The following is a 57,671-nucleotide window of genomic DNA, read 5'->3' on the forward strand; positions in this document are numbered from 1 at the left end:
CAGTAGTATTCGTCCGAGGCGCTACCTAAATAGCTTTCGGGGAGAACCAGCTATCTCCAGGTTTGATTGGCCTTTCACCCCTAGCCACAAGTCATCCGCTAATTTTTCAACATTAGTCGGTTCGGTCCTCCAGTTGATGTTACTCAACCTTCAACCTGCCCATGGCTAGATCACCTGGTTTCGGGTCTATATCCAGAGACTGAACGCCCAGTTAAGACTCGGTTTCCCTACGGCTCCCCTAGATGGTTAACCTTGCCACTGAATATAAGTCGCTGACCCATTATACAAAAGGTACGCAGTCACAGGACAAAGCCTGCTCCTACTGCTTGTACGTACACGGTTTCAGGTTCTATTTCACTCCCCTCACAGGGGTTCTTTTCGCCTTTCCCTCACGGTACTGGTTCACTATCGGTCAGTCAGTAGTATTTAGCCTTGGAGGATGGTCCCCCCATATTCAGACAGGATATCACGTGTCCCGCCCTACTCGATTTCACTGAACACACGTCGTCAACTACGGGACTATCACCCTGTATCGTCGGACTTTCCAGACCGTTCGTCTAACGCGTGTAAAGCTTAAGGGCTAGTCCAATTTCGCTCGCCGCTACTTTCGGAATCTCGGTTGATTTCTTTTCCTCGGGGTACTTAGATGTTTCAGTTCCCCCGGTTCGCCTCCTTACCCTATGTATTCAGGTAAGGATACGTGCTTATGCACGTGGGTTTCCCCATTCAGAAATCCCAGACTCAAATGGTTGTTACTACCTAATCTGGGCTTATCGCAAGTTACTACGTCTTTCATCGCCTCTGACTGCCAAGGCATCCACCGTGTACGCTTAGTCACTTAACCATACAACCCGAAGGAGTTTCGAGTTGATGAACAAGTCACCAAAGTTGTCTGCAATTTTTATACATGATGCAGACTCGATTTTGCCGGACTCAAATTCCAAGAACACTTGAATGTGTTATTTTGGTGTTTGTCTTAAAGACAAACATTGAGAACTTTACAAACAACAATAAATTGTTGTTTTGTCAGCTTTCCAAATTGTTAAAGAGCTATGTTTCTTCACAAGGAAGTACATTTTCTAAAGACTTTCAGAGTCGAAGATTCTAACCACATACGTCTTACTGAAGTGGTTTGGAATTCCTATCCAAAAATACTTAGAGAATGGTGGGCGATACCGGGCTCGAACCAGTGACCCCCTGCTTGTAAGGCAGGTGCTCTCCCAACTGAGCTAATCGCCCACATAAGTTTTAATTCTTCGTGGAGAATAATGGTGGGTCGTGCAGGATTCGAACCTGCGACCAATTGATTAAAAGTCAACTGCTCTACCAACTGAGCTAACGACCCAATGGTATCCCGTAGGGGAGTCGAACCCCTGTTACCGCCGTGAAAGGGCGGTGTCCTAGGCCTCTAGACGAACGGGACACTGGATTGAAGAGTTTGGGAACTCTTCTTCTCTTTACTTTATAAACCGTATCAATCTGTGTGGACACTCATCGTGAATAATCATCGTTTAAGGAGGTGATCCAGCGCCAGGTTCCCCTAGCGCTACCTTGTTACGACTTCACCCCAGTCATGAACCACAAAGTGGTAAGCGTCCCCCCGAAGGTTAAACTACCTACTTCTTTTGCAGCCCACTCCCATGGTGTGACGGGCGGTGTGTACAAGGCCCGGGAACGTATTCACCGTGGCATTCTGATCCACGATTACTAGCGATTCCGACTTCATGGAGTCGAGTTGCAGACTCCAATCCGGACTACGACGCACTTTTTGGGATTCGCTCACTTTCGCAAGTTGGCTGCCCTCTGTATGCGCCATTGTAGCACGTGTGTAGCCCTACTCGTAAGGGCCATGATGACTTGACGTCGTCCCCACCTTCCTCCGGTTTATCACCGGCAGTCTCCCTGGAGTTCCCGACATTACTCGCTGGCAAACAAGGATAAGGGTTGCGCTCGTTGCGGGACTTAACCCAACATTTCACAACACGAGCTGACGACAGCCATGCAGCACCTGTCTCAGAGTTCCCGAAGGCACCAATCCATCTCTGGAAAGTTCTCTGGATGTCAAGAGTAGGTAAGGTTCTTCGCGTTGCATCGAATTAAACCACATGCTCCACCGCTTGTGCGGGCCCCCGTCAATTCATTTGAGTTTTAATCTTGCGACCGTACTCCCCAGGCGGTCTACTTAACGCGTTAGCTCCGAAAGCCACGGCTCAAGGCCACAACCTCCAAGTAGACATCGTTTACGGCGTGGACTACCAGGGTATCTAATCCTGTTTGCTCCCCACGCTTTCGCATCTGAGTGTCAGTATCTGTCCAGGGGGCCGCCTTCGCCACCGGTATTCCTTCAGATCTCTACGCATTTCACCGCTACACCTGAAATTCTACCCCCCTCTACAGTACTCTAGTCTGCCAGTTTCAAATGCAATTCCGAGGTTGAGCCCCGGGCTTTCACATCTGACTTAACAAACCACCTGCATGCGCTTTACGCCCAGTAATTCCGATTAACGCTCGCACCCTCCGTATTACCGCGGCTGCTGGCACGGAGTTAGCCGGTGCTTCTTCTGTCGCTAACGTCAAATGATAGTGCTATTAACACTACCACCTTCCTCACGACTGAAAGTGCTTTACAACCCGAAGGCCTTCTTCACACACGCGGCATGGCTGCATCAGGCTTGCGCCCATTGTGCAATATTCCCCACTGCTGCCTCCCGTAGGAGTCTGGACCGTGTCTCAGTTCCAGTGTGGCTGATCATCCTCTCAGACCAGCTAGGGATCGTCGCCTTGGTGAGCCCTTACCTCACCAACTAGCTAATCCCACCTAGGCATATCCTGACGCGAGAGGCCCGAAGGTCCCCCTCTTTGGCCCGTAGGCATCATGCGGTATTAGCCATCGTTTCCAATGGTTATCCCCCACATCAGGGCAATTTCCTAGGCATTACTCACCCGTCCGCCGCTCGACGCCGTTATCGTTCCCCGAAGGTTCAGATAACTCGTTTCCGCTCGACTTGCATGTGTTAGGCCTGCCGCCAGCGTTCAATCTGAGCCATGATCAAACTCTTCAATTTAAGATTTTGTTCGGCTCAATGAATACTGAACATTACATAAAGTAATGTTTGAATTGACTGTGCTGAATCCGAAGATTCAATGGTCACTTCGTTTCATTGAAACCTAATTTGATACCGAAGTATCGAATTGGATTATCATCAACGAGTGCCCACACAGATTGATAGGTCTATATTGTTAAAGAGCTTGGCTTTCAGTGCCTTAGCACTCAAGCGAGGTGCGTATAATACGCTTTCCACTTTGAAAGTCAACATAAAATTCTAAAAAAGATTAGAACCTTATGGTGACTTGCTTAAATCTTAAGCAAGTGCAAATTAAAGCCTGGCGATGTCCTACTCTCACATGGGGAAACCCCACACTACCATCGGCGCTATTTCGTTTCACTTCTGAGTTCGGAATGGAGTCAGGTGGGTCCAAAACGCTATGGTCGCCAAGCAAATTCTTTAATTCGGAAAGCTGTTTTTGTGTTCTCTACACATTCAATTCTGTTCTTGCTTCGAGTCCATCAAAACCCCTTGGGTGTTGTATGGTTAAGCCTCACGGGCAATTAGTATCAGTTAGCTCAATGCCTCACAGCACTTACACACCTGACCTATCAACGTCGTAGTCTCCGACAACCCTTTAGGATACTTAAAGTATCAGGGAAGACTCATCTCAGGGCTCGCTTCCCGCTTAGATGCTTTCAGCGGTTATCGATTCCGAACTTAGCTACCGGGCAATGCGTCTGGCGACACAACCCGAACACCAGAGGTTCGTCCACTCCGGTCCTCTCGTACTAGGAGCAGCCCCCTTCAATCTTCCAACGCCCACGGCAGATAGGGACCGAACTGTCTCACGACGTTCTAAACCCAGCTCGCGTACCACTTTAAATGGCGAACAGCCATACCCTTGGGACCGACTTCAGCCCCAGGATGTGATGAGCCGACATCGAGGTGCCAAACACCGCCGTCGATATGAACTCTTGGGCGGTATCAGCCTGTTATCCCCGGAGTACCTTTTATCCGTTGAGCGATGGCCCTTCCATTCAGAACCACCGGATCACTATGACCTGCTTTCGCACCTGCTCGAATTGTCATTCTCGCAGTCAAGCGGGCTTATGCCATTGCACTAACCTCACGATGTCCAACCGTGATTAGCCCACCTTCGTGCTCCTCCGTTACTCTTTGGGAGGAGACCGCCCCAGTCAAACTACCCACCAGGCACTGTCCGCAACCCCGATTAGGGGTCGACGTTAGAACATCAACACTACAAGGGTGGTATTTCAAGGACGGCTCCACACATACTGGCGTACGTGCTTCAAAGCCTCCCACCTATCCTACACATGTAGGGTCAATGTTCAGTGCCAAGCTGTAGTAAAGGTTCACGGGGTCTTTCCGTCTAGCCGCGGGTACACTGCATCTTCACAGCGATTTCAATTTCACTGAGTCTCGGGTGGAGACAGCGTGGCCATCATTACGCCATTCGTGCAGGTCGGAACTTACCCGACAAGGAATTTCGCTACCTTAGGACCGTTATAGTTACGGCCGCCGTTTACCGGGGCTTCGATCAAGAGCTTCGACCGAAGTCTAACCCCATCAATTAACCTTCCGGCACCGGGCAGGCGTCACACCGTATACGTCATCTTACGATTTTGCACAGTGCTGTGTTTTTAATAAACAGTTGCAGCCACCTGGTATCTGCGACTCTCAATAGCTCCATCCGCAAGGGACTTCACCGTCGAGAGCGTACCTTCTCCCGAAGTTACGGTACCATTTTGCCTAGTTCCTTCACCCGAGTTCTCTCAAGCGCCTTGGTATTCTCTACCCGACCACCTGTGTCGGTTTGGGGTACGATTCCTTACAATCTGAAGCTTAGAGGCTTTTCCTGGAAGCATGGCATCAATGACTTCACATCCGTAGATGCTCGACGTCGTGTCTCAGCCTTAAAGAGAGCCGGATTTACCTAACTCTCAAGCCTACGCACTTGAACCTGGACAACCGTCGCCAGGCCCACCTAGCCTTCTCCGTCCCCCCATCGCAATTGTAAGAAGTACGGGAATATTAACCCGTTTCCCATCGACTACGCCTTTCGGCCTCGCCTTAGGGGTCGACTTACCCTGCCCCGATTAACGTTGGACAGGAACCCTTGGTCTTCCGGCGAGGAGGTTTTTCACCCCCTTTATCGTTACTCATGTCAGCATTCGCACTTCTGATACGTCCAGCATGCGTTACCACACACCTTCAACCGCTTACAGAACGCTCCCCTACCCAATATACAAAAGTATATTGCCGCAGCTTCGGTTTACTACTTAGCCCCGTTACATCTTCCGCGCAGGCCGACTCGACCAGTGAGCTATTACGCTTTCTTTAAATGATGGCTGCTTCTAAGCCAACATCCTGGCTGTCTGAGCCTTCCCACATCGTTTCCCACTTAGTAGTAATTTGGGACCTTAGCTGGCGGTCTGGGTTGTTTCCCTCTCCACGACGGACGTTAGCACCCGCCGTGTGTCTCCCGGATAGTACTTACTGGTATTCGGAGTTTGCAAAGGGTTGGTAAGTCGGGATGACCCCCTAGCCTTAACAGTGCTCTACCCCCAGTAGTATTCGTCCGAGGCGCTACCTAAATAGCTTTCGGGGAGAACCAGCTATCTCCAGGTTTGATTGGCCTTTCACCCCTAGCCACAAGTCATCCGCTAATTTTTCAACATTAGTCGGTTCGGTCCTCCAGTTGATGTTACTCAACCTTCAACCTGCCCATGGCTAGATCACCTGGTTTCGGGTCTATATCCAGAGACTGAACGCCCAGTTAAGACTCGGTTTCCCTACGGCTCCCCTAGATGGTTAACCTTGCCACTGAATATAAGTCGCTGACCCATTATACAAAAGGTACGCAGTCACAGGACAAAGCCTGCTCCTACTGCTTGTACGTACACGGTTTCAGGTTCTATTTCACTCCCCTCACAGGGGTTCTTTTCGCCTTTCCCTCACGGTACTGGTTCACTATCGGTCAGTCAGTAGTATTTAGCCTTGGAGGATGGTCCCCCCATATTCAGACAGGATATCACGTGTCCCGCCCTACTCGATTTCACTGAACACACGTCGTCAACTACGGGACTATCACCCTGTATCGTCGGACTTTCCAGACCGTTCGTCTAACGCGTGTAAAGCTTAAGGGCTAGTCCAATTTCGCTCGCCGCTACTTTCGGAATCTCGGTTGATTTCTTTTCCTCGGGGTACTTAGATGTTTCAGTTCCCCCGGTTCGCCTCGTTATGCTATGTATTCACATAACGATACTTACTTATGTAAGTGGGTTTCCCCATTCAGAAATCCCAGACTCAAATGGTTGTTACTACCTAATCTGGGCTTATCGCAAGTTACTACGTCTTTCATCGCCTCTGACTGCCAAGGCATCCACCGTGTACGCTTAGTCACTTAACCATACAACCCGAAGGAGTTTCGAGCTGATGAACAAGTCACCAAAGTTGTCTGCAATTTTTATACATGATGCAGACTCGATTTTGCCGGACTCAAATTCCAAGAACACTTGAATGTGTTATTTTGGTGTTTGTCTTAAAGACAAACATTGAGAACTTTACAAACAACAATAAATTGTTGTTTTGTCAGCTTTCCAAATTGTTAAAGAGCTAATCACTTCTAATGAAGTAACCATTTTTAAAAGCACTCATCGAATGCGCTTAAAGATGGTGGAGCTATGCGGGATCGAACCGCAGACCTCCTGCGTGCAAGGCAGGCGCTCTCCCAGCTGAGCTATAGCCCCATCAAGGTGTCGATACTGTATGCCAACTCCCTAAAAGGAATTGGTGGGTCTGAGTGGACTCGAACCACCGACCTCTCGCTTATCAGGCGAACGCTCTAACCACCTGAGCTACAGACCCAGTATCGTCTCTTTTACATAAACCGTATCAATCTGTGTGGACACTCATCGTGAGTAATCATCGTTTAAGGAGGTGATCCAGCGCCAGGTTCCCCTAGCGCTACCTTGTTACGACTTCACCCCAGTCATGAACCACAAAGTGGTAAGCGTCCCCCCGAAGGTTAAACTACCTACTTCTTTTGCAGCCCACTCCCATGGTGTGACGGGCGGTGTGTACAAGGCCCGGGAACGTATTCACCGTGGCATTCTGATCCACGATTACTAGCGATTCCGACTTCATGGAGTCGAGTTGCAGACTCCAATCCGGACTACGACGCACTTTTTGGGATTCGCTCACTTTCGCAAGTTGGCTGCCCTCTGTATGCGCCATTGTAGCACGTGTGTAGCCCTACTCGTAAGGGCCATGATGACTTGACGTCGTCCCCACCTTCCTCCGGTTTATCACCGGCAGTCTCCCTGGAGTTCCCGACATTACTCGCTGGCAAACAAGGATAAGGGTTGCGCTCGTTGCGGGACTTAACCCAACATTTCACAACACGAGCTGACGACAGCCATGCAGCACCTGTCTCAGAGTTCCCGAAGGCACCAATCCATCTCTGGAAAGTTCTCTGGATGTCAAGAGTAGGTAAGGTTCTTCGCGTTGCATCGAATTAAACCACATGCTCCACCGCTTGTGCGGGCCCCCGTCAATTCATTTGAGTTTTAATCTTGCGACCGTACTCCCCAGGCGGTCTACTTAACGCGTTAGCTCCGAAAGCCACGGCTCAAGGCCACAACCTCCAAGTAGACATCGTTTACGGCGTGGACTACCAGGGTATCTAATCCTGTTTGCTCCCCACGCTTTCGCATCTGAGTGTCAGTATCTGTCCAGGGGGCCGCCTTCGCCACCGGTATTCCTTCAGATCTCTACGCATTTCACCGCTACACCTGAAATTCTACCCCCCTCTACAGTACTCTAGTCTGCCAGTTTCAAATGCAATTCCGAGGTTGAGCCCCGGGCTTTCACATCTGACTTAACAAACCACCTGCATGCGCTTTACGCCCAGTAATTCCGATTAACGCTCGCACCCTCCGTATTACCGCGGCTGCTGGCACGGAGTTAGCCGGTGCTTCTTCTGTCGCTAACGTCAAACGAATACGCTATTAACGTACCCGCCTTCCTCACGACTGAAAGTGCTTTACAACCCGAAGGCCTTCTTCACACACGCGGCATGGCTGCATCAGGCTTGCGCCCATTGTGCAATATTCCCCACTGCTGCCTCCCGTAGGAGTCTGGACCGTGTCTCAGTTCCAGTGTGGCTGATCATCCTCTCAGACCAGCTAGGGATCGTCGCCTTGGTGAGCCCTTACCTCACCAACTAGCTAATCCCACCTAGGCATATCCTGACGCGAGAGGCCCGAAGGTCCCCCTCTTTGGCCCGTAGGCATCATGCGGTATTAGCCATCGTTTCCAATGGTTATCCCCCACATCAGGGCAATTTCCTAGGCATTACTCACCCGTCCGCCGCTCGACGCCGTTATCGTTCCCCGAAGGTTCAGATAACTCGTTTCCGCTCGACTTGCATGTGTTAGGCCTGCCGCCAGCGTTCAATCTGAGCCATGATCAAACTCTTCAATTTAAGATTTTGTTCGGCTCAATGAATACTGAACATTACATAAAGTAATGTTTGAATTGACTGTGCTGAATCCGAAGATTCAATGGTCACTTCGTTTCATTGAAACCTAATTTGATACCGAAGTATCGAATTGGATTATCATCAACGAGTGCCCACACAGATTGATAGGTCTATATTGTTAAAGAACTTGCTCTGCGAGAAACTTTTCTCTCAAAGCGGAGGTGCATTCTAGCGAGATAATTGAAAGAGTCAAACACTTTTTTCAATTTATTTTCTCAGAAGCTTTTCACCTCTCCGACCCTGCTGAAGCCTTATCGCGTCTGCCGTGTCGGTGGATGCGCATTATAGGGAGTTGAGTTCCGAGCGCAACCCTTTTTTGAAAAAAAACGGATAAAACTAGCTGTTCGATGACTATTTCATCAAAAAAGCCAAAAAGAGGGTAAAAAACCCTCTTTTTCTGCCTGAAACGCGGAATTTAAATGAATGCGTACGCGTCTGCAAACATGCGTTCACTCTTCGCTTTTTTATTCTGAGTGAATTGCTCACGAGCTGCGCCCGCCATTTCAAAACGACCTGCAATATAGATATCGTAGTTTTCTAGGCTTTCGAAATCATCACTCACGGCTTGTAGTACATTACCGACTTTCCCTTGCCAATCTGCAGGAGCTTCCTCAACAACCGGAACAAAGTGAACATTTGCGTATTGCTGTGCAAGTTCGATCAGTTCGTCTTTCGCATACAACTGGCAATTATCACGAGCACCCCAATATAAATAGATAGGGTTGGTTTTATTCTGCGCTACGCAATGATCTAGAATCGAACGTACGTAACTAAAACCTGTACCACCAGCGATCAATAACAGCGGGCGTTCACTGTCTTCTTGTACCCACGCATCACCGTGCGGCGCATCGATTTCAATATCATTACCTGTTTCTAACGCAGCTTTCATCGCTTCGACAACTTCGATGGCGTAAGCGTTGTGTTCAGCAGCTCCGATATGAAGCTCTAATTCGCCTTCATGTCGGCAAGGGCTGCTTGCAATCGAGAATGGGCGTTTGTCCTTTTCTCCCATCACAACCATCAGGTATTGGCCAGCTTTAAACGCAACTGGAGACTCAGGGTGCAGTAGAATTTGGTAAGTATTACAAGCTAACGGCTGAATAGACTTTACTTTACATTGGATGGTCATGGTGTTCCTCTCGCTTACTCATCAAAAGTAAGCACTAAATTACTTTCTGTATAGGCTTGGCAAGGGAATATCCAACCTTGCTGCTGCTCTTTATTGGTTAGCATGGGTTCGAGGTGATATGTCACCTCGCCCGATAGCTTTTTACACATGCACATGGCACAAGCGCCAACTTGGCAACGATGTGGGAAGCGAATATTGTTGTTGAGCGCGGCTTCCAACACCGTTTCCCCTTCTTTAACCCCAAATGTTACGTCTATAGGCAGAAGGTGGACTTGATGACTCATAGAATACCTAACTGGTCCCAAATCTCATCGACTTTAGCCACAAGTTTAGGATCTTTTTTAATTGGCGTACCCCACTCACGCGTGACTTCAGATTCGAACTTGTTAGTCGCATCCAGTCCGAGTTTGGATGAACTTTCTGCCTTACCTGATACTTGAGTGGTATCTCTATCCGGATCCATACGAGTGGTCACCGCCCAAATGATGTCATTCCAATCTCGCGCATTGACGTCCTCATCACACAAGATAACGAACTTGTTGTCGGTGTACTGCGCGAAGAAGTCCCACAGGTCTTCCATTAATGCTTGAGATTGACCCGCTTGGTCTTTCTTCATCGTAACGACGGCAAAACGATTATTGGTTGTTGGCGGTAGATAGATATCAATAATCTCTGGACGCTGTTGTTTCAGTGATTCCAAATCGGCTTCTGTTATTACTTTACTGTCTTGCTTACTGATTTGGGGACGTGTTGCAAGTTCCGCATCCCATTTGATGGTCGCATCTAGTCCCATTTTGGAACCTAATCCCACCACTGGCGACGCAAAGTCGAGAGAATCGATTGGCGTGTTGTCTATCATCAAGGTATCGCGCACTGGATCCATATGTTCGGACATCGCTTTGACGACGTCATTCCAGTCGCGCGCATTTACCGACTCATCACACACAATCACAAACTTGGTGTACATGAACTGACGCAAGAAGGACCACACTCCCATCATCACGCGCTTCGCATGACCTGGGTATTGCTTCTTCATGGTTACAACGGCCATGCGATACGAACAACCTTCTGGCGGTAGGTAGAAGTCTTCAATCTCAGGGAATTGCTTTTGCAGAATTGGCACGAATACTTCATTCAGTGCCACGCCTAATACCGCTGGCTCATCTGGCGGACGACCAGTATAGGTACTGTGATAAATTGGGTCTTTACGCATGGTGATGTGCGTAATGGTAAAGACGTGATGCTTTTCTTTTTCGTTATAGTAGCCAGTGTGATCGCCGTAAGGGCCTTCATCGGCAAACTCGTTCGGGTCGATGTACCCTTCCATGACGATTTCAGCACTTGCTGGGACTTCCAAATCGTTACTGATGGATTTGACCACTTCGGTTTTACTGCCACGCAGCAAACCAGCAAAGGCATATTCTGATAACGTATCCGGCACTGGCGTCACCGCACCAAGGATAGTGGCAGGGTCGGCACCAAACGCCACGGAAACTGGGAACGGCTTACCCGGGTTGGTTTCCATCCAATCACGCAAATCTAACGCGCCACCACGGTGAGCTAGCCAACGCATGATGATTTTGTTTTTGGCGATTTTTTGTTGGCGGTAGATACCGAGGTTCTGGCGTTTTTTATTCGGCCCTTTGGTGACCGTCAAACCCCACGTTAATAATGGTGCTACGTCTTCCGCCCAACAACTCATCACCGGAATTTTATCCAAATCGACTTCGTCACCTTGCCACACAATGTCTTGGCATGGCGCTTTACGCAGTCGCTTGGCTGGCATATTTAACACTTGTTTGAATACTGGCAGTTTTTCCAATGCGTCTTTGAAGCCTTTTGGTGGCTCAGGTTCTTTTAAATAAGCCAGCAGTTTGCCGACTTCGCGTAACTCTTTTACGTCTTCGCGTCCCATACCTATCGCGACACGCTCTGGCGTACCAAACAGGTTGGTCAGAACAGGAACGTTGTAGCCGATTGGATTTTCAAACAACAGCGCAGGGCCACCAGCACGTAAGGTGCGGTCGCTGATCTCTGTCATTTCGTAAGCGGGATCGACAGGGTGAGTAATGCGTTTAAGTCGACCTTTCTGTTCTAGATGGTCGATAAATTCGCGTAAATCCTTAAAACTCATAGGCCTTCATGCTGGCTGATTAAACTGTCCGCAGTATAACAAATAGGAGGACGCTAAGATCCTCCTATTTTGTATGGGTATGTGAGCAGGGTTACTTTAATACTTGCTCGATCTGACGAGCCTTTACTTGGCGGTTACTTGAAATTAATTCTTCAAGCCATGTTTGGTGGCCTTGTTGAGCCAGTTGACGAGCGACCAGTGTCGCTTCTTCAGATAATGCCATTTTCGCAATAAGAAACTGTTTCACTTCCGGCGATAATGGATTGGATTTGGTGAGTAAGCGAATCGCGTGAGGTTTGAGGCTTGGGTTGATCGTGGCATTCATCAACTGCTGCAAAGAGAAAGCATCTCCTGTATCAGCTAAGCGCTTGAGTTCCTGTTGGCTATTGTAATCGGCGCGCATTCGCCATAGTAAATCGTACATAGCTTTGTCTTGGCTGACTTGCGCCATACGAACGACCACTGCTGTGGACGGTAGCCAACTGGTGACATTCGCTTGAGTTAACTGCGTCGTTAAGGCCTTTAACGCACTTGGCGATAAGCTATCTAGCTCACGAATGAGCAAGGATTCTCTTGTCTGAATTTGTTGAGACGTCCCCGTTAACCATTGCTGCAGGTTTAACTCTTTTCGTTCAGCTTGCAGCACAAAATCTAACGTGCTTTGGTCTTGCTTCCAACGCTTAATTAAACGACTCGCAATCGCTGGGTAATTGAATGCGGGTACACTGAATTCATAGCCATCGCCTCGCTCCAACATTTGATACGTTGGTGTCAAACGAACTTGCGATTCCACGAACAGTGCCATGCGCGGGGTAAGTATGATGTTTTGCTGTTCTAATTTTTCCAACAGGCGAAAACGCACCACCTCTTGCTGAGGAAAAGCGAGCCGATCGAGGGAAAATTTAAGCGAATCAACCTCATCTCTGACCACGTACTCAAGGAGTTCAGAAACTTTGGTTTGAATTTGAGTATCCTGAAGCCACTGCTCTACCACAGACTCCTGCATTTCCTTCGCAGAAACGGCCACGGGTAGAGTGAGCAGTGACAAGCTCAGGAGTAATGACGACAACATTCCTTGTTGCATGTTAACCTCCCGATAACATTTGTTCTCATTCTGCTGCTTCTATTGATAGAAAGCAATAAAAAAGCCACCATTTTTGTGGTGGCTTTTTCAAAATAAGAACTCAGTTATTACTGACGACGCATAGCATCGAAGAACTCATCATTCGTCTTCGTCATTGCTAGCTTATCGATTAGGAATTCCATTGCGTCGATTTCGCCCATTGGGTGAACGATCTTACGCAGAATCCACATCTTCTGTAGTTCGTCAGTCTTCGTCAGTAGCTCTTCACGACGTGTACCAGAGCGGTTGAAGTCAATCGCAGGGAATACACGCTTCTCAGCAATCTTACGGTTCAAGTGCAGTTCCATGTTACCTGTACCCTTGAACTCTTCGTAGATAACTTCATCCATCTTAGAACCAGTATCTACTAGTGCCGTTGCGATGATAGTTAGGCTGCCGCCTTCTTCTACGTTACGTGCCGCACCGAAGAAACGCTTAGGACGGTGCAATGCGTTTGCATCCACACCACCTGTTAGTACTTTACCTGATGAAGGCACTACGGTGTTGTAAGCACGAGCTAGACGAGTGATAGAGTCAAGCAGGATAACCACGTCTTTCTTGTGTTCAACAAGACGTTTTGCTTTCTCGATTACCATTTCTGCCACTTGTACGTGACGAGATGCTGGCTCATCGAACGTTGACGCTACTACTTCACCTTTAACTAGACGCTGCATCTCTGTTACTTCTTCTGGACGTTCGTCGATAAGAAGTACCATCAACTCACACTCTGGATGGTTGTATGCGATGCTTTGAGCGATATTTTGCAGAAGCATTGTCTTACCCGCTTTTGGCGGAGCAACAATCAGACCACGTTGACCCTTACCGATAGGCGATGCCAAGTCTAAAACACGTGCTGTGATGTCTTCTGTAGAACCGTTACCACGCTCCATTACCATGCGTTCATTCGCATGCAGAGGGGTAAGGTTTTCAAATAGGATCTTGTTACGAGCGTTGTCTGGTTTGTCGTCGTTAACTGTATTGACTTTTAGAAGGGCAAAGTAGCGTTCACCGTCTTTGGGTGGGCGAATTTTACCAGCAATTGAGTCACCAGTACGTAGGTTAAAACGACGAATCTGACTTGGTGATACGTAGATGTCGTCCGGACCAGCAAGGTACGAACTGTCTGCACTGCGTAGGAAACCAAAGCCGTCTTGCAGAATTTCCAGAACCCCATCGCCAAAGATGTCTTCGCCGCCTTTAGCGTGCGCTTTTAAAATCGCGAAGATGATGTATTGTTTTCTTAAGCGAGCTAGGTTCTCTAGTCCTAAGCTTTCGCCCAGTTTTACAAGGTCAGACACAGGTCTGTTCTTCAGTTCGGTAAGGTTCATGGTGGTGGATTCTTGTTTAGTCAAAATAAGATCTGTTTTCTAGTTAAGATGGATTTGGTCTCAGGATCGACCAAGAAGAGAAATTTGTTCAATTAACGCGCGATAAGTTAGCACTAATTAATATTCTAGTCCAGAGTTAGAAAAACAAAACCGCGCATTGTTACATTGCACGGTTTTATCTGTAATCACTTGGTGATTATAAGTTTGCGTCCAAGAACTCTTTAAGCTGAGTCTTAGACAAAGCACCAACTTTCGTTGCCGCTACGTTGCCGTCTTTGAATAACAGTAGCGTTGGAATACCGCGAATACCAAACTTAGGCGGCGTGCCTGCGTTATGGTCGATGTTTAGTTTACCGATAGTGAGTTTGCCTTCGTACTCTTCAGCGATTTCGTCCAGGATAGGAGCGATCATTTTACAAGGACCACACCATTCTGCCCAAAAATCTACGAGAACTGGGCCTGCAGCATTGATTACATCGTTTTCAAAACCGTCATCAGTTAGCTGCAAAATCTTATCACTCATCTTCCACTCCAATGTGTTTTTCGAAACTGGTTGGATGATAACCAGTAATTAGATGCCCTATTGGAATGTATTTACTTTCGTATTGCAAGCTTTAGCTGATATTCTATAGCCATGAAAAAGACGCATATCACAGAGCAAAAGTTCGCCGATTTGGGTTTACAGCCCCAAGTTACTGAAGGATTGGAAAAAAAAGGGTTCGAATATTGTACCCCTATCCAAGCCTTGGCGTTGCCGGTACTGCTCACCGGCCAAGACATCGCAGGCCAGGCCCAAACGGGCACTGGTAAAACGCTTGCGTTTTTAACTGCAACCTTCAACCACCTACTTACGACACCTGAGCACGAAGGCCGTCAACCAACGCAACCGCGCGCAATTATTATGGCGCCAACGCGTGAGCTAGCGATTCAGATCTTCAACGATGCTGAGCCGCTGATTGCAAGCACAGGTCTAAAAGCCGCATTAGCTTACGGTGGCGAAAGCTACGATAAGCAACTTGCGAAGCTACAAGATGGCGTAGACATTCTTATCGGCACGACTGGCCGTATCATCGATTTCTACAAACAGCGCGTTTTCAATCTAAACAACATTCAAGCAGTTGTGTTAGATGAAGCCGACCGCATGTTCGATCTTGGCTTTATTAAAGACATTCGTTTCTTGTTCCGTCGTATGCCTGAGCCAAAAGAGCGTTTGAACATGTTGTTCTCTGCGACTTTGTCTTACCGCGTGCAAGAGTTGGCTTTCGAGCATATGCACAATCCTGAGCATGTTGTGGTTGAGCCAGCACAAAAAACCGGTCACCGTATCCAAGAAGAGCTGTTCTACCCATCTAATGAAGACAAGATGGCTCTGCTTCAAACTCTGATTGAAGAAGAATGGCCAGATCGCGCAATCGTGTTTGCGAACACCAAACATAAATGTGAATCAGTTTGGGGCCACTTGGCGGCAGATGGTCACCGCGTTGGCCTACTAACAGGTGATGTTCCACAGAAGAAACGTGAAAAGATTCTTGAGCAATTCACTAAAGGCGATGTCGACATTCTTGTTGCGACTGACGTTGCAGCCCGTGGTCTACACATTCCTCAAGTAACGCACGTATTCAACTATGACCTGCCTGACGATTGTGAAGATTACGTACACCGCATTGGTCGTACGGGTCGTGCGGGCGCGAGCGGTCACTCAATCAGCTTTGCGTGTGAAGAATACGCAATCAACTTGCCTGCGATTGAAGAATACATCGAACACACCATTCCTGTGTCGGAATACGATGCATCAGCTCTGATTCAAGATCTGCCTGCGCCAATCCGCATGCGTGCGCCGCGCGTTCAGCAACGCCGCACCAACACCGGTGGTACTCGCTCTGGTAACCGTAAGCCTCAAGGACGTCGTCCTCGTCAGCCACGTCAATCAGCGCCGAAACAATCATAAAAGGAAACTGAAGTCGTTTATGAGTCAAGCAGGATCATCACCGCTATACGCAGCCATCGACCTCGGGTCGAACAGTTTTCACATGCTCGTTGTGCGTCACATCGATGGCAGCGTTCAAACAATGGCTAAAATTAAGCGCAAAGTTCGTCTAGCGGCGGGCTTAGATGAACATAATTCTCTTAGTATGGAAGCTATGCAGCGAGGATGGGACTGCTTAAGTCTATTTGCGGAACGCTTGCAGGATATTCCTACACAAAACATTCGCATTGTCGGCACAGCGACTTTACGTACTGCCACCAATGTGGATGTATTTCTAGAGAAAGCGAACCAGATTCTGGGGCAGCCAATCGAAGTCATCTCTGGTGAAGAAGAAGCCGCCACTATCTATAAAGGTGTTGCCCACACATCAGGTGGTAGTGGTCGTCGCCTTGTGGTTGATATTGGTGGCGCGAGCACTGAGCTGATTATTGGCGAAGGTTTTGAAGCGAAAGCCCTCACCAGCCTAAAAATGGGCTGCGTGACATGGTTGGAGAACTTCTTTAAAGATCGCCAGCTGAATGCCCGTAACTTCGAAGCTGCGATTGAAGGCGCAAAGCAAACCATCAAGCCAATCTTAGAACAGTACACCGATCTTGGTTGGGATGTGTGCGTAGGTGCATCTGGTACCGTTCAGGCGCTACAAGAAATCATGCTGGCGCAGGGTATGGACGAAGTAATTACTCACTCCAAACTTAAGCGTTTACAAAAGCAAGCCATGCTAGCCGATCATTTGGAAGAGCTCGACATCGAAGGTTTAACGCTTGAGCGTGCCTTGGTCTTCCCTAGCGGCCTGTCTATTCTTATCGCGATTTTCGAGTTACTTGAAATCGATGCGATGACACTCGCGGGCGGCGCACTGCGTGAAGGCTTGGTTTATGAAATGGTCGACGAGCTGCGTCAAAATGACATTCGTGCTCGCACCATTTGTAGCGTGCAAAGCCGTTATCAGCTTGATTGCCAATATGGTGAACAAGTGGCAACGCTGGCAGGTAAGCTTTTAGAGCAAGCCGGTGGCGATGAATGGATTGCTGAGCCTCAAGGTAAAGTTCTGCTCGAAACCACAGCAAAATTGCACGAAATTGGCCTAACCATCGACTTTAAAAAAGGTGGTGAACATAGTGCTTACTTACTGCAAAACCTCGATTTGCCAGGCTATACACGTGCGCAGAAGTTCTTTATTGGTGAAATTGCACGCCGTTACCGCGAGCAGCTAAGCTCACTACCAGAGCAACATGCTATATCTGGAACAAGTGCCAAACGCGTGCTGCGCTTGCTGCGTCTTGCGGTTCTACTGACCCACCGCCGCAACCCAAGCTTAGAACCACAAGTCGAGCTATTGGCTGAAGGTGATAAACTGACGTTGAGCATTGATGCGAAATGGCTAGAAGCTAACCCGCTTACGGCTGCTGAGTTAGAAATAGAATCGAACCGTCAAACAGACATTGGTTGGCCATTAACGATTACCGCTTGCTAATGATTGTTATCGAGTAAAAAGGCTCCTCATGGAGCCTTTTTGTTATTTGGCATTCCAATGCACAGTGCTTGGAGCTTTAGAACACCCATGATCTTATTGCTCCTTGTGCTGTACAACGAGACTTGTACCCGTCCTTCAAATACAAACAAATACAAAAAAGCCGCTGGATTCAGCGGCTTTTTGTTATTCACATTCAATCAGCGATATTACGCCGCCGTACTCACTTTGAAGTCTGGGTTTACTGCGGTTAGCTTCTTAATCAGATAATTCAGTAATACACCGTACATTGGGACAAACAAGCCAAGGCTGATCACCAACTTGAAGCCGTAATCCACCAGCGCGATTTCCGTCCAATGCTCAGCCATAAATGGATCTGGACTTTGGTAGAATGCAATCGCAAAGAACGCGATGGTATCTAGCGCATTACCAAAGAGTGTCGAACACGTTGGTGCTACCCACCACTGCTTCATTTGGCGTAGGCGGTTAAACACATGCACATCCATGATCTGACCAAGTAAGTAAGCCATGAAACTCGCAATCGCAATACGTGCGACAAACAGGTTAAATTCCCCGAGATGGCTAAAACCTTGGAACTGACCTTCAAAGAACACAACCGACAGGAAATAAGACACCGCTAACGCAGGCAACATCACTAAGAAGATGATCTTACGCGCTAAATGAGCACCAAAAATACGAACGGTTAAGTCTGTCGCTAGGAAGATAAATGGGAAGGTGAATGCGCCCCAAGTGGTGTGCAGACCGAAGATAGTAAACGGTAGCTGAACCAGATAATTGCTGGATGCAATAATGACTAGATGGAATAAAACCAGATAGATAAGGGCGTTGCGCTGCTGCGCAGGGGTAAAGTTACTCATGCGATACCTTTTTAGTTTGGTTTGGGGGCGAGGGAACCCAAATCGAGCATTTTCATTAACGAAAACGACTCTTACCAACAATGTAAAATGAAAATTCAAATCGGCTTCACTCATTCCAAGCGAAGCGGTGGGCGATTATACATTAACCAATTGCGCTCGCAAGCGGTGCTTTTTACGCAAACGTTCATCCGATAATTTCACCTTTACACCAAAGAATTGGGCGAAAAACGAAAAAGGGTGTTTCATGTGAAACACCCTATAAGGAAATGATTTAAAGAGTTGATAAGTCGAGTTTAGAAGCCGCGTTGAAATAATCCAGCAAGATAATCGAGCTCTTCCCTGCTCTCTTCAATGTTCAGCGCTTCAAACCAAATCGCTTCACTGTAATGCTCCGCTTTCATAAATAAGCGGCAACCTTCAAAATCGATCAGCCAAGAGTGGATATCCGCATCCCACTGTTTTTCGATTACCGTCGCAGAGAGTAAACCCACCAAACGCTCACCTAACGCCGGAAAGGTGTCTAAATCAAATCTTGGTGCTGCAATCAGCAAACGACCTTCTTCGGCAATATATTCTGTTAGGCCAAATTCCTTCTGCATTTCGGTTCCTTATCCGTGGTGAGTGATGTGTTCTTGAATCAGATCCAAGAATGGATCGGCATATTTTTCTAATTTACGTTGACCTACCCCGCTCACCGCCAGCATTTCGCCATACGACGTTGGCAGAATCTCCGCCATATCAATCAAGGTCGCATCACTAAATACAACGTATGGTGGTAAGCCATCTTCATCAGCAATCGACTTACGCAGCTTGCGTAATTTCGCAAACAGCTTCTTATCGTAGTTTTTGCTGGTCAGTTTGTCCGACTTCGCAGCGCGTGCTGCGGTATCCAAACGAGGAACCGCTAGCTCGAGCGACACATCCCCGCGCAATAATGGTCGAGCTTCCTCGGTCAGTTGCAACGTCGAGTTTCGAGTAATGTTTTGAAACAGCAGACCTTTGTGGATTAACTGGCGGAAGATACTCACCCAGTAATCATGGCTGTGATCGCGGCCAATGCCGTATGTAGAGATTTTATCGTGGCCATGTTCACGCACGCGGATATTTTGCATACCACGCAGCACCTCAACCACATACGTCATACCAAAGCTTTGGTTAACACGGTAAACACACGACAACGCTTTTCGCGCTTCTTCTGTCGCATCAAAATGTTTGGGTGGATCGAGGCAGATATCGCAGTTACCACAAGGCTTCTCGCGGTATTCACCAAAGTAGTTGAGCAGAACCTGACGACGACAGGTTTGCGCTTCTGCAAAGGCACTCATCGCATTAAGTTTATGGCTTTCTACTTGCTTTTGCGGTCCATCGTCTTTTTCATCCAGCATGCGGCGTAGCCAACTGATGTCTGCAGGGTCGTACAACATCATCGCTTCAGCAGGCAAACCATCTCGCCCTGCTCGTCCCGTTTCTTGGTAGTAGGATTCAATATTGCGCGGAATATCAAAGTGCACTACAAAACGGACGTTCGGCTTGTTGATGCCCATACCAAAGGCAACCGTCGCGACCACGATTTGAATGTCATCACGCTGAAACGCCTCTTGAACGTAAGCACGCTCATCAGCGTCCATCCCTGCATGATAGCCCGCCGCACGGATGTGGTTGTTGCACAGCTTCTCCGTCACCATTTCGACTTTCTTACGGCTGCCACAATAAATAATGCCGCAATTGCCCTTTTGGGTGTCGAGATAACGAATGATCTGAGAAACCGGCTTGTGCTTCTCGACAAGGTTGTAGCGGATATTCGGACGGTCAAAACTGCCTAAGTGAACATGAGGCTCATGCAAACGTAAGCGTTCAAGAATGTCGCGACGTGTAGCGTCATCCGCAGTGGCGGTGAGCGCCATAAATGGCACATGCGAAAAATGCTGCTTTAACTGACCCAGCGCGGCGTATTCGGGACGGAAATCGTGTCCCCACTGCGAGATACAGTGCGCTTCATCCACCGCAATCATCGCCAAGGGCAGATTTTCGAGGCGCTCGATGAAGTCACGCATTAACACGCGTTCTGGTGAGACGTAAACCAATTTGAGTTGACCGCTGTGCATGCGGTTATACACACTCAGCAGCTCTTCACGGCTCATGGTGGAGTTCACACACTCTGCCGCAACGCCGTTGGCTTTGAGCTGATCGACCTGGTCTTTCATCAAAGAAATCAGCGGCGAAATCACCAAGGTGATGCCACTACGAACCAACGCAGGTATCTGATAGCAAAGAGATTTGCCACCACCTGTCGGCATGATCACCAGACTGTCTTTGCCCTCGACCGCCGATTCGATGACCTCTTGCTGGCCATCACGAAACGTTTGATAACCGAAAACTTCCTCCAACACACGTTGAGGCGTTACCGGTGAGTCTGATTGTTCGGCTAACAAAGTTGAGGTCATGAAAAATCTCAGATTGGGCGATGTAGAAATGCTTTTGCATGCCACCAGCACACAAAGTGAGGGCACATTGTAATGGGGTTTCATGGCGAATAAAACCGCAAATTGTTAGGTGTTTCACACCACGGCTCGTATACTGATTTTCTGCTCTATAAACACACAATTAGGTGACACTTCATGACACCAGAAGAACAACAGCGCGCGCGGCAAGGTGTCCTGCTTGCGGTTGGCGCGTACACGATGTGGGGCATTGCGCCCATGTACTTTAAATCGATAGCACAAGTGTCTCCACTCGAGATCCTAAGCCACCGAGTGATTTGGTCTTTCTTTTTGCTTGCCGCACTTCTTCATTTTGGCCGTCACTGGCGCTCGGTTTATCACATCGCCACAGATAAAAAGAAAATCGCGTATTTGCTTTCCAGTTCGGTATTGATTGGTGGCAACTGGCTGATCTTCATTTGGGCGGTTAACTCCAATCACATGCTGGATGCCAGCTTAGGCTATTACATCAACCCGCTTATCAACGTGTTGCTAGGTATGGTGTTCTTGGGCGAACGACTACGTAAGCTGCAATGGTTTGCTGTGGTATTGGCAGGATGTGGCGTTTTGGTGCAGTTGATCGTCTTTGGTTCGGTGCCAATTGTAGCGATGGCGTTAGCGATGAGCTTTGGTTTTTACGGTTTGCTACGTAAGAAAGTCGCGGTGGATGCTCAAACTGGTTTGTTTGTCGAAACGCTAATCTTATTACCCGCTGCCGCCGTTTATCTTCTGTTTATTGCCAGCTCACCAACGGCAAACATGATTGAAAATCCATGGCAGCTCAATACGTTGTTGATTGCAGCCGGTGTGGTGACGACCTTGCCATTGCTATGCTTCACTGGTGCCGCGACTCGCCTCAAATTATCAACGCTCGGCTTTTTCCAGTACATCGGCCCTAGCCTGATGTTCTTGCTTGCAGTGTTAATTTACGGCGAGACCTTCACGATGGATAAAGCGATTACGTTCGCCTTTATTTGGGGAGCCCTTGTGGTATTTAGCTTCGATGGGCTGCGCAACAATCGCCGTTCACGCCGAGCCATTCAGTCACAGTGATCGTTTTTTACAAGACAAGCTAACAATTGATGGATAAGCTTGGTCATTATGTGACCAAGCTTTTTTTGTATGTAATGGAACAGATTCAATACTACGCGACCGACCATGACCAACTGAGTCTGATCGAGGCGAAATACCAAAAGTTTGCCTTTCAAAGGCACTATCATTTGGATTTTCACCTCGGCTTGATCACGCATGGTGAGCAGAAGTTTCATTATCAAGGCTCTCATCACCAAGTCGGTCATGGGCAAATCGTTATTATGCCGCCCGATGAACTGCACGACGGCCAATCTAAGCTTGCCAGTGGCTATCAAGTGAATGTTTTTTCGATCGAACCACACTTACTTAGCGATCTGGCAGATCTTAAGCAAAATGGTCAAATTATCCGCTTTAATGAGTTGATCATCTCCGATCCACAGATATTTTCACAACTTAGTAACTTACATGCTCTGTTGAGACGCGAAAATCTCAGTCAGTTAACCAAAGATTGTCTGCCGTTTGAGGGATTTAACCAACTTTTTGATCGCTACGGATCGCTGGCAAGGCAAAAAGTCATTCCATTAGGTAAGCAATCTCTCAACACCTTAAAAGATTACTTAATGGCGAACCTCGACCAATCGGTACGGCTGGAGTCTCTTTCTGAGCTTTGCCAGCTAAGCCCGACTCAATTTCAACGCCATTTCAAAGCGCAAACTGGTATGACACCGTATGCGTGGTTTGCCCGTTTACGACTCGAGCAAGGGATGAAGCTGCTACAAGCAGGACAATGCGGTACTGAAGTCGCGCATCAAATTGGTTTTTACGATCAGGCGCATTTCAGCAAAGCCTTTAAGCAGACTTATGGCGTCTCTCCGTCTCAAGTCACTCGATAACAGCGCGCTCATCTTAGGCTGTCAGTTTTTTACAAGCGCATGCCACAACAAGCCTCCACAATAGCTGCATTGGTAATCTTTGAGATGTGTTATGAATGAATCCACTATCCTGCTGACATTGGCCAGCATTCACTTTATTGCCTTAATGAGCCCAGGCCCCGACTTCGCATTAGTGGTGCAAAATGCCACGCGTCATGGTCGCCAGACGGGCTTATACATCGCTCTTGGCTTATCCGTTGGTATTTTGCTGCACTCATTGTTCAGCCTGACAGGTGTGAGCTACCTTGTGCATCAACATCCTTTGCTGTATTCGGTATTACAACTGCTAGGTGGCAGTTACCTGCTTTACCTCGGTGTTGGCGCCCTGCGCGGCGTGATCGCTACGCTCAAAAACCCGCAAACGGATCAACAAAATAAAACAAACAGCTTCGTGATCAGCAACAAGCGTCAGGCTTTTGCCAAAGGTTTTGCGACCAACATTCTCAACCCCAAAGCACTGGTTTTCTTCATCAGCTTGATGTCGAGCTTGGTGCCAGCCGGAATGTCGGTCTCAGGCAAAAGCATCGCGTTAGTTATCCTGTTCAGCTTGTCTCTGGTTTGGTTTTCCAGCTTGGCGTGGATGCTCTCAACGCAACGTTTACAACGTCGATTACAACAAGCTGGCATCTACATCGATGGCATCTGTGGTGTGGTGTTTACCCTCGTTGGCGGCAGTATCTTGGTGCAAACCATCAGCACATTAATCGGTTAACTCTCTGATTTAAAAGCGTCGCACACCCGACATTTATTAAAACGCTGACTCGACGATCTTCTCCATGGCTGCCAAGCTGAACAATCAAACTGGCAACATGGAGAGTCATCATGCAATGGACGTTCTACCGACTCGTGTCTTCGGGTCTTTTTCTTAGCGCCTCTATCACCCACACCGCGTTTGCAAACCAAGCCACCGATGCGATTGCCCCAGAGCAAAGTACTGGGCTTGAGCACAAACAACTGATCAAAGCCAAAGACTATATGGTGACAGCAGCGAACCCAATCGCCACCCAAGCTGGTGCTGATGTACTGGAGCAAGGCGGCAATGCCATCGATGCTATGGTGGCGGTACAACTGATGCTTGGCTTAGTCGAACCACAGTCTTCCGGTATTGGTGGCGGCGCATTTTTGGTGTATTGGGATGGCGAACAACAAAAGCTCACCACTTATGATGGTCGAGAAACTGCGCCCCTCGCCGCAACCCCAACACTGTTTTTGGACGACCAAGGCCAGCCGCTGCAATTTTATGATGCCGTTGTAGGTGGACGATCTGTCGCGACGCCGGGCACCGTCAAACTGTTGTGGGATACCCACCAAAAATACGGCAAGCTGGAATGGAAAAAGATCATTCAGCCAGTGATCAACTTGGCTGAGGAAGGTTTTGCCGTCAGCCCTCGTCTCGCCAGTTTGATTGCCAACGACGCCGAGCGTTTATCACGTTTTCCGACCACAAAAGCATATTTCTTTAACGCCGATGGCTCACCAAAAGCCGAAGGCACACGATTAAAGAATCCAGAATACGCGCAAACCTTGAAAGCCATCGCCAAACAAGGTGCTCAAGCCTTCTATCAAGGTGATATTGCCAAAGACATTATCGCAACCGTGCAAACTGCAGTGGGTAACCCGGGCGTGTTGGCACAACAAGATTTTGATACTTACCGCATCAAACAGAGAGAGCCCGTTTGTGCGGCTTATCAAAGCTACGACATCTGCGGCATGGGGCCACCAAGCTCAGGCGCGCTAACTGTCGGACAGATCTTGGCTATCACCGAGCAATACGACCTAAAAGGCTGGGGACCAGACAGCGCCAAATCTTGGCAGGTCATTGCGGACGCATCTGGTCTCGCGTTTGCTGATCGCGGTAAGTACATGGCCGATCAAGACTATGTACCCATGCCAACCGAAGGTTTGTTGGACAAAGACTATCTCAAACAACGTGCCGAGCTTATTCAGGTCGGCAAAGCACTGACGAAAGTGGAAGCCGGTAACCCACCGTGGTCACATGCAATGAATCTCAGTATGGATGAATCGATAGAACTTCCTTCCACCAGCCATTTCAACATCGTCGACAAGCAAGGCAATGTGGTTTCAATGACCACCACCATCGAGAACGCTTTTGGCTCGCGCTTAATGGTTCGCGGCTTCCTGCTCAATAACGAGCTGACAGACTTTTCTTTCCGCACTCATCAAGATGGCGCGCCAATCGCCAACCGATTAGAACCGGGCAAACGTCCTCGCTCCTCCATGGCTCCGACCATCATCATGAAAGATGATCAACCATACATGGCAATTGGTTCACCGGGCGGCAGTCGCATTATCGGCTACGTGGCACAAGCCATCATTGCTCATACTCAATGGGACATGGACATTCAGCAAGCGATCAACCAACCAAGAGTGTTAAACCGTTTTGGTACAGTCGACCTCGAGCAAGATAGCGCAGCAACTCAGTTGCAACCGGCACTCGAAAAGATGGGCTTTAAGACCGAAATTCGCGATTTGAATTCCGGTTTACACGCCATTCGCATTACTGAAAATGGCTTAGAAGGTGCTGCCGATCCGCGTCGAGAAGGTGCAGCCATCGGAAAATAGTAGCCTTTCGCTCGGCCCTTTGTGCGAGATCTCTCACAAAGGGTTGAGTAAAACTCTCTTTTTTAGCAGTAAAAGCACCCCAAACAACTCATAAGCTATTGAATAATATAAATACGTGCAGTTTTTAAACGTTTGCGGAATAAAAAAATGTGAACTTGCACCGTTGTTGGATAGCACCAAAAACGTATTATTAAACCTGTCGGAAGGATGCTGACACGGAACAGGAAACACCACGGATTTGGTGAACTTCAGGAAGAAGAAACGGTTATTCAGGATGAATAGTCGGGCATGGAATGCAAAACTGGACATTGAACGGAATCAATAGCGACTAGGATGGTTGCTACTAAGGACGGGAAATGGACACCTCTGGACGAGGCAAGGACTGAACATCAGGATGATGTCATGGACACCGCTCAGGGAACAAGTGATGAGAGCTGACGAGGATAGTTAGCAGACCAGGATAAGGTCATCAAGGACACCGCTAGGAAGGCGACGAAAGGATTAAGCTGAAGGAATACAGCACGCTATCAAGGATTCGATGCAAGGAGCACTTTTTAGTAGCTGGATTGCTGCGAGTAAGACTATAACCCCGATGGGCGCAAGCCCTCGGGGTTTTTCTTTTCTGCCATTTCCGCCCGACCTGCCAAGCACAGTTGTCCCCATCTCAAACTCAAACTCAAACTCAAACTCAAACTCAAACTCAAATAAGGTACTTTGTAGGCTCCAGATACAACAAGAGCCGCCGAAGCAGCCCTTGAGTTAGTTTGCGAACAATGCAAGCTAGCTTTCGATAAAAACCTTACAGTTTCTCTAGTCTAGCGTAAGCAGTCACTAACCATTTAATGCCTTCACCATTGAACGCGATTTGAACGCGACTCTGTGGACCGCTGCCTTCAAAGTTAATGATGGTGCCTTCGCCAAACTTTGGATGCATTACGCGTGAACCAAGTGAAAAGCCCGTCTCGTTGAAGTTCTCTTTCACCGCAGTTTGGCTAAAGCGACCACTGCTTGCAGGTCGGCTGACTTGTGCTTTCATACGCACTTCGTCCAGGCACGTTTCCGGCAACTCACGAATAAAACGCGATGGCTTATGGTACTTATCTTGACCATACAAACGGCGCATTTCCGCGTAAGTGATGTAGAGTTTTTGCATCGCGCGCGTCATACCGACGTAACACAGGCGGCGCTCTTCCTCTAAACGCCCAGCCTCTTCCGCCGACATCTGGCTCGGGAACATGCCTTCTTCAACGCCAACCATAAACACCAATGGGAATTCCAAACCTTTTGCACTGTGCAATGTCATCAATTGAACTGCATCTTCAAATTCGTCGGCTTGCCCTTCACCCGCTTCTAGCGCCGCATGAGTCAAGAACGCAGTCAGCAGCGACATCTCTTCCGCTTCTTCTGGCTTCTCGAATTGGCGAGTTGCGGTCACCAATTCCTCCAAGTTCTCAATACGAGCCTTAGACTTTTCGCCCTTCTCTTGCTCATACATGGCAAACAAGCCAGAGTACTTGATCACATGGTCTGTTTGCTCGTGCAACGGCATCTCTAACGTGTCGTCTTCGAGTGCGGCAATAAGTTCGATAAAGCGACCTAATGCCCCGGCGGCTCGACCCGCGAGCACTTTTTCATCCAACATCGCAACGCTGGCTTCCCACATCGTGCAACCACGATCACGCGCCGCACGGCGGATGGTTTCTAGTGTCTTGTCACCTAAACCACGAGTTGGCGTATTCACCACACGTTCAAATGCAGCATCGTCATTACGGTTGGCCATCAAACGCATGTAGGCCAGTGCGTCTTTGATTTCCTGACGCTCGAAGAATCGCATACCACCATAAATACGGTATGGTAGACCAGCTTGAATCAACGCTTCTTCCAGTACACGAGACTGGGCGTTGTTGCGGTACAACATCGCTGCATCATTCAATGCTCCGCCTTTGTCTTGCCACTCTTTGATTTTGTTAACCGCAAAACGGGCTTCGTCCAACTCGTTGTAAGCACTGTAAACCGAAATCGGTTCACCAACGACGCCGTCAGTCCACAGCTCTTTACCCATACGCTCAGTGTTATTGGCGATCAAGGTATTGGAAGCTTCCAAAATGGTCTTGGTGGAACGGTAATTCTGCTCTAGGCGAATGGTGGTTACACTTGGGAATTCACGGGTGAATTTCTCAATGTTTTCGACTTTTGCTCCGCGCCAACCGTAAATCGATTGGTCATCGTCACCCACGATCATCACATGACACTCAGGCCCCGCCATCATGCGTAGCCAAGCGTATTGGATATTGTTGGTGTCTTGGAACTCGTCAACCAAAATGTGTTTAAAACGCGCCTGGTAGTGCTCGCGGACAAACTTGTTATCGCGCAGTAGCTCATGAGCGCGAAGCAGAATTTCTGCGAAGTCGACCAAACCTGCACGGTCACACGCTTCTTGATAAGCGGTGTATAGCTGCAAGTAGGTTTTGGTCACAGGATCGTGGTAAGCATCAATATGTGTTGGGCGCAGACCTTCGTCTTTTTTGCCGTTAATCCACCAAGCCACTTGGCGTGCAGGCCACTGCTTCTCATCCAAATTTTGTGCTTTGATCAGACGCTTCAGTAAACGCTGTTGATCGTCGCTGTCGATGATTTGAAAGTCTTCCGGTAGCTTGGCATCAAGATAGTGCGCACGCAAAATGCGGTGACAAATACCGTGAAAGGTACCATTCCACATGCCTGACGCACTGCCCATCATCAACTCTTCAATACGGCCACGCATCTCCGCTGCCGCTTTGTTGGTAAAGGTTACCGACATGATTGAGAACGGAGACGCTTGTTCTACCGACATCAACCAAGCGATACGGTGAACAAGAACACGAGTCTTACCACTCCCTGCACCAGCAAGGACGAGCAAGTTTTCTAGAGGTGCTGCAACGGCTTCACGCTGTTTATCGTTCAAACCGTCGAGTAATAGAGATGGATCCATCATGATGAGCTACTGGTTATTTATACATAAAAATAGATTATAACCTAAACAACTAGGGTGTGTTGAGACAAAACTAGATAAAAAGTTCGACGATTTTTTACTCATCTATTCAATCGGTTATGTAAATCAAACCATCAAAAAGCATTCTCCCAAACAATTTCCCTGAAAGTTTTTCACTCACCTTCCTATCTCTTAAGTTAAGCAAGCGGACAAAAACTGTGCATCTTAATCGCTCGTCTGCTTGCCCATCTCAACGTAAAGGAAATCATTCAGAGGAAATTATTATGAAAAAGTCGAATCTTGCTGTTACTGCTGCGGTTACTGGTCTACTAGCCCTTGGTGGCACTCTACTAACAGCAACACCAGCTGTCGCGGCAGAAAAAGAAAAGTGCTACGGCGTGGCAAAAGCGGGGAAAAATGACTGTGCGACGAAGAACAGCTCTTGCGCTGGCACGTCAAAACAAGACCACCAGAAAGACGCATTTGTGGTCGTTCCAAAAGGTCTTTGCGACAAATTGGCTGGCGGCAGCACCAGCGCATCTTAATTTCTCCGTTAATTGTTGTGGGCGTGTGATGGCTCAACTCACACCCCACAACCTCTTCTATCCAGTTCGAAAAGGAGTTTCACGTGAAACACTACGATTTTCACCCTCTTGTTGGCGTTGGTTTACGGACTCCTCATTTGGACTTTTTTCAGCAACAACGTCCAGAACTGTCTTGGTTAGAAATTCACAGCGAGAACTACTTTCAACCCAATGCAGCCGAACGAAAATATCTACACACTTTGCGAGAGCAATACCAGATCAGCTGCCACGGAATTGGTTTGTCGTTAGGCTCTGTTGAACGCGTTAGCCAAGTACACCTAGCTCAACTGAAAGCGTTGATTGATGCCATTGACCCGATGTTTGTCTCTGACCATTTGAGCTGGAGTGAAAATGGTGGGCATTATTTTAACGACTTGCTTCCCCTACCATACACCGAAGAAGCACTGAACGTTTTTACTCGCAATGTGCTTGAAGTTCAGGATTATCTGCAACACGAAATCTTAATCGAGAACCCATCGAGCTATGTGAAGTTTCAACACTCGACGATCAGCGAGTGGGAGTTTCTCGCTGAAGTTCAGCAGCGCACAAGTTGCCGGTTACTGCTCGATCTGAATAACGTACACGTATCAGCCTTCAATCACGGCTTTGATTGCAATACCTATCTGTCCGCCATTCCGGCAGACAAAGTGGATGAAATTCATTTGGCGGGTTTCACCATCAAGCAACTCGATAAAGGCGAAATTTGGATTGATACTCACAGCCGTCCCGTCAGCACGGAAGTCTGGAAGTTATATCAACACTGGGTTGAACAGTATGGTCCGCGCCATACCTTAATTGAATGGGACTTAGATATCCCAACACCAGAAGTGTTATTGGCAGAAGCGGAAAAGGCCTCGCTCCTTCTCTCCCAAATTACCACCCCGCTTAGTGCTACGAGGAAAGCCTCATGAAGCTAGCCACCTTACAAAACCAGTTTGCGAAAGCGCTTCACTATCAGGCATTGGGTGACGACTGTAATATTGCAAGCGGTCAGTTTACCGCTGACGAGCACATGCAAATATATCGCAACAACTTTATCATCAGCTTGAGCGAAGTCCTTTCTGCTACTTATCCGATGGTTGAAGCGTTACTAGGGGAAACGTGCTTTGCCCAAATAGCACGTCAACATGTTTTAACGCACCCACTCCAAGAAGGCAGTGTTATTCACTACGGAAAAGACTTTCACCTCACTGTGATGTTGTTTGGCCAGGTCATGGCTCAAGCGCCATACAGCCCAGAAGTCGCACTCTTTGAATGGAACATCGACCTTGCTAGCCAAGCTCGTTGTGAGCATCAAGCAGACACTGCCGTGCAACCACTGACTGAGTTACCACACGTATCAGAGTCGCAACATCCCCATTTAGTTTTCCACCTTCGCCCTGGGTGTAAGTGCTTTGATGCTCATTACGCGGTGTTTGATTTATTCGCAGCTGTTCGTACTCAGCAATTCGATCAGCTCAACATCAACCAATTACAACAAGGGGTGATCCGCATCGAGCCCAATGGTGAAGCGCAGTGTTTCGCGCTAGCTGCCGAAGCCTATCAATTGCTTGCCAGCTTGGAACAAAAGCAATGTTTGAGCGATATCCCTGAGCCGTTGCTCGCTCATCTTAATCACATCATGACGCTTGACCTGATTGAAGGTTTTACGCTGCAAACCGCGTAAGGAGGATACGATGACAGATTCTGTGAAAAGCCTGATTAGCCGCTACGACGAATACACCAACAGCTTACAAACTCACGCAATGCCGTTGTTGCTGCTGTTTTGCCGTTTATGGGTCGCTTGGGTGTTTTTTAATTCTGGCCTTATCAAAATTGCCTCATGGGATAGCACCTTGTACTTGTTCGAATTTGAGTATCAAGTTCCGTTGCTACCTTGGGAATTTGCCGCCTATTCAGGCACATTCGCAGAGTTAGTTCTTCCGGTCTTTTTAGCGCTTGGATTATTTACTCGCCCTATTGCTGCCATGTTGTTTGTGTTCAACATTATCGCTGTCCTGTCCTACCCGCTACTGTGGGAGAAAGGTTTCCATGACCACCAACTCTGGGGGTTAATGATTTTGATTGTGATGCTGTGGGGAGGCGGTCCGTTTTCGCTCGACCGATTGATAAAAGACAAATTCGTCAGATAGAAAAATCCCCGCGATTGCGGGGATTTCTTTTATTGCTTGTTTAGGTAAGCCAGCAGTTCATCCGCTGAGATACCTTGTTGTGCGAGGTCTTTTGCTAATAGCTCAACTTGCTCGCCCTTGCGTGACTCAATCACTTGTTGAAATTGGTACACAATGTCACGCAAGATTGGTAGAGGTACTTGTTTTGCCGCACTACGAATGCGCTCGGAGCTTTGATTGCCCAGCTCATTAAGCAACTTACCAAACATCACCTTTTCTGGTGATTCTTCCATTTGCTCTAAAATACGAGCCATTTCATACGTGGTTAACGACATTACTTTTTGAATTCCATTATGGTGTCAGGAAAAGTGTGAACGACAAATATACACGCGTTACATACATTGGAAAATACTAAATTACACTGATTTACGCATTAGCGAAGCGTGCGTGCCAGCTCTTACCAGCCTTTGAAAATAGAATCACCAATGCCGGTAGCAATACCCACATATGAATAGCAATCAATGTTTGTGGATCAAACGGCAAACGCTGTAAGGTACCCACTAACAAACCAGAACCGCTCATTTGGAACAAACCAAGTAGCGCCGCGGCTGTGCCCGCTTTATCACCGAATGGTTCCAACGCCTTGCCCGCGGCACCGCCAAGAATCAAAGCAAAACCAACGGACGACATAAAGATTGGCAGCATGAACGACAGCGCCGTGTTTTGGCCATTCATCACCAGCATCACCACACCAGCCAGAGCCAACGTCGAGATACCAACCACAAGCGTGTTGTGTGTGCCAAAACGTTCCATGAACTTCGGTGCCAACATACAACCAGCGATGTTGATGACCGCGTTAATGCCAAACCAGAATGTGAACTCATTCATTGAAAGGCCCATGCCTGTCATCAATACCGACGGTGCTGACGTCACGTAAGCTAAGATAACCGCCATGGCCATCAAACATAGTGACGCGTGGAAAATGAAAGATGGCGTGCTCAGTACCGACCAGTAACGACTTACCTTGAATACCGCTTGTTTCTCGGTTGCAGGGTTGGTTTCCTTCATCATCAAGAACATCAACGTTCCTGAGACAACCGCAAAACCAGCCATAAAGCTGAAGTTTGCACGCCAATCGAATTGCTGTGTTAACCAGCTACCTAAGATTGGTGCCAGTGCAGGAATAAAGCAGATCGCACCATTAAGGTAGCTGATCATCTTGCCGCTTTTCTCTGGGCCGAAAATATCGCGAACTGTTGCAAAGGCTGCTACCGATGTCGCACACGCACCTAAGCCTTGTAGCAAACGAGACATCAACATCCACTCTATATTTTGAGCACTCCACGCCAATAAAGCGCTCATTGCGTAGATAGTGATGCCGCCCAATGCAACAGTTCGACGTCCGAGTTTATCTGCCAAAGGGCCAGCAAACAGTTGGCCAACACCCATAGCAAATAGGAACCATGTAATCGTGTCTTGTGCTAGCGCATTGTCTACCTGAAAAGTTGAAGCGATAAGAGGTAACGCAGGTAGATAGATATCAATCGCAAGCGGACTGAAAAGAACCAAAAGGGTCAACAACGCCATTTGTTTTTTACTATTAGAAATATGGCTAGACACACAACACTCCAAATTGAACAAGAACTTTGCAGAGAGCTTAATCATCTGATGATATGAATGGAAATGATGTATAATCATGACCATTATTCCCCAGAGGAAATTCACCGTGAACATAGAAAAGCTCGCTCGTCTCGACCTGAACTTACTGGTCTGTTTTAAAGTGTTAATTGAAGAGCTTAACGTGACTCGAGCAGCGCATCGACTGTGCCTTAGCCAATCCGCGGTGAGCAAATCATTAGCCAAACTTCGCATTCAATTTGATGATCCATTGTTTACGCGTAACTCACATGGATTAACGCCAACACCACGTGCATTGTTCCTCAAACCGAAACTGGATCTGTTGATTAACCAATTAGAAGTGCTGACCCAGCCAGAAGAGTTTTCGCCCCAAAGCAGTGAATACCGTTTTCAAATTGCAGCCGTGGAAAGTGTCTACCCATTAATCTTGCCGCATTTCTTACCAGCGATTTTTCAACAGGCACCCGGCGTCACCATCAGCACGCATCCTTGGTCAGATAACACCTTCAAAATGTTGCAGCGTGGTGAGCTGGATTTGGGATTAACTGGTAAAGACATCGACATCAATGACGCAAAACTTACCCTACTGCCACCGGATGATATTTGCGAACTCGAAATCTATCGCGACCATCAGATGTGCATTATTCGTAAAAACCACCCCGCACTAAAACAGAAGTGGAACCTCGAAGCGTATCTCGCACTTCGTCACGTACAAGTGCGTTGTGATGGAAACGACCGTTGGTTGTTGGATTATCGTTTAGCAGACATTGGCGCAGAGCGCGATATTGCAGTCACTGTTCCAGATTTCAATAGTGCTGCTAGCTTGTGTTCTTACACCGACTTCATCTTTACCGCGCCGAGCCATTTTGTGCAACTGGCTGCCAAACAGCTCGACTTGGTGGTCTTGCCATTGCCGCTTGAATTCCCGCCCATGGCTTACACTCTGTTTTGGCACAGAGACAGAGAAAACGACCCAGCCTTGAATTGGCTGCGCACGATGATCACGCAAAAAACCGATCACCTTAGATAAAAATATCGGACGCAATTTGCGCTTAGCGGCTAAAATGAGTAGCTTAACAGTCGATAGTCCTTTTTGGCTCATCTATGGCCTGTTGTACCCAGACTTAAACGTCATCTTGCTACGACGTTTAACTCAATCACTGCACGAAGCAGAAGGAAACAGCTCCCACACCTGAGCATGAAGGAGCGGTAATTTGAAGGAATAAAACAGATGCACAACGATACCCTAAGCCGCGTGAACGCAATTCGCGAATGGCTTACTCAACACAACATTGATGCCCTACTGATCCCTCACGAAGATGAATACCTGGGTGAATATGTTCCCGCGCACAATGAACGTCTCCACTGGCTAACCGGATTCACAGGCTCTGCAGGCGCAGCCGTGATCACAAAAGACAAAGCCGCAATTTTTGTAGATGGTCGCTACACAGTGCAAGTGACCAAACAAGTTCCTAGCGAGTTGTTTGAATATCGCCACCTAATTGAAGAACCGGCATTGGATTGGATTCAAGACCATCTAACCGCAAATGCGTCCGTGGCTATCGACCCCCGCATGCACAGCTCGGCTTGGCTAGATATGGCACAAGCAAAACTGGTTGGAAAACTTGAGCTGAACATTCTCTCCAGCAACCCAATTGATGAGCTGTGGCATGACCGCCCTGCACCCGTGGTTTCTGACGTTCGCCTCATGCCAACAGAAGCCGTTGGTCAATCAAGCGAAAGTAAGCGTAAAGAGATCGCTCAACTGGTAACAAAAGCCGGTGCAGACAGTGCAGTCATCACAGCACTTGATTCTATTTGTTGGTTATTGAACGTACGTGGCTTGGATGTATCGCGTTTGCCAGTTTTACTGTCGCACGCGATTCTTCATGCCGACTCAAGTGTGGAGTACTTCCTAGATCCCGCTCGCTTACCTGCTGAATTTGCAGCGCATGTGGGCACTGGTGTGACGGTTCATCATCCAGAAGCACTTCAATCTCGCCTTGAAGCCATGTCTGGTAAAAAGGTATTGCTCGACCCAGCAATCAGTAACGCATGGTTTAAGTTAGTTCTGCAAAATGCAGGCGCATCGGTTATTGCTGCAGCCGATCCATGTTTAATGCCAAAAGCCGCGAAAAACGAAGTTGAGATTGCGGGCATGAAAGCCTGTCATATCCGCGACGGTGTAGCGATGAGCAAATTCCTTTGCTGGCTAGATGCCGAAGTGGCTGCTGGCAATCTTCATGATGAAGCTACACTGGCTGATCGCCTAGAAGCATTCCGTAAAGAAGACCCAACGCTGATGGATCTGAGCTTTGATACCATTTCTGCGGCAGGCGGCAATGCGGCTATGTGTCACTACAATCATGAGAACCAACCTGAGCCAGGTAAGCTAGAGTTGAACACACTTTACCTTGTTGATTCAGGCGGTCAGTACCTAGATGGCACAACCGACATTACACGCACCATCGCGATTGGTCAGCCATCAGCAGAAATGATCAAGCAGTTCACTCTCGCGCTGAAAGGTCATATCGGTGTAGCACGTGCCCGCTTCCCGAAAGGCACTCGCGGTTACCAAATCGATACATTGGCTCGCCAACATCTTTGGGCGGAAGGTTATGACTACGACCACGGTACTGGCCACGGTGTAGGTCACTTCCTAAGTGTGCATGAAGGTCCGGCAAGCATCTCTAAGAAACAAATTGATGTGCCGCTAACTGAAGGCATGGTGCTATCAAATGAGCCTGGCTACTACCGTGCAGATGCGTTCGGTATCCGAATCGAAAACCTAGAGCTCGTAGTTGAAACACCGACTAACGGTGACTTCCCTGTTCTATCATTCGAATCATTGACGCGCTGTCCAATCGATAAACGTAATATCAATGTCGATATGCTGACTCGTCCAGAACTTGCTTGGTTGAACGACTACCATCAAAAAGTATGGGAACAAATCAGCCCGCTTGTTGAAGGCGAAGTAAAAGAATGGCTACGCGAAGCAACTCTGCCGTTGGCTCACTCTTAAACAAAAGTGCGAACATCTATTAAAGATAAAATAGAAAAGGCTCTCCACTTGGAGAGCCTTTTTTTAGGGCTAAATTCGTAAATCGCATTCCATAAATCACATCCATGAAAATCAAAGCTAAGCGTTCATTCAATCACAATGTTTCACGTGAAACATGCCACGCCTCGGTTAACCTGAGTAAGCTGAGTGCCAATCACGCCAGACCGGATCGAAACCTTTCGCTCTGATCATGTCTTCTACCGATGCCGCGCTACGCTCGTCACTGATTTCGAACTGTTCCAGTTCCACCTCTTCGGTCGCATAACCACCGGGTTGTGTTTTCGATGCCGCAGACATACTCGTAATGCCTAACGGTAATACATTGTCGCGAAACTGCGGTGATTCGCGCGTCGACAATGACAACTCCACTTCCGGATTAAACAGCCGATAGGCGCAAATCAATTGCACCAACTGCTTATCCGTCATGACAGACTTCGGTTGTAATCCCGACGCTGGTACATTACCGGCACAAGGGCGTAAACGAGGAAAAGAAATCGAATAACGCGATTGCCAATAAGTACGCTCAAGGTAATCCAGATGAGCAGCAGCAAAAAAGCAGTCGGTGCGCCACTCTTCCAAACCAATCAAAGCGCCAATACCGATTTTGTCGATCCCCGCTTTTGCCAATCTATCAGGCGTTTCAAGCCGGTATCGGAAATCCATTTTATTGCCACGCAAATGATGCTGAGCATATGTTTTGGGATGATAGGTTTCTTGATACACCATCACCGCATCAAGGCCCAATGTTTTGAGTTCGGCGTATTCGTCCTGATCCAACGGTTGGACTTCCATCGCTAAATAATTAAATCGCTGCTTGATGATTGGCACCATTTCGCGAAAGTATTTCATCCCAACTTTGGTCTCATGCTCACCCGTTACCAGTAACACGCTGTCGAACTTCATTCGCTTAATCGCATCAATCTCCGCCTCAACTTCGTCCCTATTCAGTGTTCTTCGCTTTATGCGGTTCTCCATAGAGAAGCCACAATAGGTACAAGCGTTGGCACAAAGGTTAGAGAGGTACAGAGGAATATACAGCGACATAGTGTTGCCAAAACGCTTACGCGTCAGCGAATAAGAAAGCTTTGCCATCTGCTCTAAGTACGGTTCAGCAGCAGGAGAAATCAACGCTTTAAAATCTTCCAAATCTCGTTTGGGTTTTGCTAGCGCCCTTTCCACATCCTGCGCCGTTTTGGCATAAATCGACATGGATATGTCATCCCAATCGAGCTGCTGAAAGCGATCATAAAAGCTCATCTTGAACCCTCACTTCTACAGTTCATCGAGAAAAGCCGTTAGCGGACTGGAAGCAACGGCATGAGAAACTTTCCCTGCAAGCCCAGCTTCATAAGCCATACGACCTGACTCGACTGCCATCTTGAACGCTTTCGCCATCGCAACGGGATTACTTGCGGCAGCGATGGCCGTATTGACCAGCACGGCATCCGCGCCCATTTCCATCGCTCTTGCCGCATGTGAAGGCGCACCAATTCCCGCATCCACGACAACAGGTACGTTCGCTTGGTCAATAATGATTTCTAGAAAATCGTGCGAAGCGATACCTTTGTTCGAACCAATCGGCGCACCCAATGGCATCACCGCAGCACAGCCAACTTCTTCCAGCCGCTTACATAAAACCGGATCAGCATGGCAATATGGCAACACAATAAAGCCATCTCGCACGAGCTGCTCGGCAGCGGCTAAGGTTTCTATCGGATCAGGCATTAAGTATTTTGGGTCGGGATGGATCTCCAGTTTGACCCAATTTGTGCCCAACGCTTCGCGAGCAAGCTGCGCAGCAAAAACAGCATCTTTGGCATTTTTAGCGCCAGAGGTGTTCGGTAGCAAATTCACACCGGCGTGAATCAGAGGCTGCAAAATGTCATCTTGCTGATCATGTACATCCACACGTTTAAGCGCCATCGTCGCGAGCTGTGAACCTGAAACCTGGATGGCTTCGGCCATTAAATGGCTATTAGAAAATTTGCCTGTTCCTGTGAACAAGCGTGATTGAAATTCTTTATCACCAATTTTCAGCATCGACATTATCCCCCTGCGATGGCTTGAAACAGAGAGATGCTATCTCCCTCAGAAAGTACCGTACTCGCCCATTCGCTACGCGGCACCACTTGATTATTAATGGCAAAAACACAGCCCATTTCAGGCAGAGAAAACTGGGTAATAATTTGCTGTAGGTTGGCTTTACACTCGACCAGCTGAGCTTGGTCGTTAATAGCGATAGTTATCACGTTACCTCTCTCCTTTAACAAAGGAACGCACAAACGAACTTGCTGCGAATTGATTTGAAACTGTCATGGCGGTCATCTCTTAACTGCTCATTGGTGCAAGATTATTGTCACCACAAACCTGACATTGCTTGTCTTTGGTTATAGACATGGTCTGCCAGTTCATCCGCAGTCCATCAAAGAGGTGTAACTGACCACACTCAACATGAAAGCGATCTATCGCCAACTTTTGAATAGCAGCGAGAGCTTGGTAGTTCCCCAGAGTGCCCACCACAGGGCCGATAATGCCGGTTTCGCTGCACTTCATTGTTTGCTGCAATTCATCAAACGGATACAAGCATCGATAGCAGCCTGAATTTGATGGTTTGTCTGAGTAGTCAAAAACAGCAAACTGCCCTTGCCAACCAATCGCTGCCGCCGATATCAGAGGTGTATTTTGCTCATAACAAACTTGATTGATCAGCTGCCTCGTTGGCAGGTTGTCACTGCAATCCAACACCACATCCGCCAACATGATTTCGAGTTGTAACTGAGCTTGGTCGAGACGCTTGGTAATCGTGCGTACCTGAATCATTGAATTGAGATGACGAAGCTGCTGAGCCATCGCCTCGGTTTTCGCCAGTTCGATGTCGCCTTCACGATAGATAACCTGGCGCTGCAAATTGCTGCTATCAACATGGTCATCATCAATCACAACCAACTTACCCACGCCAGCAGCCGTGAGATACAAACTTGCTGCACTACCCAACCCACCACAGCCGACGAGCAACACATGAGATTGACCAAGACGAGCTTGGCCCGATTCTCCGATTTCAGGTAACGAAACTTGACGCTGATAACGAATGAATTCTTGATCAGTAAGCACGATAGTCCTCCATGACCAATGACGTGCTCGTTGTGCTCATCAGTTGATCGAAAAACTCAATCACTTGTTTCGGCGATTCGGACAAGGTAATCGCACGAACCACCGCTAAACTGGACACGCCACATTGCCAAGCTTGCTCTGCGTTTGATTGGTCAATGCCACCAATGGCCACAGTTGGATAGCCAACACTTTCACCATATGGAATGCTATCGATCAGCTTTTGATACAAAGCTAAGCGAACCAAACCTTGCGGTTTGGATGGCATTTGTTTGGTGGTGGTCGGAAAGATATGCCCCAGCGCAATGTAGCTTGGATTAATTTGGACGATACGCAGCAGTTCATAATAACCATGGGTTGATAGACCTAAGCAAATGCCTGCGGTGCTCAACTGACTCAAATTGGAATCTTCGATATCCTCTTGACCAAGATGAACCCCGAAAGCACCATGCTTGATGGCCAGTTGCCAATAATCATTAATAAAAACTTGAGCGTCATACTGACGACCGAGTTCAATTGCGCGTGCAATCTGCTGTTCTAAGTCTGGCTGATAGGGGTTTTTGATACGTAGTTGAATGGTGTTGATGCCCAATGGCAACAACCGTTCAATCCAACTGACGTCGTCCACGACCGGATAGAGCCCCAAACTCTGTTTGCTCAGATGAGGAAAGTTAACCGACTGTCCGTGTGATGACCAACCTACTTTGATGCCTAAACGACAATCTTCTAAGACTGGTGTAGGAAAATCAGCAAACTGAGACGCCCACTCCTGCTTAACCATTGTTTCACCATTAATGAGTGTTTCACGTGAAACATTCGTCATTGGGCGCGCTAAGGTTAAAGCATCTTCAATAGGGAAATCGAGAGCAAGCAGCGTTACCATCCACGCTAGGTGTTGATCGGTTTGAAGAGTTGTAGTTCTAGAAGTAGAAGCAACTGACAGAGCTCTTATTTCATCATTAATCGGATGGCGCCAGATATCCAACACGTCTGCGCTTGTCGTTTTAACAGAATCATCGTGCTTAGACTCTACGTCTTCAATACCAATAAAAATGGCCGAGGATGGTTGTTGGCGACATTCTGAAACCGATAGACCTGATTGGTAGTAAAGCACAAAATCGGCAGTCTCTGCTTCCTCACATACGTCAATCAGATCGGTACCTACACGAAAGGTATTTTGCCCAAGAACAAGTTGAATAAATTGAGTCGGGCTTACGCCCAACTCAATCTCATCAATACTAAAACCCTGTTCTTTCGCCAACAATAAACACTGCTGAACAGATCCTGTCAGCGGAATTAACGACGACGGAATAAGGATTTTAGTCATTGCTCATCCGCCTCAGCGTGCACGGCTGGGTGATAAAGCTCGGAACCTGTCGCGCGAAACTCTTCAGACTTCTTACGCATGCCTTCCAGCGGGTCATCTAACATCTTGATAGATATCGCCTGATCCGCGGCAACTTGCTCTGTATCTTTGGCATACTCTCTGACTTCTTGAGAAATCTTCATTGAGCAGAATTTAGGGCCGCACATTGAGCAGAAGTGCGCTACTTTTCCAGACTCTTGCGGCAGCGTTTCATCATGAAATGCACGTGCGGTATCGGGGTCTAAAGCGAGGTTAAATTGGTCTTCCCAGCGGAATTCAAAACGCGCCTTTGATAAAGCATTGTCACGAACTTGTGCTCCCGGATGCCCTTTTGCTAAATCCGCAGCATGCGCAGCTAGCTTGTAGGTGATCATACCGGTTTTAACATCTTCTTTATTTGGAAGCCCCAAGTGCTCCTTAGGGGTCACGTAGCACAACATAGCGCAGCCATACCAACCAATCATCGCCGCACCAATACCGGATGTAATATGGTCATAACCCGGAGCTATATCTGTCGTTAGAGGACCCAAGGTGTAGAACGGCGCTTCATGACAGTGTTCCAACTGTTGGTCCATATTTTCTTTAATCATATGCATTGGAATATGGCCAGGGCCTTCAATGATGACCTGTACATCATATTCCCATGCGATTTTCGTCAACTCGCCGAGCGTACGCAGCTCTGCAAATTGCGCTTCATCGTTCGCGTCTGCAACCGAGCCAGGACGCAAGCCATCACCAAGAGATAGAGCGACATCGTACTTCGCACAAATTTCACAGATCTCGCGGAAATGGGTGTATAAGAAGCTTTCTTGGTGATGCGCTAGACACCACTTAGCGATAATCGAGCCACCACGCGAAACAATACCCGTCACTCGTTTCGCCGTCATTGGAACATAGCGAAGTAGTAAACCAGCATGGATAGTAAAGTAATCAACACCCTGCTCTGCTTGTTCGATTAACGTGTCGCGCATGACTTCCCAATTCAGGTTCTCAGCAATGCCATTTACTTTCTCCAAAGCCTGATACATAGGAACCGTACCAATTGGCACCGGGCTATTGCGTAAAATCCATTCGCGAGTTTCATGAATGTTACGGCCGGTAGAAAGGTCCATCACGGTATCGCCACCCCAGCGTGTCGCCCAGACAAGTTTTTCCACTTCTTCTTCGATTGAAGACGTGACCGATGAGTTACCAATATTGGCATTCACCTTAACTAAGAAGTTACGGCCAATAATCATTGGTTCAGATTCTGGATGATTGATATTCGAAGGAATGATGGCGCGACCTTCTGCGACTTCTTTACGAACGAATTCTGCAGTAATGTCTTTAGGTAGATTTGCACCGAAGCTTTGGCCGGGATGCTGCTGAGTCAGCACGTCATCGCGATATTGAGCGCGCCCCATGTTCTCACGCAGTGCAATGTATTCCATTTCCGGAGTAACAATGCCTTTGCGAGCATAGTGTAGTTGAGTGACGCATTTTCCGGCTTTAGCTCGTCGAATACGTGGTAAGTTGCCATAACGCAAATCATCTAAGGTTTCATCGTCAAGACGCTCTTTTGCGTAAACAGAGCTCACATCTTCAAGGATTTCAGTATCATTGCGTTCTTCAATCCACCCTTCTCTAAGCTTTGGTAAGCCACTGTAAAGGTCGATAGCGTAATCTGGATCGGTATACACACCAGAGGTGTCATAAACACGTACAGGCTCATTAGGCTCAAAAATTGGAGCCTCTTTGGTGCCACCAATTAGGCTATCAGCCAAAGAAATTTCACGCATTGGCACTCGGATGTCAGGACGAGAACCCTCTATATACACTTTGGTTGAGTTTGGGTACGGCTGTACCGAGAGAGTATCAATAAACTGTTTTGCTTCCAGTCTCGCTTGTTTGCGACTCGACATAGCATTTTTCCTTGCTTGTTATTCTAGATAAAAAGTATTGGGATAAAAATGCTTGGCGGATAGATGCGACAAGAGGTGTCGAATTATGGACGATTAGAGTTCAGGTGCTCACTCTTTGTCTATTACTGCATTCGACGTTTTGATAGGTTAGCCAGACGTTGTCTGGTGTAGGTATCTTCTCTTGTTCCCTTCGCAGATATTAATCTGATCAGGTTCAACGGATCCCGAATTAACGGTCTCAGCCTTATGGCACTCCGACAAGTGAAGCCAGTATATAAAAACGGCTTGGTTAAACCAAGCCGACCTGATTACATTTTCGTTACTTTTGCTAGCTACGCATCAATAATTGGAAACCGATCCAAGCCGCCGAGATACTCAGAACAACATTCAATAAGATGTTTAAACCCATTTTAAAGAACGCACCTTGCTGCATAAGCAGTACGTTATCCATAGAAAATGTTGAAAAGGTGGTAAGCGCACCGAGGAAGCCTAGACCAATCACTTGTCTCCATGGTTCAGTTGCTAATATTTCACTTTCAAATGCCGCAATGAGCAACCCCATGATGAAAGAGCCTACAACGTTAACAGTCAGCGTACCGTAAGGGAAACCTCGTCCGAAAAGTAAGACACAAAATTCAGACACTAAATATCGAGAACACGCACCGATTGCCCCACCGAGTGCGATAAAGCCTAAAATAGAAAACTGCCCCATAATTCCCCCAATAAGTTCTGATGATATTGTAATCAAAATCACTCAGCTATCGGTAACACAATCTTAGAATTCGACAATATAATCGCTTTAAAACCACTGAAATATTTAAAAGTTACAGGAGTCACTTTTACATACGTTCCAAGCAATTTTTCATAGGAAGAACCCTTACGGGAATTTGCCGTTTAGATAAACATATCTCGTTTAAGTACTACTTGAAGAAAATGCTGATTCGTTATGGATAGCCTCAATAATATCGACTTTAAAAAGCTCGCAAGTCAGCAAAAATCTATTCAGATGAAAATGAAATACTGGCCCTTGCTCAATTCAAAGATGGGCACTCACGCACACAAATCGCCAAGTTTCTCAAGGTAAGCCGAACCAGTGTCAATAAGTGGGTTCAGACCTTTCTTTAAGAAGGGACGAAAGAACGGCAAAGAAAAGCCAAGAAGAGGAAGACCACCACTCTTAACTTCCGAGCAAAGAGAATAGTTGAGCCAATACACAAAAGATAAAGCCAATGATACACAAGGCGAACGACTGACTGGTGCCGACATCCAGAAAGAATTTGGTCAGCACTACCACTCTGATTCTATCTATTACCTGCTCGATCACATGGGCTTTTCATGGATAACTTCCCGTTCCCCCCCCCAAACAATCTCAACTAACACAAGAGGATTTGAAAAATTCAAAATCGAAACGATCCTTAAAATCCCAGAAAATATAGCACCAGATTTGGGCAATAAAACACGACAACACGCTTATGGGCTAAAAAAGGAACTCGCCCAAGAGCCGTGAAGCAATAACAATTTGAGTATGCTTATCTGTTCGGTTCAGTCTGTCCCAAAAAAGGAATTAGTGAGGCTATCATTGTCCCTGGGTTAATAAAGACATCATGATAGAGCACTTAAAACAAATATTGGCAGTCACAGAGGAGGGACGTCACGCTGTCGTTGTAATGGATGGTGCAGGATGGCATACAGAAGAAATTGCCAATGACTTTAAAATGTCAGTGTCATCAAACTTTCGCCCTATTCTCCAGAGCCAAACCCTATCGAACAAGTATGGCGTTGGTTGAGGCAACGCGATTTAGCCAATCAATATTTTACTGATTACGACGACATCATCTCCAAAGTCTGCGATGCATAGAATCGGTTTTTGGATTGCTCCAAAAGAGTCACCAAAATACATTCGTAAAAGTGAGTAGACCTAACCAGTTAATTTTCCAGATTGGTATGACTTCTCTTGGAAGGGAAAATGACAGACTCTAACACGACAAAAGCCCTGCTATTTCTAGCAGGGCTTTCAAATAAGTGGCGGAGCGGACGGGACTCGAACCCGCGACCCCCGGCGTGACAGGCCGGTATTCTAACCAACTGAACTACCGCTCCGCACTGGTTAGACCTAAGTCTAAATTTAAAGCCTGGCGATGTCCTACTCTCACATGGGGAAACCCCACACTACCATCGGCGCTATTTCGTTTCACTTCTGAGTTCGGAATGGAGTCAGGTGGGTCCAAAACGCTATGGTCGCCAAGCAAATTCTTTAATTCGGAAAGCTGTTTTTGTGTTCTCTACACATTCAATTCTGTTCTTGCTTCGAGTCCATCAAAACCCCTTGGGTGTTGTATGGTTAAGCCTCACGGGCAATTAGTATCAGTTAGCTCAATGCCTCACAGCACTTACACACCTGACCTATCAACGTCGTAGTCTCCGACAACCCTTTAGGATACTTAAAGTATCAGGGAAGACTCATCTCAGGGCTCGCTTCCCGCTTAGATGCTTTCAGCGGTTATCGATTCCGAACTTAGCTACCGGGCAATGCGTCTGGCGACACAACCCGAACACCAGAGGTTCGTCCACTCCGGTCCTCTCGTACTAGGAGCAGCCCCCTTCAATCTTCCAACGCCCACGGCAGATAGGGACCGAACTGTCTCACGACGTTCTAAACCCAGCTCGCGTACCACTTTAAATGGCGAACAGCCATACCCTTGGGACCGACTTCAGCCCCAGGATGTGATGAGCCGACATCGAGGTGCCAAACACCGCCGTCGATATGAACTCTTGGGCGGTATCAGCCTGTTATCCCCGGAGTACCTTTTATCCGTTGAGCGATGGCCCTTCCATTCAGAACCACCGGATCACTATGACCTGCTTTCGCACCTGCTCGAATTGTCATTCTCGCAGTCAAGCGGGCTTATGCCATTGCACTAACCTCACGATGTCCAACCGTGATTAGCCCACCTTCGTGCTCCTCCGTTACTCTTTGGGAGGAGACCGCCCCAGTCAAACTACCCACCAGGCACTGTCCGCAACCCCGATTAGGGGTCGACGTTAGAACATCAACACTACAAGGGTGGTATTTCAAGGACGGCTCCACACATACTGGCGTACGTGCTTCAAAGCCTCCCACCTATCCTACACATGTAGGGTCAATGTTCAGTGCCAAGCTGTAGTAAAGGTTCACGGGGTCTTTCCGTCTAGCCGCGGGTACACTGCATCTTCACAGCGATTTCAATTTCACTGAGTCTCGGGTGGAGACAGCGTGGCCATCATTACGCCATTCGTGCAGGTCGGAACTTACCCGACAAGGAATTTCGCTACCTTAGGACCGTTATAGTTACGGCCGCCGTTTACCGGGGCTTCGATCAAGAGCTTCGACCGAAGTCTAACCCCATCAATTAACCTTCCGGCACCGGGCAGGCGTCACACCGTATACGTCATCTTACGATTTTGCACAGTGCTGTGTTTTTAATAAACAGTTGCAGCCACCTGGTATCTGCGACTCTCAATAGCTCCATCCGCAAGGGACTTCACCGTCGAGAGCGTACCTTCTCCCGAAGTTACGGTACCATTTTGCCTAGTTCCTTCACCCGAGTTCTCTCAAGCGCCTTGGTATTCTCTACCCGACCACCTGTGTCGGTTTGGGGTACGATTCCTTACAATCTGAAGCTTAGAGGCTTTTCCTGGAAGCATGGCATCAATGACTTCACACCCGTAGGTGCTCGACGTCGTGTCTCAGCCTTAAAAAGAGCCGGATTTACCTAACTCTTAAGCCTACGCACTTGAACCTGGACAACCGTCGCCAGGCCCACCTAGCCTTCTCCGTCCCCCCATCGCAATTGTAAGAAGTACGGGAATATTAACCCGTTTCCCATCGACTACGCCTTTCGGCCTCGCCTTAGGGGTCGACTTACCCTGCCCCGATTAACGTTGGACAGGAACCCTTGGTCTTCCGGCGAGGAGGTTTTTCACCCCCTTTATCGTTACTCATGTCAGCATTCGCACTTCTGATACGTCCAGCATGCGTTACCACACACCTTCAACCGCTTACAGAACGCTCCCCTACCCAATATACAAAAGTATATTGCCGCAGCTTCGGTTTACTACTTAGCCCCGTTACATCTTCCGCGCAGGCCGACTCGACCAGTGAGCTATTACGCTTTCTTTAAATGATGGCTGCTTCTAAGCCAACATCCTGGCTGTCTGAGCCTTCCCACATCGTTTCCCACTTAGTAGTAATTTGGGACCTTAGCTGGCGGTCTGGGTTGTTTCCCTCTCCACGACGGACGTTAGCACCCGCCGTGTGTCTCCCGGATAGTACTTACTGGTATTCGGAGTTTGCAAAGGGTTGGTAAGTCGGGATGACCCCCTAGCCTTAACAGTGCTCTACCCCCAGTAGTATTCGTCCGAGGCGCTACCTAAATAGCTTTCGGGGAGAACCAGCTATCTCCAGGTTTGATTGGCCTTTCACCCCTAGCCACAAGTCATCCGCTAATTTTTCAACATTAGTCGGTTCGGTCCTCCAGTTGATGTTACTCAACCTTCAACCTGCCCATGGCTAGATCACCTGGTTTCGGGTCTATATCCAGAGACTGAACGCCCAGTTAAGACTCGGTTTCCCTACGGCTCCCCTAGATGGTTAACCTTGCCACTGAATATAAGTCGCTGACCCATTATACAAAAGGTACGCAGTCACAGGACAAAGCCTGCTCCTACTGCTTGTACGTACACGGTTTCAGGTTCTATTTCACTCCCCTCACAGGGGTTCTTTTCGCCTTTCCCTCACGGTACTGGTTCACTATCGGTCAGTCAGTAGTATTTAGCCTTGGAGGATGGTCCCCCCATATTCAGACAGGATATCACGTGTCCCGCCCTACTCGATTTCACTGAACACACGTCGTCAACTACGGGACTATCACCCTGTATCGTCGGACTTTCCAGACCGTTCGTCTAACGCGTGTAAAGCTTAAGGGCTAGTCCAATTTCGCTCGCCGCTACTTTCGGAATCTCGGTTGATTTCTTTTCCTCGGGGTACTTAGATGTTTCAGTTCCCCCGGTTCGCCTCCTTACCCTATGTATTCAGGTAAGGATACGTGCTTATGCACGTGGGTTTCCCCATTCAGAAATCCCAGACTCAAATGGTTGTTACTACCTAATCTGGGCTTATCGCAAGTTACTACGTCTTTCATCGCCTCTGACTGCCAAGGCATCCACCGTGTACGCTTAGTCACTTAACCATACAACCCGAAGGAGTTTCGAGTTGATGAACAAGTCACCAAAGTTGTCTGCAATTTTTATACATGATGCAGACTCGATTTTGCCGGACTCAAATTCCAAGAACACTTGAATGTGTTATTTTGGTGTTTGTCTTAAAGACAAACATTGAGAACTTTACAAACAACAATAAATTGTTGTTTTGTCAGCTTTCCAAATTGTTAAAGAGCTATGTTTCTTCACAAGGAAGTACATTTTCTAAAGACTTTCAGAGTCGAAGATTCTAACCACATACGTCTTACTGAAGTGGTTTGGAATTCCTATCCAAAAATACTTAGAGAATGGTGGGCGATACCGGGCTCGAACCAGTGACCCCCTGCTTGTAAGGCAGGTGCTCTCCCAACTGAGCTAATCGCCCACATAAGTTTTAATTCTTCGTGGAGAATAATGGTGGGTCGTGCAGGATTCGAACCTGCGACCAATTGATTAAAAGTCAACTGCTCTACCAACTGAGCTAACGACCCAATGGTATCCCGTAGGGGAGTCGAACCCCTGTTACCGCCGTGAAAGGGCGGTGTCCTAGGCCTCTAGACGAACGGGACACTGGATTGAAGAGTTTGGGAACTCTTCTTCTCTTTACTTTATAAACCGTATCAATCTGTGTGGACACTCATCGTGAATAATCATCGTTTAAGGAGGTGATCCAGCGCCAGGTTCCCCTAGCGCTACCTTGTTACGACTTCACCCCAGTCATGAACCACAAAGTGGTAAGCGTCCCCCCGAAGGTTAAACTACCTACTTCTTTTGCAGCCCACTCCCATGGTGTGACGGGCGGTGTGTACAAGGCCCGGGAACGTATTCACCGTGGCATTCTGATCCACGATTACTAGCGATTCCGACTTCATGGAGTCGAGTTGCAGACTCCAATCCGGACTACGACGCACTTTTTGGGATTCGCTCACTTTCGCAAGTTGGCTGCCCTCTGTATGCGCCATTGTAGCACGTGTGTAGCCCTACTCGTAAGGGCCATGATGACTTGACGTCGTCCCCACCTTCCTCCGGTTTATCACCGGCAGTCTCCCTGGAGTTCCCGACATTACTCGCTGGCAAACAAGGATAAGGGTTGCGCTCGTTGCGGGACTTAACCCAACATTTCACAACACGAGCTGACGACAGCCATGCAGCACCTGTCTCAGAGTTCCCGAAGGCACCAATCCATCTCTGGAAAGTTCTCTGGATGTCAAGAGTAGGTAAGGTTCTTCGCGTTGCATCGAATTAAACCACATGCTCCACCGCTTGTGCGGGCCCCCGTCAATTCATTTGAGTTTTAATCTTGCGACCGTACTCCCCAGGCGGTCTACTTAACGCGTTAGCTCCGAAAGCCACGGCTCAAGGCCACAACCTCCAAGTAGACATCGTTTACGGCGTGGACTACCAGGGTATCTAATCCTGTTTGCTCCCCACGCTTTCGCATCTGAGTGTCAGTATCTGTCCAGGGGGCCGCCTTCGCCACCGGTATTCCTTCAGATCTCTACGCATTTCACCGCTACACCTGAAATTCTACCCCCCTCTACAGTACTCTAGTCTGCCAGTTTCAAATGCAATTCCGAGGTTGAGCCCCGGGCTTTCACATCTGACTTAACAAACCACCTGCATGCGCTTTACGCCCAGTAATTCCGATTAACGCTCGCACCCTCCGTATTACCGCGGCTGCTGGCACGGAGTTAGCCGGTGCTTCTTCTGTCGCTAACGTCAAATGATAGTGCTATTAACACTACCACCTTCCTCACGACTGAAAGTGCTTTACAACCCGAAGGCCTTCTTCACACACGCGGCATGGCTGCATCAGGCTTGCGCCCATTGTGCAATATTCCCCACTGCTGCCTCCCGTAGGAGTCTGGACCGTGTCTCAGTTCCAGTGTGGCTGATCATCCTCTCAGACCAGCTAGGGATCGTCGCCTTGGTGAGCCCTTACCTCACCAACTAGCTAATCCCACCTAGGCATATCCTGACGCGAGAGGCCCGAAGGTCCCCCTCTTTGGCCCGTAGGCATCATGCGGTATTAGCCATCGTTTCCAATGGTTATCCCCCACATCAGGGCAATTTCCTAGGCATTACTCACCCGTCCGCCGCTCGACGCCGTTATCGTCCCCCGAAGGTTCAGATAACTCGTTTCCGCTCGACTTGCATGTGTTAGGCCTGCCGCCAGCGTTCAATCTGAGCCATGATCAAACTCTTCAATTTAAGATTTTGTTCGGCTCAATGAATACTGAACATTACATAACGTAATGTTTGAATTGACTGTGCTGAATCCGAAGATTCAATGGTCACTTCGTTTCATTGAAACCTAATTTGATACCGAGGTATCTAATTGGATCATCATCAACGAGTGCCCACACAGATTGATAGGTCTATATTGTTAAAGAGCTTTCCTGTTGAGCCTTGAGCTATGCGCCCCACTCAAACAGGACGGCCATTTTAGCGAGTTAAAGTTTAGTGTCAATCACTTTTTTCAAACTTTCTTCAAGCGTTTCCGCTTGGCTAATTTGGCTTGCTAACTTCAACTTCGTTTCTTTCGAAGCGTTGCCGTGTCAGCGAGGTGGCATTATAGAGATTGCGATCACATTGGCAAGCCCTTTTTCACGTTTTTTTTGATTTTTTTATCGTTTGGGTGTTTTTTATTCTAAAAGGCGAGTTTTCACTACTATTCTACCTCCATGTCCCCTGTAATCGCCCCTAATAAGGAGAAAAGATGAGCTCAATTAGAAGCTACAAAGGTATAAAGCCTCAACTTGGTGAGCGTGTTTACGTTGACTCAACCTCAGTGTTAGTCGGAGATATCCGTATTGGGGACGATTCTAGCATTTGGCCATTAGTAGCGGCACGAGGCGATGTGAACCACATTCACATTGGTGATCGAACGAATATTCAAGATGGCAGTGTTTTGCATGTCACCCATAAGAACTCTGAAAACCCAAACGGCTATCCACTTATTATCGGCAATGACGTTACGATTGGCCACACAGTGATGCTGCACGGTTGTGAGATACACGATCGTGTATTGGTTGGTATGGGGGCGATTGTTTTAGATTCTGTCGTTATTGAATCAGAGGTGATGATTGGAGCGGGCAGTTTAGTACCGCCAGGAAAGAGATTAGAAAGCGGCTATCTTTATGTCGGTAGCCCAGTAAAACAAGCTCGCCCTCTATCAGAGACAGAACGAGCTTTTTTGCAAAAGTCTGCCAATAACTATGTTCAAAACAAAAACGACTACTTACATGAAGTAGAAGACTTGAACTAAAGGTCTGTTAGCCGATGATAATGTGGCCTTCTTCATTGAAGGCTTCATCTTCTATTAACTCTTCTGCTATTTCTTCCAGATCAAATCGGTAGTCAATAAAAGCAGAGATCACGGCCTGCTCCGTATCTAACTCTGAGCCAGATAACTTTTCTAACTTTTGTTTCGTCACAAAGCATTCTATTAGCGCACCAGATTGTTGCGCCGCAAAGTTTACTGATTGTGATACTTCATCCCATGATTGCATGTCTGGGAATAAGATGGATTGATTCATCGCTTATTGACCTTCAAGGTTCTTTCTTAATTCACGCAAAATCTGTTTAGCTCCAGGACGAAGACCGCGCCATAACATAAAACTCTCAGCAGCTTGGCCAACTAACATACCTAAACCATCATAAGCATGTGCCGCACCGTGTTGCTTAGCCCATTGGTTAAATGTGGTATCACCTTTGCCATACATCATGTCGTAGCTTGTACTATTGGCGGCGAACACCGAGGAAGAGATCGCAGGTAACTCACCACTCAATGATGCAGACGTAGAGTTGATTATGACATCGAACTCTTCAGCAATGGTATTCATCTCTTTTGCTGTAACAGGGCCATACGCAGAAAACAATTCTGCCAATTCTTCGGCTTTGGAAAACGTACGATTAGTTATCGTTAGAGATGTTGGTTTTTGATCGAGCAATGGTTTAATCACTCCTCGAGCGGCACCACCAGCTCCTATGATCAGGATGCGTGCGCCTTCTAAAACGACTTGATGTTGCAACAAGTCCTGCACTAAGCCTGCACCATCAGTGTTATCACCAATGATTTCACCATCATCAAGCTTCTTAAGTGTATTCACTGCTCCAGCAAGCTGAGCACGCTCGGTCAAACGGCTGGCAAATTGATAGGCATCTTCTTTAAAAGGCAAGGTCACGTTACAGCCTTTGCCGCCGTCAGCAAAAAATGCTTTCGCTGCCTCGATAAATCCACCCACAGGCGCACACTCTGCGGTGTATGTAAGGGACTGATTCGTTTGACGAGCAAAGAGTGTATGGATAAATGGCGACTTGCTGTGCCCGATAGGGTTACCAAACACGGCGTAACGATCGATTTGCGGGGTCATGTCCTTACCTTTATTCCTTACTTAGATATAGAGAAAACAGGGCCATCTGATTACAGATGACCCTATCACTATCTATCTATATAGAAAAGGAGATTCCGTGCTTACCATTCGCGTGGTTTCAGGTATCGCTCGTAAAGTTCGGCTTCAGGCGTTCCTGCTTCTGGTTCGTAGCGGTACTCCCATCGCGCTAACGGCGGCATCGACATCAGAATCGACTCGGTACGCCCACCACTTTGTAAACCAAATAAGGTGCCACGGTCGTAGACTAAGTTGAACTCAACATAACGACCACGACGGTAAAGTTGGAATTCACGTTCGCGCTCGCCATATTCGATGTCTTTACGACGAGACACGATCGGCAAGTAAGCTTGGCAATAGCCTTCACCCACCGCTTTGATGTAATCGAAACACTTATCAAACTCCCAGTGATTCAAATCATCAAAGAACAAACCACCGACACCACGAGTTTCGTTTCGATGTGGCAAGAAGAAGTACTTATCACACCACGCTTTGTGCTCGGCATAAACATCTTCACCAAATGGGGCACAGATGGCCTTAGCTGTGTCGTGCCATGACTGACAATCTTCTTCGAAAGGATAGAAAGGAGTCAGGTCGAAACCACCACCAAACCACCAAATTGGTTCTTCGCCCTCTTTCTCGGCGATAAAGAAACGCACATTCGCATGAGAAGTTGGGACGTAAGGGTTTTTGGGATGGATAACCAAAGAGACCCCCATCGCTTCAAAGCGGCGACCAGCTAGCTCTGGACGATGAGCCGTCGCAGATGCTGGCATTTCTTCCCCTTCCACATGCGAGAAGTTCACCCCACCTTGCTCGAAAACAAGGCCATCACGCAGAACACGTGAGCGCCCACCGCCACCAAGACGTTCGCCCGGTTCACGATGCCATGCATCTTCGACAAAGACGGCCTTTCCATCTTCTTGTTCTAACTGCTGACAAATGGAGTCCTGAAGTGACATCAAGAACTGCTTTACGGCGTACTTATCGATTGCTGACATACGTTATTACCTATTACGTGATACCTATTGATGGCTGGCAAGCAGGGTTAGCCCTGTCTTAATATTTGTGAAGTTTTGGCGTCACGAATCTCGCTGGGTTTATCACGACCGCTGGTTTCACCACGAAGAATGGCCACCAGCTTGTCACCCAATTGCTGCTCTACCTCTTCCGTGGTCATACACGGTGGCAAACCGGAAAGATTCGCGCTGGTAGAGGTTAACGGCTTTCCGAATGCATTACACATCTTTTGAACCAAAGGATGATCAGTCACACGAACTGCAATTGAATCAAACTGTCCTGAAACCCAGTTGGAGACTTTATCGCTCGCTGGCATGATCCAAGTGTATGGGCCAGGCCAAGTTGCATGAACGGTCGCTAATTGTTCTGGAGTCAGTTGAGATTCATCAATATACGGCAAGAGCTGCTCATAACTTGCGGCGATCAGAATCAGCCCTTTTTCCACCGGACGCTGCTTGAGATCCAGCAGTTTTTGAATTGCTTCTGGGTTATCTGGATCGCATCCGACACCAAAAACCCCTTCTGTTGGGTAGGCAATCACTTCGCCTTGTTGTAGTGCGTTGAGCACTTGTTCAAAGTTATCCACCGATTACTTCCTGATTGTCTGACTGTATTATTTTCACTAAGTGTACAAATATTCATTCTCAGACACTAAAGCAATTTTTTTATAAAATGTATCAATAGCGTCAACAACAAGACGCAAACGTTTGCTTGAGATAAAAATCCCCGTATAATGCGCACAAATTTATCAGCTCACCTAATTTTGCAGCTTGAAGGAGTTTGAGATGAAAGTCGGTATCATCATGGGTTCTAAATCCGATTGGCCAACCATGAAACTAGCAGCAGACATGCTGGATCAATTTGGCGTGTCTTACGAAACAAAGGTGGTGTCAGCTCACCGTACTCCTCAACTATTAGCCGATTACGCTAGCAGCGCGAAAGAACGCGGCATCAAAGTGATCATCGCAGGTGCCGGTGGTGCAGCTCACCTACCGGGAATGGCGGCAGCCTTCACCAGTTTGCCTGTACTTGGCGTTCCGGTTCAATCTCGCGCTCTAAAAGGCATGGACTCTTTGCTATCTATTGTACAAATGCCAAAAGGCATTGCTGTCGGCACGTTAGCGATTGGCGAAGCGGGCGCTGCAAACGCGGGCATCTTAGCGGCACAAATCCTAGGCACTCATGACGAGAGCATCATGACTAAGGTAGAAGCGTTCCGCAATGAACAGACGGAAACCGTACTGGCTAACCCAAATCCAGCTGAGGATTAATCAGATGCATGTACTGGTTCTCGGATCAGGTCAGTTGGCTCGCATGATGTCTCTGGCTGGTGCACCACTGAACATCCAAATCTCGGCTTACGATGTCGGTAGCGGTAACGTTGTCCATCCTCTTACCCAACAGGTGCTTGGTCATGGTTTGGAAAATGCCATTGAACAAGTGGATGCGATCACCGCAGAATTCGAACATATTCCTCACGATGTACTCGACATCTGTGAATTAAGTGGCAAGTTCCTCCCTAGTACCGCAGCCATCAAAGCAGGCGGTGACCGCCGTGTTGAAAAAGCGCTACTCGATAATGCTGGCGTGCGTAATGCAAAGCACTACGTGATTGAGAAACGTGAAGATTTTGAACGCGCAATTGAACATGTTGGCATACCTATGGTGCTGAAAAGTGCATTGGGTGGTTACGATGGTAAAGGCCAATGGCGCTTGAAAGAAGCGGCTCAGATCGAGACGATCTGGGCAGAAATGGCGGAGTGCATTGCAGCAACACCAACTCAAGCCATTGTGGCAGAGGAGTTTGTGCCATTTAATCGTGAAGTCTCTTTAGTTGGTGCGCGTGGCAAAGACGGCAGTGTTGAAGTTTACCCTCTAGCAGAAAACGTTCATACCAATGGCGTATTGAGCTTATCCACCGCGATTGATGCGCCAGAGCTGCAAGCCCAAGCCAAGCAGATGTTCACGGCCGTCGCAGATAGCCTGGATTACGTTGGCGTATTGGCACTCGAGTTCTTTGATGTCGATGGCACACTGTTAGTCAATGAGATTGCCCCACGCGTGCACAACTCCGGTCACTGGACACAGCAAGGTGCGGAAACTTGTCAGTTTGAAAACCATCTGCGCGCCGTGTGCGGCTTGCCGTTAGGCAGCACCAAACTGATTCGCGAAACCTCAATGGTGAATATTCTTGGTGAAGATACGTTGCCAGAAGCGCTGCTCGCCATGGATGGTTGCCACATCCACTGGTACGGAAAAGAAAAACGTGAAGGGCGCAAAATGGGTCACATCAACGTATGCGGTGACTACCCAGGAGAATTGCACCGTAGGTTGTGCGCTCTCGCGGAGGTCTTAGATCCAATGACATTTCCAGCCGTGCACGAGTTTGCGAAACAAGCATAACGCTAAAATCTAGCCCCAAAAACCACAAAGGGTCGCACGATGCGACCCTTTTTAATTCCTTTGATGTATTTACCCTTGTTGAGTGTGCTGGCACTTACGGTTAGCACATTGCAATTTCACACCACTGGCGAGTTTCTTCTCCACCAACAAAATAAAACCACATTCTTCGCATCTCCCCTTAACCGGAGGGAGATTCACTGCAAATTTGCATTTAGGGTAGTTATCACATGCGTAGAAAGTTTTACCAAAACGCGTCTTACGTTCAACCAAATGACCTTTACCGCATTCAGGACACGCATGGTGCTCTTGCGACTGCTTTTCTGGCTCAGGTTGATTAATCGACTCAATATGATGGCACGCCGGATAGTTACTGCAACCAACAAACATCCCATAACGCCCTTGGCGTAATACCAACTCGTTACCACAATCTGGACAAGGAACGCCAAGCTCTTTGACGATGTGTCCATCATTGTTGTGCAGGGCTTTGATGTAATCACAGCTTGGGTAGTGGCTACAGCCAAGAAAGGGGCCGTGTTTGCCATGTTTGAGGGTCAACTCGCTGCCACATTTAGGACACGGCTCGTGTTCCAATGCGTGTTCATGGGCAGAGAAAAGGGTGTTGTCGATTTTACTACTCATACTTACCGTTTCGTGAAAAACACACCAAAAGACAAGCTCGCGTTCTTGCTAGCTAAACCCGAACTTGCCTAGATTGGGTTAGTGAAGAATCCCTTGTTCCTTGGTGTACAACAGCTCTTCCATTAGCGTATAAGCGTTTTCATTACCAGGCACATTAAACAGCACCATCAAAATGATCCATTTGAGGTCTTCAAGCTCAAACTCGCTCGTTTCTAGACCCATCACTCGGTCAATCACCATTTCACGAGTTTCTGTCGTCAATACATTGATTTGCTCAAGGAACAATAAAAAACCTCGGCACTCCAAATCCAAACGCTGCATCTCTTTTGCAGTGTAGATACGAGTCGATGATGACGCGATACAAGCCGAAATCGCAGAAGATGTATCACTTTGCTGCAGCGCTGCGAGCTCTTCTAACCAGACAAGGGCTTTGTAGATATCTTTTTGTTGGAAGCCTGCGCGAAGCAATTCTTCTTCCAACTCGTCTTGTTCGACCTGTAACTCTGCATCGCTATGGATGTAGGTTTCGAATAGATACATCAGTATATCCATCATCATAGCTAGCCCCTCCCCTTTCGAATATAGCCACCTGAAACCGCAACAACATGCCCAGAGAGCTCAAGCTCTAAGAGCTGCATCATGACTTCTTGGACAGGTATATTGGTCCTGTTTGCAAGAATATCAACCGGTGTAGCTTCACTTCCTACGTTAGCTAACAGCTGAGGAAATGGCAATTCTTCTTCATCATTTAACGTAGAAAATAAATCGATACTTTGATTAACAGACCAATCGAGTAAAGACTGTATTTCATCGAGGATATCTTGGGTTTTCTCTACGAGGCAGGCACCGTTGCGAATCAATTGGTTACCACCACTAGCATTGCGAGCATTAATTGAGGCCGGCAGCGCAAACACTTCTCGCCCTTGCTCAAGGGCATAACGCGCGGTAATAAGCGAGCCACTTTTCTCGGCCGCTTCCACCACTAACACACCTAACGATAAGCCGCTAATGATACGGTTTCGACGCGGAAAGTTTTCTGCGCGAGGCTTGGCATTGGGGCGAAACTCAGAAACCAGTGCGCCATTCTCTGTTACTCGCCGCGCTAAACCACGATGACGAGCAGGATAAATATGTTCTAAACCAGACCCGAGCACAGCTATCGTCTTACCACCCGCTTGTAGCGCACCATCATGAGCATGGCCATCAATCCCAAGCGCTAAGCCGCTAGTGACAATCAATTCTTGCTGAGCCAACTCTGCCGCAAATTGACGTGCATGGTGTAAACCATCAAAACTGGCGTTACGGCTGCCCACCATGGCAATTTGTGGTTGCGATAAAAAGGTAGGATTCCCCTCAACAAATAACAACGGAGGCGGAGCGACAACTTGCTTGAGTAAAGGGGGATATAAAGGATCGGCCAGCGTCAGAATGTGATGATTTGTAGAAGTGGCTAGCCACGTTAAACAAGCATCGACCTCTTTATCGGCCGAAGCCCAAGCTTGCAACTGTTTGTGCGTCAAACCCAATTGATAGAGCTGTTCAGAAGA

Annotated in this window: 44 protein-coding genes, 9 tRNA genes, 8 rRNA genes and 1 riboswitch (2 of these 62 cut by a window edge); of the genes, 18 read left to right on the forward strand and 43 right to left on the reverse strand. The window is 47.8% G+C overall.

The features are described from left to right. From DYB02_RS00610 to trxA, 16 genes are all read right to left on the reverse strand, one after another. Positions 1 to 844 (reverse strand): 23S ribosomal RNA (locus tag DYB02_RS00610) (it extends 2,047 nt beyond the left edge of the window). A gap of 319 nt (positions 845 to 1,163) precedes the next feature. Beyond that, a tRNA-Val gene (locus DYB02_RS00620) sits at positions 1,164 to 1,239 on the reverse strand. A 30-nt stretch (positions 1,240 to 1,269) separates the two neighbouring features. After that, positions 1,270 to 1,345: transfer RNA gene (locus DYB02_RS00625), tRNA-Lys, on the reverse strand. A 2-nt stretch (positions 1,346 to 1,347) separates the two neighbouring features. Then, positions 1,348 to 1,423, reverse strand: a tRNA-Glu gene (locus DYB02_RS00630). Between the two features lie 89 nt (positions 1,424 to 1,512). Further along, positions 1,513 to 3,065 (reverse strand): 16S ribosomal RNA (locus tag DYB02_RS00635). A 317-nt stretch (positions 3,066 to 3,382) separates the two neighbouring features. Continuing rightward, positions 3,383 to 3,498: ribosomal RNA gene (gene rrf / locus DYB02_RS00640) — 5S ribosomal RNA — on the reverse strand. A gap of 91 nt (positions 3,499 to 3,589) precedes the next feature. After that, a 23S ribosomal RNA gene (locus DYB02_RS00645) occupies positions 3,590 to 6,480 on the reverse strand. Positions 6,481 to 6,744: 264 nt separating this feature from the next. Next, positions 6,745 to 6,820, reverse strand: a tRNA-Ala gene (locus DYB02_RS00650). A 41-nt stretch (positions 6,821 to 6,861) separates the two neighbouring features. Further along, a tRNA-Ile gene (locus DYB02_RS00655) sits at positions 6,862 to 6,938 on the reverse strand. 65 nt (positions 6,939 to 7,003) lie between these two features. Next, positions 7,004 to 8,556: ribosomal RNA gene (locus DYB02_RS00660) — 16S ribosomal RNA — on the reverse strand. Together the 16S, 23S and 5S rRNA genes with 5 tRNA genes alongside form the textbook arrangement of a ribosomal RNA operon. A 472-nt stretch (positions 8,557 to 9,028) precedes the next feature. Then, positions 9,029 to 9,742, reverse strand: a complete 714-nt coding sequence (gene fre / locus DYB02_RS00670) for an NAD(P)H-flavin reductase (protein WP_025507680.1) — start codon at positions 9,740 to 9,742, stop codon at positions 9,029 to 9,031. 14 nt (positions 9,743 to 9,756) lie between these two features. Then, the gene (locus DYB02_RS00675; RefSeq protein ID WP_029805753.1) at positions 9,757 to 10,026 is read right to left on the reverse strand and encodes a 2Fe-2S iron-sulfur cluster-binding protein; all 270 of its coding nucleotides are present in this window, start codon (positions 10,024 to 10,026) and stop codon (positions 9,757 to 9,759) included. Then, a complete protein-coding gene (gene ubiD / locus DYB02_RS00680; RefSeq protein WP_029805752.1) occupies positions 10,023 to 11,876 on the reverse strand; it encodes a 4-hydroxy-3-polyprenylbenzoate decarboxylase in 1,854 nt (617 codons plus the stop codon). The genes DYB02_RS00675 and ubiD overlap by 4 nt, the downstream gene beginning before the upstream one ends. A 91-nt stretch (positions 11,877 to 11,967) precedes the next feature. Beyond that, complete coding sequence (locus tag DYB02_RS00685; protein ID WP_005480957.1) at positions 11,968 to 12,960, reverse strand: hypothetical protein; 993 nt, start codon at positions 12,958 to 12,960, stop codon at positions 11,968 to 11,970. Positions 12,961 to 13,067: 107 nt separating this feature from the next. Next, positions 13,068 to 14,327, reverse strand: coding sequence for a transcription termination factor Rho (rho, locus tag DYB02_RS00695; RefSeq protein ID WP_029862293.1), 1,260 nt, complete (start codon positions 14,325 to 14,327; stop codon positions 13,068 to 13,070). Between the two features lie 196 nt (positions 14,328 to 14,523). Next, on the reverse strand, positions 14,524 to 14,850 hold the full coding sequence (gene trxA, locus DYB02_RS00700; protein ID WP_005458583.1) for a thioredoxin TrxA: 327 nt from the start codon (positions 14,848 to 14,850) through the stop codon (positions 14,524 to 14,526). 111 nt (positions 14,851 to 14,961) lie between these two features. Here trxA and rhlB point away from each other — a divergent pair, with 111 nt between their 5' ends. Together rhlB and gppA are read left to right on the forward strand one after the other, a co-directional pair. Beyond that, entirely contained in the window at positions 14,962 to 16,275 is a 1,314-nt protein-coding gene (rhlB, locus tag DYB02_RS00705) for an ATP-dependent RNA helicase RhlB (RefSeq protein WP_005458582.1), read from the forward strand. Between the two features lie 19 nt (positions 16,276 to 16,294). Continuing rightward, the gene (gene gppA / locus DYB02_RS00710) at positions 16,295 to 17,788 is read left to right on the forward strand and encodes a guanosine-5'-triphosphate,3'-diphosphate diphosphatase (RefSeq protein ID WP_005480964.1); all 1,494 of its coding nucleotides are present in this window, start codon (positions 16,295 to 16,297) and stop codon (positions 17,786 to 17,788) included. A 206-nt stretch (positions 17,789 to 17,994) separates the two neighbouring features. Here the strand turns inward: gppA and DYB02_RS00715 are convergent, their stop codons facing one another. The 3 genes from DYB02_RS00715 to recQ form a co-directional block, all read right to left on the reverse strand. After that, positions 17,995 to 18,663, reverse strand: coding sequence for a 7-cyano-7-deazaguanine/7-aminomethyl-7-deazaguanine transporter (locus DYB02_RS00715; protein WP_023585902.1), 669 nt, complete (start codon positions 18,661 to 18,663; stop codon positions 17,995 to 17,997). Positions 18,664 to 18,956: 293 nt separating this feature from the next. After that, the gene (locus DYB02_RS00725) at positions 18,957 to 19,262 is read right to left on the reverse strand and encodes a DUF3630 family protein (RefSeq protein ID WP_005458579.1); all 306 of its coding nucleotides are present in this window, start codon (positions 19,260 to 19,262) and stop codon (positions 18,957 to 18,959) included. A gap of 9 nt (positions 19,263 to 19,271) precedes the next feature. Next, a complete protein-coding gene (gene recQ, locus DYB02_RS00730; protein ID WP_005497387.1) occupies positions 19,272 to 21,107 on the reverse strand; it encodes an ATP-dependent DNA helicase RecQ in 1,836 nt (611 codons plus the stop codon). 174 nt (positions 21,108 to 21,281) lie between these two features. Here recQ and rarD point away from each other — a divergent pair, with 174 nt between their 5' ends. From rarD to ggt, 4 genes are all read left to right on the forward strand, one after another. Then, positions 21,282 to 22,196, forward strand: coding sequence for an EamA family transporter RarD (rarD, locus tag DYB02_RS00735; protein ID WP_005497386.1), 915 nt, complete (start codon positions 21,282 to 21,284; stop codon positions 22,194 to 22,196). A 74-nt stretch (positions 22,197 to 22,270) separates the two neighbouring features. Then, the gene (locus DYB02_RS00740; RefSeq protein WP_005458575.1) at positions 22,271 to 23,068 is read left to right on the forward strand and encodes an AraC family transcriptional regulator; all 798 of its coding nucleotides are present in this window, start codon (positions 22,271 to 22,273) and stop codon (positions 23,066 to 23,068) included. A 91-nt stretch (positions 23,069 to 23,159) separates the two neighbouring features. Further along, positions 23,160 to 23,819 carry a LysE family translocator gene (locus tag DYB02_RS00745; RefSeq protein ID WP_029805934.1) on the forward strand — a complete coding sequence of 220 codons (660 nt, stop codon included), beginning with the start codon at positions 23,160 to 23,162 and terminating at the stop codon, positions 23,817 to 23,819. 110 nt (positions 23,820 to 23,929) lie between these two features. After that, entirely contained in the window at positions 23,930 to 25,690 is a 1,761-nt protein-coding gene (gene ggt, locus DYB02_RS00750; RefSeq protein ID WP_029805936.1) for a gamma-glutamyltransferase, read from the forward strand. Positions 25,691 to 26,489: 799 nt separating this feature from the next. On the opposite strand, the gene uvrD is transcribed toward ggt, so the two are convergent. After that, complete coding sequence (gene uvrD, locus DYB02_RS00760; RefSeq protein WP_029806426.1) at positions 26,490 to 28,664, reverse strand: DNA helicase II; 2,175 nt, start codon at positions 28,662 to 28,664, stop codon at positions 26,490 to 26,492. 281 nt (positions 28,665 to 28,945) lie between these two features. On the opposite strand from uvrD, the gene DYB02_RS00765 reads away from it, so the two are divergent. The 4 genes from DYB02_RS00765 to DYB02_RS00780 all read left to right on the forward strand — a co-directional run bounded on the left by DYB02_RS00765 (position 28,946) and on the right by DYB02_RS00780 (position 31,377). Continuing rightward, entirely contained in the window at positions 28,946 to 29,206 is a 261-nt protein-coding gene (locus DYB02_RS00765) for a BufA1 family periplasmic bufferin-type metallophore (RefSeq protein ID WP_005458571.1), read from the forward strand. A gap of 83 nt (positions 29,207 to 29,289) precedes the next feature. Further along, positions 29,290 to 30,156, forward strand: coding sequence for an MNIO family bufferin maturase (gene bufB / locus DYB02_RS00770; protein ID WP_029806424.1), 867 nt, complete (start codon positions 29,290 to 29,292; stop codon positions 30,154 to 30,156). Continuing rightward, entirely contained in the window at positions 30,153 to 30,911 is a 759-nt protein-coding gene (locus DYB02_RS00775) for an HvfC/BufC N-terminal domain-containing protein (RefSeq protein WP_029806422.1), read from the forward strand. Before bufB ends, DYB02_RS00775 begins: the two co-directional genes overlap by 4 nt. 10 nt (positions 30,912 to 30,921) lie before the next feature. Then, positions 30,922 to 31,377, forward strand: a complete 456-nt coding sequence (locus DYB02_RS00780; protein ID WP_029806420.1) for a DoxX family protein — start codon at positions 30,922 to 30,924, stop codon at positions 31,375 to 31,377. 29 nt (positions 31,378 to 31,406) lie between these two features. Here the strand turns inward: DYB02_RS00780 and tsrA are convergent, their stop codons facing one another. Next, entirely contained in the window at positions 31,407 to 31,691 is a 285-nt protein-coding gene (gene tsrA / locus DYB02_RS00785) for an H-NS-like global regulator TsrA (protein ID WP_005458563.1), read from the reverse strand. A gap of 91 nt (positions 31,692 to 31,782) precedes the next feature. Continuing rightward, positions 31,783 to 32,976, reverse strand: a complete 1,194-nt coding sequence (locus DYB02_RS00790; protein WP_005480931.1) for a multidrug effflux MFS transporter — start codon at positions 32,974 to 32,976, stop codon at positions 31,783 to 31,785. 106 nt (positions 32,977 to 33,082) lie between these two features. On the opposite strand from DYB02_RS00790, the gene DYB02_RS00795 reads away from it, so the two are divergent. Further along, the gene (locus DYB02_RS00795; RefSeq protein ID WP_005465075.1) at positions 33,083 to 34,024 is read left to right on the forward strand and encodes a LysR family transcriptional regulator; all 942 of its coding nucleotides are present in this window, start codon (positions 33,083 to 33,085) and stop codon (positions 34,022 to 34,024) included. Between the two features lie 201 nt (positions 34,025 to 34,225). Further along, positions 34,226 to 36,016, forward strand: coding sequence for an aminopeptidase P family protein (locus tag DYB02_RS00800; protein ID WP_025527117.1), 1,791 nt, complete (start codon positions 34,226 to 34,228; stop codon positions 36,014 to 36,016). A 168-nt stretch (positions 36,017 to 36,184) separates the two neighbouring features. Here the strand turns inward: DYB02_RS00800 and thiH are convergent, their stop codons facing one another. The 7 genes from thiH to crcB all read right to left on the reverse strand — a co-directional run bounded on the left by thiH (position 36,185) and on the right by crcB (position 43,142). Further along, entirely contained in the window at positions 36,185 to 37,312 is a 1,128-nt protein-coding gene (gene thiH, locus DYB02_RS00805; RefSeq protein ID WP_015297500.1) for a 2-iminoacetate synthase ThiH, read from the reverse strand. A gap of 15 nt (positions 37,313 to 37,327) precedes the next feature. After that, positions 37,328 to 38,095: a thiazole synthase gene (locus DYB02_RS00810; protein ID WP_025576387.1), complete on the reverse strand. Its 768-nt coding sequence runs from the start codon at positions 38,093 to 38,095 to the stop codon at positions 37,328 to 37,330. A gap of 5 nt (positions 38,096 to 38,100) precedes the next feature. Continuing rightward, positions 38,101 to 38,304, reverse strand: a complete 204-nt coding sequence (thiS, locus tag DYB02_RS00815; RefSeq protein WP_005497365.1) for a sulfur carrier protein ThiS — start codon at positions 38,302 to 38,304, stop codon at positions 38,101 to 38,103. A 79-nt stretch (positions 38,305 to 38,383) separates the two neighbouring features. Continuing rightward, a complete protein-coding gene (gene thiF / locus DYB02_RS00820) occupies positions 38,384 to 39,166 on the reverse strand; it encodes a thiazole biosynthesis adenylyltransferase ThiF (RefSeq protein WP_029806215.1) in 783 nt (260 codons plus the stop codon). Then, positions 39,156 to 40,490 carry a thiamine phosphate synthase gene (locus DYB02_RS00825; protein WP_029806213.1) on the reverse strand — a complete coding sequence of 445 codons (1,335 nt, stop codon included), beginning with the start codon at positions 40,488 to 40,490 and terminating at the stop codon, positions 39,156 to 39,158. Before DYB02_RS00825 ends, thiF begins: the two co-directional genes overlap by 11 nt. Further along, entirely contained in the window at positions 40,487 to 42,430 is a 1,944-nt protein-coding gene (gene thiC, locus DYB02_RS00830; protein WP_029806211.1) for a phosphomethylpyrimidine synthase ThiC, read from the reverse strand. Before thiC ends, DYB02_RS00825 begins: the two co-directional genes overlap by 4 nt. Before the next feature lie 168 nt (positions 42,431 to 42,598). Next, a riboswitch (TPP riboswitch) is annotated at positions 42,599 to 42,697 on the reverse strand. 61 nt (positions 42,698 to 42,758) lie between these two features. After that, on the reverse strand, positions 42,759 to 43,142 hold the full coding sequence (gene crcB, locus DYB02_RS00835) for a fluoride efflux transporter CrcB (protein WP_005497358.1): 384 nt from the start codon (positions 43,140 to 43,142) through the stop codon (positions 42,759 to 42,761). Between the two features lie 350 nt (positions 43,143 to 43,492). On the opposite strand from crcB, the gene DYB02_RS26060 reads away from it, so the two are divergent. The 3 genes from DYB02_RS26060 (at position 43,493) to DYB02_RS26065 (ending at position 44,288) form a co-directional block, all read left to right on the forward strand. Further along, positions 43,493 to 43,555: a hypothetical protein gene (locus DYB02_RS26060; protein ID WP_078535021.1), complete on the forward strand. Its 63-nt coding sequence runs from the start codon at positions 43,493 to 43,495 to the stop codon at positions 43,553 to 43,555. A 76-nt stretch (positions 43,556 to 43,631) separates the two neighbouring features. Next, on the forward strand, positions 43,632 to 43,937 hold the full coding sequence (locus DYB02_RS25855) for a winged helix-turn-helix domain-containing protein (RefSeq protein WP_225868816.1): 306 nt from the start codon (positions 43,632 to 43,634) through the stop codon (positions 43,935 to 43,937). A 219-nt stretch (positions 43,938 to 44,156) separates the two neighbouring features. Next, positions 44,157 to 44,288, forward strand: a complete 132-nt coding sequence (locus DYB02_RS26065) for a transposase (RefSeq protein ID WP_115224156.1) — start codon at positions 44,157 to 44,159, stop codon at positions 44,286 to 44,288. 165 nt (positions 44,289 to 44,453) lie between these two features. On the opposite strand, the gene DYB02_RS00860 is transcribed toward DYB02_RS26065, so the two are convergent. From DYB02_RS00860 to DYB02_RS00895, 7 genes are all read right to left on the reverse strand, one after another. Next, positions 44,454 to 44,530: transfer RNA gene (locus DYB02_RS00860), tRNA-Asp, on the reverse strand. A 30-nt stretch (positions 44,531 to 44,560) separates the two neighbouring features. Beyond that, positions 44,561 to 44,676, reverse strand: a 5S ribosomal RNA gene (rrf, locus tag DYB02_RS00865). Between the two features lie 91 nt (positions 44,677 to 44,767). Next, positions 44,768 to 47,658 (reverse strand): 23S ribosomal RNA (locus DYB02_RS00870). 319 nt (positions 47,659 to 47,977) lie between these two features. Next, positions 47,978 to 48,053 (reverse strand) — tRNA-Val (locus tag DYB02_RS00880). A 30-nt stretch (positions 48,054 to 48,083) separates the two neighbouring features. Beyond that, positions 48,084 to 48,159, reverse strand: a tRNA-Lys gene (locus tag DYB02_RS00885). Between the two features lie 2 nt (positions 48,160 to 48,161). Beyond that, a tRNA-Glu gene (locus DYB02_RS00890) sits at positions 48,162 to 48,237 on the reverse strand. Positions 48,238 to 48,326: 89 nt separating this feature from the next. After that, positions 48,327 to 49,879: ribosomal RNA gene (locus DYB02_RS00895) — 16S ribosomal RNA — on the reverse strand. Between the two features lie 508 nt (positions 49,880 to 50,387). Here DYB02_RS00895 and DYB02_RS00905 point away from each other — a divergent pair. After that, positions 50,388 to 50,936 (forward strand): gamma carbonic anhydrase family protein, encoded by a 549-nt coding sequence (locus DYB02_RS00905; RefSeq protein WP_029806383.1) that lies wholly within the window; start codon positions 50,388 to 50,390, stop codon positions 50,934 to 50,936. Between the two features lie 7 nt (positions 50,937 to 50,943). Here the strand turns inward: DYB02_RS00905 and DYB02_RS00910 are convergent, their stop codons facing one another. The 4 genes from DYB02_RS00910 to tsaC all read right to left on the reverse strand — a co-directional run bounded on the left by DYB02_RS00910 (position 50,944) and on the right by tsaC (position 53,668). Continuing rightward, positions 50,944 to 51,207: a DUF1488 family protein gene (locus DYB02_RS00910; protein ID WP_005461429.1), complete on the reverse strand. Its 264-nt coding sequence runs from the start codon at positions 51,205 to 51,207 to the stop codon at positions 50,944 to 50,946. A 3-nt stretch (positions 51,208 to 51,210) separates the two neighbouring features. After that, entirely contained in the window at positions 51,211 to 52,044 is an 834-nt protein-coding gene (gene aroE / locus DYB02_RS00915; RefSeq protein WP_015297507.1) for a shikimate dehydrogenase, read from the reverse strand. Positions 52,045 to 52,145: 101 nt separating this feature from the next. After that, positions 52,146 to 53,063, reverse strand: coding sequence for an oxygen-dependent coproporphyrinogen oxidase (gene hemF / locus DYB02_RS00920; protein WP_029806385.1), 918 nt, complete (start codon positions 53,061 to 53,063; stop codon positions 52,146 to 52,148). A 47-nt stretch (positions 53,064 to 53,110) separates the two neighbouring features. Further along, positions 53,111 to 53,668, reverse strand: a complete 558-nt coding sequence (gene tsaC / locus DYB02_RS00925; RefSeq protein ID WP_015297509.1) for an L-threonylcarbamoyladenylate synthase type 1 TsaC — start codon at positions 53,666 to 53,668, stop codon at positions 53,111 to 53,113. A 199-nt stretch (positions 53,669 to 53,867) separates the two neighbouring features. Here tsaC and purE point away from each other — a divergent pair, with 199 nt between their 5' ends. Continuing rightward, on the forward strand, positions 53,868 to 54,353 hold the full coding sequence (gene purE, locus DYB02_RS00930; RefSeq protein WP_005497410.1) for a 5-(carboxyamino)imidazole ribonucleotide mutase: 486 nt from the start codon (positions 53,868 to 53,870) through the stop codon (positions 54,351 to 54,353). 4 nt (positions 54,354 to 54,357) lie between these two features. Further along, entirely contained in the window at positions 54,358 to 55,485 is a 1,128-nt protein-coding gene (locus DYB02_RS00935) for a 5-(carboxyamino)imidazole ribonucleotide synthase (protein WP_029806386.1), read from the forward strand. 69 nt (positions 55,486 to 55,554) lie between these two features. Here DYB02_RS00935 and DYB02_RS00940 read toward each other — a convergent pair whose 3' ends face one another. From DYB02_RS00940 to dprA, 3 genes are all read right to left on the reverse strand, one after another. After that, positions 55,555 to 56,124 (reverse strand): DNA topoisomerase family protein, encoded by a 570-nt coding sequence (locus DYB02_RS00940; protein WP_025442383.1) that lies wholly within the window; start codon positions 56,122 to 56,124, stop codon positions 55,555 to 55,557. A 78-nt stretch (positions 56,125 to 56,202) separates the two neighbouring features. Then, positions 56,203 to 56,682 carry a DUF494 family protein gene (locus DYB02_RS00945; protein WP_005461440.1) on the reverse strand — a complete coding sequence of 160 codons (480 nt, stop codon included), beginning with the start codon at positions 56,680 to 56,682 and terminating at the stop codon, positions 56,203 to 56,205. 2 nt (positions 56,683 to 56,684) lie between these two features. Beyond that, positions 56,685 to 57,671, reverse strand: partial view of a DNA-processing protein DprA gene (gene dprA / locus DYB02_RS00950; protein ID WP_029804724.1) — the 3' portion only. Its footprint extends 126 nt past the window's final position; the window shows 987 of its 1,113 coding nt (coding positions 127-1,113); its start codon lies beyond the right edge, outside the window; it ends in the stop codon at positions 56,685 to 56,687.

The organism is Vibrio parahaemolyticus (assembly GCF_900460535.1).
GTDB classification, from domain to species: domain Bacteria; phylum Pseudomonadota; class Gammaproteobacteria; order Enterobacterales; family Vibrionaceae; genus Vibrio; species Vibrio parahaemolyticus.

Excerpts from the sequence above, each read along its gene's own strand:
- DYB02_RS00685 (WP_005480957.1), bottom strand. The coding sequence starts at position 12,960 with ATGCAACAAGGAATGTTGTCGTCATTACTCCTGAGCTTGTCACTGCTC.
- thiH (WP_015297500.1), bottom strand. The coding sequence starts at position 37,312 with ATGAGCTTTTATGATCGCTTTCAGCAGCTCGATTGGGATGACATATCC.
- gppA (WP_005480964.1), top strand. The coding sequence starts at position 16,295 with ATGAGTCAAGCAGGATCATCACCGCTATACGCAGCCATCGACCTCGGG.
- DYB02_RS00745 (WP_029805934.1), top strand. The coding sequence starts at position 23,160 with ATGAATGAATCCACTATCCTGCTGACATTGGCCAGCATTCACTTTATT.
- rarD (WP_005497386.1), top strand. The coding sequence starts at position 21,282 with ATGACACCAGAAGAACAACAGCGCGCGCGGCAAGGTGTCCTGCTTGCG.
- thiC (WP_029806211.1), bottom strand. The coding sequence starts at position 42,430 with ATGTCGAGTCGCAAACAAGCGAGACTGGAAGCAAAACAGTTTATTGAT.
- uvrD (WP_029806426.1), bottom strand. The coding sequence starts at position 28,664 with ATGATGGATCCATCTCTATTACTCGACGGTTTGAACGATAAACAGCGT.
- DYB02_RS00715 (WP_023585902.1), bottom strand. The coding sequence starts at position 18,663 with ATGAGTAACTTTACCCCTGCGCAGCAGCGCAACGCCCTTATCTATCTG.
- crcB (WP_005497358.1), bottom strand. The coding sequence starts at position 43,142 with ATGGGGCAGTTTTCTATTTTAGGCTTTATCGCACTCGGTGGGGCAATC.
- DYB02_RS00675 (WP_029805753.1), bottom strand. The coding sequence starts at position 10,026 with ATGAGTCATCAAGTCCACCTTCTGCCTATAGACGTAACATTTGGGGTT.
- DYB02_RS00800 (WP_025527117.1), top strand. The coding sequence starts at position 34,226 with ATGCACAACGATACCCTAAGCCGCGTGAACGCAATTCGCGAATGGCTT.
- ubiD (WP_029805752.1), bottom strand. The coding sequence starts at position 11,876 with ATGAGTTTTAAGGATTTACGCGAATTTATCGACCATCTAGAACAGAAA.
- trxA (WP_005458583.1), bottom strand. The coding sequence starts at position 14,850 with ATGAGTGATAAGATTTTGCAGCTAACTGATGACGGTTTTGAAAACGAT.
- DYB02_RS00775 (WP_029806422.1), top strand. The coding sequence starts at position 30,153 with ATGAAGCTAGCCACCTTACAAAACCAGTTTGCGAAAGCGCTTCACTAT.
- hemF (WP_029806385.1), bottom strand. The coding sequence starts at position 53,063 with ATGTCAGCAATCGATAAGTACGCCGTAAAGCAGTTCTTGATGTCACTT.
- ggt (WP_029805936.1), top strand. The coding sequence starts at position 23,930 with ATGCAATGGACGTTCTACCGACTCGTGTCTTCGGGTCTTTTTCTTAGC.
- DYB02_RS00810 (WP_025576387.1), bottom strand. The coding sequence starts at position 38,095 with ATGCTGAAAATTGGTGATAAAGAATTTCAATCACGCTTGTTCACAGGA.
- DYB02_RS00765 (WP_005458571.1), top strand. The coding sequence starts at position 28,946 with ATGAAAAAGTCGAATCTTGCTGTTACTGCTGCGGTTACTGGTCTACTA.
- DYB02_RS00940 (WP_025442383.1), bottom strand. The coding sequence starts at position 56,124 with ATGAGTAGTAAAATCGACAACACCCTTTTCTCTGCCCATGAACACGCA.
- fre (WP_025507680.1), bottom strand. The coding sequence starts at position 9,742 with ATGACCATCCAATGTAAAGTAAAGTCTATTCAGCCGTTAGCTTGTAAT.
- DYB02_RS00910 (WP_005461429.1), bottom strand. The coding sequence starts at position 51,207 with ATGAATCAATCCATCTTATTCCCAGACATGCAATCATGGGATGAAGTA.
- purE (WP_005497410.1), top strand. The coding sequence starts at position 53,868 with ATGAAAGTCGGTATCATCATGGGTTCTAAATCCGATTGGCCAACCATG.
- DYB02_RS00935 (WP_029806386.1), top strand. The coding sequence starts at position 54,358 with ATGCATGTACTGGTTCTCGGATCAGGTCAGTTGGCTCGCATGATGTCT.
- rhlB (WP_005458582.1), top strand. The coding sequence starts at position 14,962 with ATGAAAAAGACGCATATCACAGAGCAAAAGTTCGCCGATTTGGGTTTA.
- DYB02_RS00780 (WP_029806420.1), top strand. The coding sequence starts at position 30,922 with ATGACAGATTCTGTGAAAAGCCTGATTAGCCGCTACGACGAATACACC.
- DYB02_RS00740 (WP_005458575.1), top strand. The coding sequence starts at position 22,271 with ATGGAACAGATTCAATACTACGCGACCGACCATGACCAACTGAGTCTG.
- DYB02_RS00725 (WP_005458579.1), bottom strand. The coding sequence starts at position 19,262 with ATGCAGAAGGAATTTGGCCTAACAGAATATATTGCCGAAGAAGGTCGT.
- tsrA (WP_005458563.1), bottom strand. The coding sequence starts at position 31,691 with ATGTCGTTAACCACGTATGAAATGGCTCGTATTTTAGAGCAAATGGAA.
- recQ (WP_005497387.1), bottom strand. The coding sequence starts at position 21,107 with ATGACCTCAACTTTGTTAGCCGAACAATCAGACTCACCGGTAACGCCT.
- aroE (WP_015297507.1), bottom strand. The coding sequence starts at position 52,044 with ATGACCCCGCAAATCGATCGTTACGCCGTGTTTGGTAACCCTATCGGG.
- DYB02_RS00825 (WP_029806213.1), bottom strand. The coding sequence starts at position 40,490 with ATGACTAAAATCCTTATTCCGTCGTCGTTAATTCCGCTGACAGGATCT.
- DYB02_RS00945 (WP_005461440.1), bottom strand. The coding sequence starts at position 56,682 with ATGATGATGGATATACTGATGTATCTATTCGAAACCTACATCCATAGC.
- DYB02_RS00905 (WP_029806383.1), top strand. The coding sequence starts at position 50,388 with ATGAGCTCAATTAGAAGCTACAAAGGTATAAAGCCTCAACTTGGTGAG.
- rho (WP_029862293.1), bottom strand. The coding sequence starts at position 14,327 with ATGAACCTTACCGAACTGAAGAACAGACCTGTGTCTGACCTTGTAAAA.